Annotated in this window: 49 protein-coding genes and 3 pseudogenes (2 of these 52 running past the window's edge); 30 read left to right on the forward strand and 22 right to left on the reverse strand. The window is 65.7% G+C overall.

Going from position 1 to position 57,671, the window contains the following annotated elements; translation table 11 throughout:
- Positions 1 to 416, forward strand: partial view of an amidohydrolase family protein gene (locus tag ACQPXH_RS12495; protein ID WP_433602494.1) — the end only. It extends 682 nt beyond the left edge of the window; 416 of the gene's 1,098 nt are visible here — the last part of the coding sequence; the start codon falls outside the window, past its left edge; its stop codon occupies positions 414 to 416.
- 109 nt (positions 417 to 525) lie between these two features.
- Complete coding sequence (locus tag ACQPXH_RS12500) at positions 526 to 1,092, forward strand: PaaI family thioesterase (protein WP_433602495.1); 567 nt, start codon at positions 526 to 528, stop codon at positions 1,090 to 1,092.
- Between the two features lie 283 nt (positions 1,093 to 1,375).
- On the opposite strand, the gene ACQPXH_RS12505 is transcribed toward ACQPXH_RS12500, so the two are convergent.
- The 3 genes from ACQPXH_RS12505 to ACQPXH_RS12515 all read right to left on the reverse strand — a co-directional run bounded on the left by ACQPXH_RS12505 (position 1,376) and on the right by ACQPXH_RS12515 (position 4,589).
- On the reverse strand, positions 1,376 to 2,389 hold the full coding sequence (locus tag ACQPXH_RS12505; RefSeq protein WP_433602497.1) for a DUF7065 domain-containing protein: 1,014 nt from the start codon (positions 2,387 to 2,389) through the stop codon (positions 1,376 to 1,378).
- 65 nt (positions 2,390 to 2,454) lie between these two features.
- Positions 2,455 to 3,522, reverse strand: coding sequence for a phosphotransferase family protein (locus tag ACQPXH_RS12510; protein WP_433602498.1), 1,068 nt, complete (start codon positions 3,520 to 3,522; stop codon positions 2,455 to 2,457).
- 287 nt (positions 3,523 to 3,809) lie between these two features.
- Positions 3,810 to 4,589, reverse strand: a complete 780-nt coding sequence (locus ACQPXH_RS12515; RefSeq protein WP_433602499.1) for an SDR family NAD(P)-dependent oxidoreductase — start codon at positions 4,587 to 4,589, stop codon at positions 3,810 to 3,812.
- Between the two features lie 221 nt (positions 4,590 to 4,810).
- On the opposite strand from ACQPXH_RS12515, the gene ACQPXH_RS12520 reads away from it, so the two are divergent.
- A complete protein-coding gene (locus ACQPXH_RS12520) occupies positions 4,811 to 5,572 on the forward strand; it encodes an SDR family NAD(P)-dependent oxidoreductase (protein WP_433602500.1) in 762 nt (253 codons plus the stop codon).
- 13 nt (positions 5,573 to 5,585) lie between these two features.
- Entirely contained in the window at positions 5,586 to 6,122 is a 537-nt protein-coding gene (locus tag ACQPXH_RS12525; RefSeq protein ID WP_433602501.1) for a nuclear transport factor 2 family protein, read from the forward strand.
- 131 nt (positions 6,123 to 6,253) lie between these two features.
- On the opposite strand, the gene ACQPXH_RS12530 is transcribed toward ACQPXH_RS12525, so the two are convergent.
- The 4 genes and pseudogenes from ACQPXH_RS12530 to ACQPXH_RS12545 all read right to left on the reverse strand — a co-directional run bounded on the left by ACQPXH_RS12530 (position 6,254) and on the right by ACQPXH_RS12545 (position 11,045).
- Complete coding sequence (locus ACQPXH_RS12530; protein ID WP_433602502.1) at positions 6,254 to 6,880, reverse strand: LysE family translocator; 627 nt, start codon at positions 6,878 to 6,880, stop codon at positions 6,254 to 6,256.
- 193 nt (positions 6,881 to 7,073) lie between these two features.
- Positions 7,074 to 8,627: an acyl-CoA carboxylase subunit beta gene (locus ACQPXH_RS12535; RefSeq protein ID WP_433602503.1), complete on the reverse strand. Its 1,554-nt coding sequence runs from the start codon at positions 8,625 to 8,627 to the stop codon at positions 7,074 to 7,076.
- A gap of 188 nt (positions 8,628 to 8,815) precedes the next feature.
- A pseudogene (locus ACQPXH_RS12540) lies at positions 8,816 to 9,325 on the reverse strand (VWA-like domain-containing protein); the annotation flags it as partial.
- A gap of 874 nt (positions 9,326 to 10,199) precedes the next feature.
- The gene (locus tag ACQPXH_RS12545) at positions 10,200 to 11,045 is read right to left on the reverse strand and encodes a 3-hydroxybutyryl-CoA dehydrogenase (RefSeq protein WP_433602504.1); all 846 of its coding nucleotides are present in this window, start codon (positions 11,043 to 11,045) and stop codon (positions 10,200 to 10,202) included.
- Between the two features lie 564 nt (positions 11,046 to 11,609).
- Between ACQPXH_RS12545 and ACQPXH_RS12550 the strand changes: the two genes are divergently transcribed.
- The 4 genes from ACQPXH_RS12550 (at position 11,610) to ACQPXH_RS12565 (ending at position 17,227) form a co-directional block, all read left to right on the forward strand.
- Positions 11,610 to 12,947 (forward strand): MFS transporter, encoded by a 1,338-nt coding sequence (locus ACQPXH_RS12550; protein WP_433602505.1) that lies wholly within the window; start codon positions 11,610 to 11,612, stop codon positions 12,945 to 12,947.
- Positions 12,948 to 13,333: 386 nt separating this feature from the next.
- The gene (locus ACQPXH_RS12555) at positions 13,334 to 13,831 is read left to right on the forward strand and encodes a MarR family winged helix-turn-helix transcriptional regulator (protein ID WP_433602506.1); all 498 of its coding nucleotides are present in this window, start codon (positions 13,334 to 13,336) and stop codon (positions 13,829 to 13,831) included.
- Positions 13,824 to 16,406, forward strand: a complete 2,583-nt coding sequence (locus ACQPXH_RS12560; RefSeq protein WP_433602507.1) for an MFS transporter — start codon at positions 13,824 to 13,826, stop codon at positions 16,404 to 16,406. The genes ACQPXH_RS12555 and ACQPXH_RS12560 overlap by 8 nt, the downstream gene beginning before the upstream one ends.
- Positions 16,406 to 17,227, forward strand: coding sequence for a YceI family protein (locus tag ACQPXH_RS12565; protein WP_433602508.1), 822 nt, complete (start codon positions 16,406 to 16,408; stop codon positions 17,225 to 17,227). The genes ACQPXH_RS12560 and ACQPXH_RS12565 overlap by 1 nt, the downstream gene beginning before the upstream one ends.
- A gap of 48 nt (positions 17,228 to 17,275) precedes the next feature.
- Here the strand turns inward: ACQPXH_RS12565 and ACQPXH_RS12570 are convergent, their stop codons facing one another.
- Positions 17,276 to 18,031 carry a class I SAM-dependent methyltransferase gene (locus ACQPXH_RS12570; protein WP_433602509.1) on the reverse strand — a complete coding sequence of 252 codons (756 nt, stop codon included), beginning with the start codon at positions 18,029 to 18,031 and terminating at the stop codon, positions 17,276 to 17,278.
- Positions 18,032 to 18,206: 175 nt separating this feature from the next.
- Here ACQPXH_RS12570 and ACQPXH_RS12575 point away from each other — a divergent pair, with 175 nt between their 5' ends.
- Complete coding sequence (locus tag ACQPXH_RS12575) at positions 18,207 to 19,277, forward strand: D-alanyl-D-alanine carboxypeptidase family protein (RefSeq protein WP_433602510.1); 1,071 nt, start codon at positions 18,207 to 18,209, stop codon at positions 19,275 to 19,277.
- 460 nt (positions 19,278 to 19,737) lie between these two features.
- Here the strand turns inward: ACQPXH_RS12575 and ACQPXH_RS12580 are convergent, their stop codons facing one another.
- Together ACQPXH_RS12580 and ACQPXH_RS12585 are read right to left on the reverse strand one after the other, a co-directional pair.
- Complete coding sequence (locus ACQPXH_RS12580) at positions 19,738 to 20,334, reverse strand: hypothetical protein (RefSeq protein WP_433602511.1); 597 nt, start codon at positions 20,332 to 20,334, stop codon at positions 19,738 to 19,740.
- 92 nt (positions 20,335 to 20,426) lie between these two features.
- Complete coding sequence (locus ACQPXH_RS12585; protein ID WP_433602512.1) at positions 20,427 to 20,606, reverse strand: hypothetical protein; 180 nt, start codon at positions 20,604 to 20,606, stop codon at positions 20,427 to 20,429.
- Positions 20,607 to 21,169: 563 nt separating this feature from the next.
- Between ACQPXH_RS12585 and ACQPXH_RS12590 the strand changes: the two genes are divergently transcribed.
- Positions 21,170 to 22,411, forward strand: coding sequence for a lipase family protein (locus tag ACQPXH_RS12590; RefSeq protein WP_433602513.1), 1,242 nt, complete (start codon positions 21,170 to 21,172; stop codon positions 22,409 to 22,411).
- A gap of 64 nt (positions 22,412 to 22,475) precedes the next feature.
- On the opposite strand, the gene ACQPXH_RS12595 is transcribed toward ACQPXH_RS12590, so the two are convergent.
- Positions 22,476 to 23,225 (reverse strand): hypothetical protein, encoded by a 750-nt coding sequence (locus tag ACQPXH_RS12595; protein WP_433602514.1) that lies wholly within the window; start codon positions 23,223 to 23,225, stop codon positions 22,476 to 22,478.
- A 358-nt stretch (positions 23,226 to 23,583) separates the two neighbouring features.
- On the opposite strand from ACQPXH_RS12595, the gene ACQPXH_RS12600 reads away from it, so the two are divergent.
- The 7 genes from ACQPXH_RS12600 (at position 23,584) to ACQPXH_RS12630 (ending at position 31,752) form a co-directional block, all read left to right on the forward strand.
- Positions 23,584 to 25,419: a peroxidase family protein gene (locus ACQPXH_RS12600; protein ID WP_433602515.1), complete on the forward strand. Its 1,836-nt coding sequence runs from the start codon at positions 23,584 to 23,586 to the stop codon at positions 25,417 to 25,419.
- A gap of 21 nt (positions 25,420 to 25,440) precedes the next feature.
- On the forward strand, positions 25,441 to 26,565 hold the full coding sequence (locus ACQPXH_RS12605; protein WP_433602516.1) for a catalase family protein: 1,125 nt from the start codon (positions 25,441 to 25,443) through the stop codon (positions 26,563 to 26,565).
- Between the two features lie 112 nt (positions 26,566 to 26,677).
- Positions 26,678 to 29,278, forward strand: coding sequence for a LuxR C-terminal-related transcriptional regulator (locus ACQPXH_RS12610; RefSeq protein ID WP_433602517.1), 2,601 nt, complete (start codon positions 26,678 to 26,680; stop codon positions 29,276 to 29,278).
- A 331-nt stretch (positions 29,279 to 29,609) separates the two neighbouring features.
- Positions 29,610 to 30,800, forward strand: coding sequence for an anion permease (locus ACQPXH_RS12615; protein ID WP_433602519.1), 1,191 nt, complete (start codon positions 29,610 to 29,612; stop codon positions 30,798 to 30,800).
- Positions 30,801 to 30,813: 13 nt separating this feature from the next.
- Entirely contained in the window at positions 30,814 to 31,110 is a 297-nt protein-coding gene (locus ACQPXH_RS12620; protein ID WP_433602520.1) for a hypothetical protein, read from the forward strand.
- Positions 31,111 to 31,114: 4 nt separating this feature from the next.
- Complete coding sequence (locus tag ACQPXH_RS12625; RefSeq protein WP_433602521.1) at positions 31,115 to 31,423, forward strand: DUF3349 domain-containing protein; 309 nt, start codon at positions 31,115 to 31,117, stop codon at positions 31,421 to 31,423.
- Between the two features lie 8 nt (positions 31,424 to 31,431).
- The gene (locus ACQPXH_RS12630; protein ID WP_433602522.1) at positions 31,432 to 31,752 is read left to right on the forward strand and encodes a DUF3349 domain-containing protein; all 321 of its coding nucleotides are present in this window, start codon (positions 31,432 to 31,434) and stop codon (positions 31,750 to 31,752) included.
- A 122-nt stretch (positions 31,753 to 31,874) separates the two neighbouring features.
- Here the strand turns inward: ACQPXH_RS12630 and ACQPXH_RS12635 are convergent, their stop codons facing one another.
- The gene (locus tag ACQPXH_RS12635) at positions 31,875 to 32,351 is read right to left on the reverse strand and encodes an N-acetyltransferase family protein (RefSeq protein ID WP_433602523.1); all 477 of its coding nucleotides are present in this window, start codon (positions 32,349 to 32,351) and stop codon (positions 31,875 to 31,877) included.
- Positions 32,352 to 33,203: 852 nt separating this feature from the next.
- Positions 33,204 to 34,346 (reverse strand): LLM class flavin-dependent oxidoreductase, encoded by a 1,143-nt coding sequence (locus tag ACQPXH_RS12640; protein ID WP_433602524.1) that lies wholly within the window; start codon positions 34,344 to 34,346, stop codon positions 33,204 to 33,206.
- Between the two features lie 179 nt (positions 34,347 to 34,525).
- On the opposite strand from ACQPXH_RS12640, the gene ACQPXH_RS12645 reads away from it, so the two are divergent.
- Complete coding sequence (locus tag ACQPXH_RS12645) at positions 34,526 to 35,749, forward strand: acyl-CoA dehydrogenase family protein (protein ID WP_433602525.1); 1,224 nt, start codon at positions 34,526 to 34,528, stop codon at positions 35,747 to 35,749.
- Positions 35,746 to 36,132, forward strand: a pseudogene (locus tag ACQPXH_RS12650) (LLM class flavin-dependent oxidoreductase); the annotation flags it as partial. The gene ACQPXH_RS12645 and the pseudogene ACQPXH_RS12650, both read left to right, overlap by 4 nt.
- A gap of 26 nt (positions 36,133 to 36,158) precedes the next feature.
- Here the strand turns inward: ACQPXH_RS12650 and ACQPXH_RS12655 are convergent.
- Complete coding sequence (locus ACQPXH_RS12655) at positions 36,159 to 36,644, reverse strand: GAF domain-containing protein (RefSeq protein WP_433602526.1); 486 nt, start codon at positions 36,642 to 36,644, stop codon at positions 36,159 to 36,161.
- A gap of 124 nt (positions 36,645 to 36,768) precedes the next feature.
- On the opposite strand from ACQPXH_RS12655, the gene ACQPXH_RS12660 reads away from it, so the two are divergent.
- The 5 genes from ACQPXH_RS12660 to ACQPXH_RS12680 all read left to right on the forward strand — a co-directional run bounded on the left by ACQPXH_RS12660 (position 36,769) and on the right by ACQPXH_RS12680 (position 41,640).
- The gene (locus ACQPXH_RS12660; protein ID WP_433602527.1) at positions 36,769 to 38,142 is read left to right on the forward strand and encodes a styrene monooxygenase/indole monooxygenase family protein; all 1,374 of its coding nucleotides are present in this window, start codon (positions 36,769 to 36,771) and stop codon (positions 38,140 to 38,142) included.
- 127 nt (positions 38,143 to 38,269) lie between these two features.
- On the forward strand, positions 38,270 to 39,385 hold the full coding sequence (sfnG, locus tag ACQPXH_RS12665) for a dimethylsulfone monooxygenase SfnG (protein ID WP_433602528.1): 1,116 nt from the start codon (positions 38,270 to 38,272) through the stop codon (positions 39,383 to 39,385).
- Entirely contained in the window at positions 39,385 to 40,593 is a 1,209-nt protein-coding gene (locus ACQPXH_RS12670) for an SfnB family sulfur acquisition oxidoreductase (protein WP_433602529.1), read from the forward strand. The genes sfnG and ACQPXH_RS12670 overlap by 1 nt, the downstream gene beginning before the upstream one ends.
- 23 nt (positions 40,594 to 40,616) lie before the next feature.
- Complete coding sequence (locus ACQPXH_RS12675; protein ID WP_433602530.1) at positions 40,617 to 41,126, forward strand: NADPH-dependent FMN reductase; 510 nt, start codon at positions 40,617 to 40,619, stop codon at positions 41,124 to 41,126.
- Positions 41,119 to 41,640 (forward strand): flavin reductase family protein, encoded by a 522-nt coding sequence (locus ACQPXH_RS12680; RefSeq protein ID WP_433602531.1) that lies wholly within the window; start codon positions 41,119 to 41,121, stop codon positions 41,638 to 41,640. Before ACQPXH_RS12675 ends, ACQPXH_RS12680 begins: the two co-directional genes overlap by 8 nt.
- 84 nt (positions 41,641 to 41,724) lie before the next feature.
- Here ACQPXH_RS12680 and ACQPXH_RS12685 read toward each other — a convergent pair whose 3' ends face one another.
- Positions 41,725 to 42,417 (reverse strand): NAD(P)H oxidoreductase, encoded by a 693-nt coding sequence (locus ACQPXH_RS12685; RefSeq protein WP_433602532.1) that lies wholly within the window; start codon positions 42,415 to 42,417, stop codon positions 41,725 to 41,727.
- A gap of 131 nt (positions 42,418 to 42,548) precedes the next feature.
- Between ACQPXH_RS12685 and ACQPXH_RS12690 the strand changes: the two genes are divergently transcribed.
- Positions 42,549 to 43,496: an AraC family transcriptional regulator gene (locus ACQPXH_RS12690; RefSeq protein ID WP_433602533.1), complete on the forward strand. Its 948-nt coding sequence runs from the start codon at positions 42,549 to 42,551 to the stop codon at positions 43,494 to 43,496.
- Between the two features lie 77 nt (positions 43,497 to 43,573).
- Here ACQPXH_RS12690 and ACQPXH_RS12695 read toward each other — a convergent pair whose 3' ends face one another.
- Complete coding sequence (locus tag ACQPXH_RS12695) at positions 43,574 to 43,954, reverse strand: winged helix-turn-helix transcriptional regulator (RefSeq protein WP_433602534.1); 381 nt, start codon at positions 43,952 to 43,954, stop codon at positions 43,574 to 43,576.
- 135 nt (positions 43,955 to 44,089) lie between these two features.
- On the opposite strand from ACQPXH_RS12695, the gene ACQPXH_RS12700 reads away from it, so the two are divergent.
- Positions 44,090 to 44,497 (forward strand): RidA family protein, encoded by a 408-nt coding sequence (locus ACQPXH_RS12700; RefSeq protein ID WP_433602535.1) that lies wholly within the window; start codon positions 44,090 to 44,092, stop codon positions 44,495 to 44,497.
- A 25-nt stretch (positions 44,498 to 44,522) separates the two neighbouring features.
- On the opposite strand, the pseudogene ACQPXH_RS12705 reads toward ACQPXH_RS12700, so the two are convergent.
- The 6 genes and pseudogenes from ACQPXH_RS12705 to ACQPXH_RS12730 form a co-directional block, all read right to left on the reverse strand.
- Positions 44,523 to 46,753 (reverse strand): annotated as a pseudogene (locus ACQPXH_RS12705) (hypothetical protein).
- A gap of 148 nt (positions 46,754 to 46,901) precedes the next feature.
- Complete coding sequence (locus ACQPXH_RS12710) at positions 46,902 to 47,789, reverse strand: aromatic prenyltransferase (protein ID WP_433602536.1); 888 nt, start codon at positions 47,787 to 47,789, stop codon at positions 46,902 to 46,904.
- A gap of 306 nt (positions 47,790 to 48,095) precedes the next feature.
- Positions 48,096 to 48,353 carry an HPr family phosphocarrier protein gene (locus tag ACQPXH_RS12715; RefSeq protein ID WP_433602537.1) on the reverse strand — a complete coding sequence of 86 codons (258 nt, stop codon included), beginning with the start codon at positions 48,351 to 48,353 and terminating at the stop codon, positions 48,096 to 48,098.
- Positions 48,354 to 48,381: 28 nt separating this feature from the next.
- Complete coding sequence (locus ACQPXH_RS12720; RefSeq protein WP_433602538.1) at positions 48,382 to 50,592, reverse strand: PTS fructose transporter subunit IIABC; 2,211 nt, start codon at positions 50,590 to 50,592, stop codon at positions 48,382 to 48,384.
- An 11-nt stretch (positions 50,593 to 50,603) separates the two neighbouring features.
- The gene (locus tag ACQPXH_RS12725; RefSeq protein ID WP_433602539.1) at positions 50,604 to 51,554 is read right to left on the reverse strand and encodes a 1-phosphofructokinase family hexose kinase; all 951 of its coding nucleotides are present in this window, start codon (positions 51,552 to 51,554) and stop codon (positions 50,604 to 50,606) included.
- The gene (locus ACQPXH_RS12730) at positions 51,551 to 52,318 is read right to left on the reverse strand and encodes a DeoR/GlpR family DNA-binding transcription regulator (RefSeq protein WP_433602540.1); all 768 of its coding nucleotides are present in this window, start codon (positions 52,316 to 52,318) and stop codon (positions 51,551 to 51,553) included. Before ACQPXH_RS12730 ends, ACQPXH_RS12725 begins: the two co-directional genes overlap by 4 nt.
- A 146-nt stretch (positions 52,319 to 52,464) precedes the next feature.
- Between ACQPXH_RS12730 and ACQPXH_RS12735 the strand changes: the two genes are divergently transcribed.
- From ACQPXH_RS12735 to ACQPXH_RS12750, 4 genes are all read left to right on the forward strand, one after another.
- Positions 52,465 to 54,177 (forward strand): putative PEP-binding protein, encoded by a 1,713-nt coding sequence (locus ACQPXH_RS12735; RefSeq protein WP_433602541.1) that lies wholly within the window; start codon positions 52,465 to 52,467, stop codon positions 54,175 to 54,177.
- 491 nt (positions 54,178 to 54,668) lie between these two features.
- Entirely contained in the window at positions 54,669 to 55,922 is a 1,254-nt protein-coding gene (locus ACQPXH_RS12740) for a cytochrome P450 (RefSeq protein WP_433602542.1), read from the forward strand.
- Positions 55,923 to 56,126: 204 nt separating this feature from the next.
- Complete coding sequence (locus tag ACQPXH_RS12745; RefSeq protein WP_433602544.1) at positions 56,127 to 57,533, forward strand: amidase; 1,407 nt, start codon at positions 56,127 to 56,129, stop codon at positions 57,531 to 57,533.
- Positions 57,534 to 57,581: 48 nt separating this feature from the next.
- Positions 57,582 to 57,671: the 5' portion of an SRPBCC family protein gene (locus ACQPXH_RS12750; protein ID WP_433602545.1), read on the forward strand. 363 nt of this gene lie beyond the right edge of the window; the window shows 90 of its 453 coding nt (coding positions 1-90); its start codon is at positions 57,582 to 57,584; its stop codon lies off the right edge, out of view.

A 57,671-nucleotide genomic window follows, 5' to 3' on the forward strand; every position in this document is an offset into this window, starting at 1 on the left:
CGGGCATGCGGGTGGTCACGCACCTCGTGGCCGGTGGTGCGCTGGACCGGCACCCGGACCTCAAGGTCCTCATCGCCGAGGGTGGCGCCGGATGGGTGCCCGCGATCGGCGACCGGATGGACGAGGCCTACCGTCAGCACGGCATGTTCGTGCGCCCGCGGCTGTCTCGACTGCCCAGTGAGATCATCCGCCAGCAGGTGTACGCATCGTTCCAGCACGACGTCAGCGCGGTGCAGGTCATCGAGGACACCAACTACAACAACGTGATGTGGGGTGATGACTACCCGCACCTGGAAGGCACCTACGGGCACACCCAGCAGACGCTGCACTCGATCTTCGACAGTGTCGAGGACAAGATCCGCGATCGTGTGCTGCGCGGAACCTTCGAGGAGCTCTTCCCGGCCGCAGCCGCCTGACGGAGGGCGGCACGAGCGCTGCGCGCCTCGTATCCGGATCGCATCTCGTTTGTGCTCGATGGCCGCAGGTGGCGGCCGTCGAGCGTATCGCCGTCGAAGGGAGGACCTCGTGACCGAGGTCGAAACATCTAGGGGCACAGCAGGTGTCGATGCCACCGAGACCGCCGGTAGGTTTGATCAGGACGATCCGTCTTCGCCGTTCTATTCGCCGGAATCTCCCGGCGGCATGCATTTGTGTCATGGCTGCCGTCGGCTGAATCGGTGCCGCTTCGGCGTCGAGAGCGAGAGGCTCGACGAATCCGGCGTCGTGATCAGCCAGGTGGTGTGTTCTTCTGACCACGAGGGGGGACCACAGGTGGCTCACGGCGGCTGGACCGCCGGTGTCATGGACGAACTGGTGGGACACACGCTGGTGCTGAACCGCGAGTTCGGCGTCACGGGGACGCTCACGGTCAAATTCGTCCGGCCGGTCCCGGTGGGATGGCCGCTGCTCGGCCGAGCATGGATCGAAGGTAGGCAGAACCGCAAAATGTTCGTGCGGGCCACGTTGGAGTTGGAAAGCTCCGGCGCGATCCTGGCCGAAGCCGACGCGATCATGATCAAACGGCCCGAGACCCACTTCGAACAGCACTATCAGTGGCTGGAAACGCAAGCGAGCCAACAGGATCCGCGGTGACGTCGAGGCCGGCAGAGCCAGCACGATGACTGCCACCCGATCGACGACGCCGGAGTTGCCTTCAGCAGCAATGCGCCGCCGCTACCCGACAGAGGCGTGTGCATTGCGAAGGGGGTCGGCAAGGTCTGCCGAAGGTCTATTCGATGCAAAAGGAGTACGCCGAGTCCGCCCGCATCGGCGACTCGACGTTTGCGTCGTCGACGATGGTTACCTCGGCCGGCGGTCGCGGGCGAATCGGTCGCGGCGGACGGGGAATGAGCCCCTCGACCGCCGCGACCGGACGCTAGTCCTCGATCCCTGCGGGCACACCGTTCGAGTTCACGCGGTCGTGGATCTCACACATCCCCGCCCCCAGCCGGCCGTCGCCGAACGTCCAGCGGGTGGGTGACTTGACGATGCGCAGGATGGTGGGGTCACCGTTCTCGTCCTTGGCGCGGTGCCGCAATGGCTCCCACGCCTCCGGGGTACCGGTCACCGTCCATTCTCGGTCGCCCGAGCGGATGGCGAGGTCGCAACGCAAGAGCTCGTAGGGGGCCGTGTCCGAGTAGGTGTTCTTCATGTCGAAGTCGTCAACGACAAAGAACTGCCCCTTCTCCCATACGTGGCCGCTGCGGGTTTTCTTGGTCGGACCGACGCCGCGAACGAGCATGAAACCCAGCTCGTCGTCGTCCGTCGTACCGATCAGCCAGCGCAGGTAGATCTTGGCAAGCCAGTTGCGTGGGCCCCACGAGTGGTCCTTGCCGCCGCGCCCGTCGACCTCGAACGTCTGGTCGCCCACGGTCACGGTTCCCTTGACCCAGCACAGGTGCTGGTAGTGCCAATCGGCCTGGCCAGGAAGGAAGATCTTGTCGATGTGGTCCTGGTCGCTGCCCATGACAGCCTCGAGGCCCTCGGTGCGCACGCGGAGGCTGATTTCCGCGTGCTCGCGAGGCGATGTCATGAATGCCTTCTTCGGGTCGGTGAGTACCCACGCGTCCTCGAGAATCAGCACGGGACCGGAATACGACACCGTGCACGATCGATACGGGTCCCCGATGGTCCACTCCTGGCCACCTGCGACGAGTCGGTTGCCGTCGATTGGCGCGCGTTCGAAGAAGAACGCGTGGCGCCCGTCGGGGAGATTGATGCTCACGGACATCTCCGCGTGCCCTTCATTGGGCCGCATGCCGATCCGGAACCAGCCACCGGTACCGGTCGCAGGGTCGTGGAAATCGATGTAACGGCTCTCGTTCCAGTTCTGCTGAGTTCCGACCTGATGGAGATAGTCATCGACAGGAGTGAGTTTTCGATCCGACATTGCGCCTCCACGCTGTTGGGTTAGGTTTGGGGCTGTGGCGACATACTCGTCGCGAGAGTCTTCGGTCAGGCGCCGTACGCCCGGAGATGGTGGTCGGCAAGTTCCGCGAGCCATTCCACGCGCCGCGCCACGTGGACCATATCGACGCTCTTGGCCATGGCGCCGGTCTCGTAGCGGTTCTTGATGCCTTCGGCGATCACTGCCATCCGCCACCAAGAGAACGCGCGATAGTAGTCGAGATCATCGATGTCGAAGCCGGTGAGTTGCGCGTACCGTTCGATCATCTGCCCGCGGTCGGGAAATCCGCCGGCGCACGTGGGTGGGGTTTCCATCCACACCCGGGCGGCCGCTCCGTCAGGCTCTTCCCAGTTGTTGAGGAAGAAAGCCAGATCTGCCAACGGGTCTCCGACCGCAGCCAGTTCCCAATCCAGCACGGCGGAGACTTCGCCAGACGGCTGCACCATCGTGTTGGCAAGGCGATAGTCGGAGTGAACGAGCGCTCGGTAACGCTCCTGAGGCCGAGTCGCCGCCAGCCGAGTGTGTAGCTCGTCGATCAACGGGAGCTCGCGGGTGCGGTCAGACGACCAGATCGCGGCGAACCGGCGGAGCTGCCGATCGACGAAGGCACCGGTGCGGACAAGGTCTCCCAGCCCGGCAGCCTGCGGATCGAGGGTGTGCAGCGCGGCGAGCCGCTCGACGAGGTCGTTGGCGGCACGGCGGCGTTGTGCGGTTTCCGGCAGGTGTCTCTCAACGTCAGCGGGGTTCTCCACGACGACACCATCCACGAACGCGGTGACCACGAACACCGCACCGATGACATCAGGGTCGTCGCACGTGGCGAGGATCCCTGGAGCCGGGATGCCCTCCGCACTGACCGCCGCCATTGTCCGTGCCTCGCGCAGCACATCGTGCGAGCCGCGCGGCAACGACCCCAGCGGGGGCCGGCGCAGCACCACGCGGCGCTGGACAGCGTCTGTCACGAGGACCGTAATGTTGGAGTGACCACCACCGAGCGGCGTGAACCGCAAGGGTGCCTGCAGCTCGGGGATCGACCGAGACAGCCACTTCGTCGCGGCAACCGCCGGCACCGCCTGCTCGAGGACGTTGAGACGTTCGTCGGCAGGATCAGGCACGCGCTACCATCCTTGCCCGTTTTACCGGGTCGACTGTCTTGTTGCCTACATGCATCTCAGCTCCCTCTCCCTCGCGTTGTCGGTGGTTGCGGCCCCGGGCGAGCCACAGCTCGGCACAGACAGGTTGCGGCTCTGCACCGCATTATCAGTTCATTCAGTTTAATATGTCAACCATATGTCTTGCGCCGCCCGGTGCCGCGAGGGAGCACGACGTGGGCGATGTCACCGTTATGTGTCGACGCTCCGTCCCGCCGCTGAGGGGTGCGCCGGAGCCAAGTGGGACCCCGTCACTCGATCACAGGTTCGGCCCGCTTGGCGGTGAGGCCGCCGTCGACGACCAGCGTGGTGCCGGTGACACACGCCGACTCGTCGGAGGCCAGCCAGGCGACGGCGGCGGCGATATCTTCGGGTACGCAGGCGCGGCCCAGTGGGATCTGCCGCTCGTAGGCCGCGAGCCGTTCGTCGCTGCCGATGTAGTGCTGGAAAGCCGGGGTCTTCACCGCGCCCGGGATCACCGCGTTGACGCGTACGCCGGTGCCGCCGTACTCGACGGCCGCGGAGCGAACAAGTTGCAGGATCGCGGCCTTGGCCGCCCCGTAGGGTCCGGTTCCGGGGACCGCGCCCAGTGCCGCGGCGGACGAAGTGCAGATGATCGAGCCGCCACCGGCAGCGGACATGACGCGCAGTGCCGCGCGCACGCAGTAGAACATGGAGTTGAGGTTGAGCTCGACTTCAGCGCGCCAGCCCTGGTTTGTGATCGACGTCAGTTCGCCGTGCGCCAAGCCGGTTCCGGCGTTGCTGTGGAAGACGTCGAGGCGCCCATGCTGGGCCATGGTCTGGTCGACGAGCGTGTCCACGAGTGTCGAGTCGGTGACGTCGCCTGCGCACGTCTCCGCCTTCCCGCCATCGCGCGTGATCAGCTCGGTGGTCTCCTGTGCCCGTTCGGTGTCGAGGTCGTTGACGACAACGAACGAGCCGTCCACTGCCAACCGCAACGCCGTCGCGCGCCCGATACCCGACCCGCCGCCGGTGACGACGGCCACCCTGCCGGTCAACTGCGCTGTCATGCTTTTTCCCTTCGACAATGAGACATGTCATTGCATTGATGCTGCAAGTCCCCAGGACGCCGGACGTTCAGGTCCGCACGTACTCAGCAAAATACAAGAATCAACTAATTAATATTGCTAAACTGCCGCATTATGCAGACCACGCTGGAGAATCTCAGAGTCGAGTTGTTCGCGGGCGGATGCGGTGTGCCGGCGCAGACAGTAAGCGGTGGAGACGGCCAGTGAGCGATGGACGGTTGGCAGGCAAGGTGGCCCTCGTCACCGGTGCGGGGCAGGGCGTCGGACGAGGGATAGCCCGGGCGATGGCTGCGCAGGGCGCGGCGATCGCGCTCGTCGGACGCACGTTCGCCAAAGTCGATGCGGTTGCCCGGGAGCTGGAGGCGCTCGGCGCGTCCGCGCTTCCGCTGGCCGGCGACGTGTCCGACCGGGACGATGTCGTGCGTGCCGTCGCAGCGACGGTGGATCACTTCGGCGCGCTCGACGTTCTGGTCAACAACGCCCAGTCCTCGGTTCAGCGCAAGCTCGAGGACACGACGGATGAGGACGTCGACCTCGCATGGCGGACCGGAGCCCTCGGCACCTTGTACGGGATGCAAGCCGCGCTGCCACACCTCAAGGTTCGCGGCGGCGTAATAATCAACTTCGGGTCGAGCACTGCGTTGCAGGGCGACACGACATTCGGGTCCTACGCGATGGCGAAAGAGGCCATCCGCGGACTGTCCCGGGTCGCGGCCAGGGAATGGGGGCCATATGGCATTCGGGTGAACGTGGTCGTCCCCACCGCGATGACCCCTGCCGCCGAGGCGTACCGCGACGCCTACCCGGACCGGTTCGACGCCAACCTGGCCGCGATCCCGCTGCTCCGCATGGGCGATCCCGAGGCGGACATCGGACGCGCAATCGCAGCGCTGGCGAGCGATGACCTGGGCTACCTGACCGGAGCGACCGTCATGCTCAACGGCGGACGTGTACTGCTCGGCTGAAGGAGGAACGACCATGGATCTCGAGCGCAGGCTCACCGCAGTGGAGGATCGGCTCGCGATCGGGCAGCTGCCGATCCGCTATGCGCTCGCCGTCGATGGCCGAGACCTCGACGCCTGGGTCGAGCTGTTCGCCCCAGATGTCGACTGTGGACGGCACGGGCGCGGCCGCGAGGCGCTGCGCAGCTACATCGAACCGCACCTACGCTGGTTCTACCGTTCGCTGCACCAGATCTGTGGTCACCGTATCGAGCTGGTCGACGAGGCGTCGGCGACCGGGAAGACCTACTGCCGGGCTGAACACGAGGTCGGGGACCGCTTCGTTGTCATGGGTATCTGCTACGACGACCGGTATACCAAAGTGGACGGCGAGTGGTTCTTCGCTCGGCGCAAGGAGCTGCACTGGTATGCGGCCGATGTGCTGGAGCGGCCACCGGCGGTGGGCTTCAACTCGTGGGAACGCGCGGCGCAACCCGCACTGCCACAAGCGTTCCCGACCTGGTCCACGTTCTGGGCTGGTGCCGATACGACGGCAGTCACGGACTGGCCGTGATGGGGAGACGGCTTGTGCGGCTACTTCGCCGACCTCGCTTCTCGGTTCATCCCCAGATGAGCAGATCGTAACGGTGATTGCCTTGTGCCGCTTGGCCGGATACGCCTGCCAAAACGCATACGCCGCCCGGATCAGTTCGTCTGTAGAGCGATCCGCATTCCCAACCCGATCATGACGGTGCCGACCGTCGCGTCGATCGCCCGCCGCACCACGTTGCGGGTCAACGCTCGGCGCAGTGTCCCAATACCCAGTGCAAGGGCTGTGTACCAGGCTCCGGTCACCGTAGCCGCTGTCACACCGATCTCAATGCTGTCCGTCACGCTTACCACGGCCGGAAGGAATTGGGGTAACAGTGCCACATAAAACACTGCGGCCTTCGGGTTGAGCAGGTTGTTCAGAAGCCCTTGTCGGAACGCCATATAGGTTGATATCCGCGGCGTATCCGACTCGAGGTCCACCGCATAGCCGCCTCGGCGCGCAGCCAGCAACGCTCGCAGCCCAAGGAAAACCAGATACGCTGCGCCGATGAGCTTCACCACGGTGAACGCCGTCGCTGAAGCAGCGAGCAACCCAGCGACCCCGAGCCCGGTCAGAACCGCCCATACGAAGATTCCCAGTGCGGCCCCCGCCCCTGTTGCAAGGCCTGCACGCCGTCCTGAGATGATCGAATTGCGCGCCATGATGACGAAATCCGGACCAGGTGCGATCGCGCCCAACAGTATCGCCCCGCTCGCACCCACCACCTGCGCTGTCGACATCACCGCACCACTGTAAGTTGCCCGTACACCTCTGTCGAACGCCCGTCCGTGGAGCGCAGCGCAACAGACTGTGATGGTAAGCACACCGAATCAGCCTGACATTGGCGAAATTGCGCCTCGCCGGTGAGCAGGACGAGCGCGCGGATATTCGCGAGATCGATTGGCGGCCAACGGCTTCGGCGACCGGAAAAGATCACATCGGGTACACCGGGTGTTTGCGCGGGTTGAACTCCGGTTTGACCGGCTGCTTGTCGCGCAACAGGTGCAGTGCGCGCCGGATCTCCAGACGGGTGTGCGCCGGTTCGATGACCGCGTCGATGTAGCCCCGTTCGGCTGCGATCCACGGGGTGGCGATCGTCTCGTTGTACTGGTTGATCATGAACTCGCGCGCCGCTGCGCGATGCTCCTCCGGCACCGCCGCCAATTGGCGCTTGCCGATGAGGTCGACCGCGCTTTCGGCACCGATCACCGCGATCCGAGCCGTCGGCCAGGCCAAACTGATATCCGCCCCCACCTGCCGGGCTGCCATCATGCCGTACGCGCCACCGTATGACTTGCGCACGACCAGGTTGATGATCGGCACCGTCGCCTCGATGATCGCGCGCGGGACCCGGCCGCCGCGGATGATCACGCCATTGGCTTCCTGCTCGAGGCCCGGCAGCACGCCCGGGGTGTCGGCGACGAATACCAGCGGGATATTGAACGCGTCGCAGAGCCGGATGAAGTAGGTCGACTTGTCCGAGCAGGCGGCGTCGATGGAACCACCCAGCACCAACGGCTGGTTGGCGATCACGCCGACCGGATATCCGTCGACACGGGCGAACCCGGTGATCAGATTCGGGGCGAACGCGGCACGGACCTCGTGGAATTCCCCGTCGTCGAAGATCCGTAGCAGAATCTCGTGCATGTCGTAACCGGTGCGATCGGAATCCGGGATGATCGTGTCGAGTTCCCGATCGGCAGCAGTGATCTCCGGCTCCATGCCGGGGTTCACGATCGGCGGCTGCTCGAGACAACTCGTCGGCATGTAGCTCAGGTAGTTGCGCGCCCACTCGTAGGCTTGCTGCTCGGTGTCTGCCACGTGATGCAGGGTGCCGCGTTCGGCCTGTACCTCGGCGCCACCGAGTTCCTCGGCGGTGATGTCCTCACCGTTGACGGCTTTGATCACTTCCGGCCCGGTGACGAACATGTAGGAATCCCGGGTGCCGACGAGCACGTCGGTGTTGATCGGCCCGTACACCGAACCGGCGGCGCACTTGCCGAGGATGATCGACACCTGTGGCACATACCCGGACAGTTTCTCCAGCACCCGGGAAATATCACCGAACGAAGCGATCGAACCCACCGCGTCCTGGATACGCGCACCGCCGGAATCATTGATCGTGACCACCGGGCACGCGTTGTCGAACGCGAGTTGCAGCGCCCGCATGAACTTGCGGGCGGAGGTGATACCGACCGACCCGCCGTACACGGTCTGATCGTGGGCGATCACCACCACCGGACGGCCCCCGATCAGCCCGCGACCGGTGACCAGCCCGTCACCGTAAAGAGCATCCGGTTGACCGGGCTGACGCGCCAATGCACCGGTCTCGATGAACGTCCCGCGGTCGAGCAGCATGTCCATACGCTCGCGAACGCTTGGCACACCCTTCTTCTCGCGCTTGGCGACACCGGCCTCACCTGCCGGTTCCGCGGCGATCGTCAGGATCTTGACCAGTTCATCGATTTTCGCCTGGGTACCTGTCACGCCCGCTGCCACCTTCCGATCCAAACTGTTGTGCCGTCGCGACGTTAAGCGGTCTCGACACAGCACGTGTCATTGAACCGGATATCCGGGATAAATCACAGTCGCGGCCGGGCACACATCTGGTTGTGTCCGACCAACTTCCGATGACCTGTGCGCTCGGCAGCCGAACCTCTGCGCCGCGTGATCAGCTAGCCGATTTCGACGACTCGTGCCCACGCGGGTGGTGTGTCCGGAACGTAATCGGGATCGCGTTCGCTCCATACAGGGGCCCGGCGGAACAGGCCCACGACGGTGCGGCAACACGGCTTGGTCTCGGGCCAGGGCGTCTGACCGTCGGTGAGGACCACGATGACGTCCGGGCGGGGTTGGGCGCGAAGGGCTTTGGCGAAGCCTGTGCGTAGGTCGGTTCCGCCGCCACCTACCAGCGGTATGCCCTCGGCCGCGCACAGCGGGTGCGCGACCCGGGCGGCCGCGTCGCAGGAGAACACGGTCACCAGGTCGCGGCGCCCGCCCGCCGCGCGGCAGATGGCGGTCACTTCGAGTAGGGCGCTGCCGAGTTCGGCGTCGCTGACCGAACCGGAGGTATCGATGATCACGCTGACGCGAGGTGGCGTGCGCCGCAGGCTCGGCAGGATGACACCGGGCACACCGGCCGCGCGGCGCGCGGGTCGGCCATAGGTGTAGTCCTCGCCGACCCCATGTTCCCGAGCCTCGTCGATCACGGGCCGCGGAGCGGAGGTTCTGAGCCGCAGCGGATCCCGGCTGCCGTCGAGCATCACCGCTGCTGACCTCGGCAACGGGCGCCGGTACTGACCCGGTGGGGAGGGGATGCCGCAATGTCTGGGTCGCATCACCATGTCCTATCTCGTCATGCCTGGACTCCTGTCTGTCGGCAACCGGACGTGCACATTGCTATGCATCCGGCTCGAGCAAGCCCGTGGCGGGCTGATGGTGAATCAGCCGATCGAGGTGCGGGATCCAGATTTGGTAGAGGGTGTGATGAGCGAGGGGATTTCGAATGGATCTGGGCCACAGCGTAATCTGCCGCAGTTGGGGGTTCCCGATTCCGACGTGCCATGCTGGCGGAGTGAGGTCCGCGGCGACGGAGATACTCGACATCCTCGATCAGGTGATGGCGATCGTGCAGGCCGGGCCGCAGGATACGAGCTGGCAATCTCGGTATGCGGACGCGGCGGAGCTCGTGGGCGATCTCACCGACCATTCCGAGCGGATTCGGCGAGGTGACACGAGTCGGTTGCCCGATCTGAAATTCTTGTTCGTCGCGACCGGCCCGCTGTGTGAGATCGCGGCCAGCAGTGGGTGGTCGGCGGCTTACACGGTGTTGGGCAACCGGTTCGATCGGTCGTATGAGTGGTCGCCTTAGTGCTCCGGCGCTGCTGGCGAGACAACACCGTCTACAACCCCTACAAACACCAGCACCGCGAAGCCTGACCGTCGGTCTTTCGTGGGGTATCGAAATCGTTGACCGCCGTTGACTTCTCGCCATCGAGCAGCGGATTGCGTCGGTGGTGGCCGCCCGGACTCGGCGTGGGCGGCCGGTTCCATGACGGATCAGTAGGTGTAGAAGCCGCGGCCGGTCTTGCGGCCCAGGTATCCGGCGTCGACCATGCGGCGCAGCAGCACCGGTGGTGCGTACTGGGGTTCGCCGAACTCGGCGTAGAGGGACTCGGCGACGGCGAGGGTGACATCCAGGCCGACGGTGTCGGTCAGGCGCAGCGGACCCATCGGGTGGGCACAGCCGCTGACCATGCCTTCGTCGATGTCCTCGGCGCTGGCGAAGCCGGTTTCGAACATGCGGATCGCGTTGCACAGGTAGGGGATCAGCAGGGCGTTGACGATGAAGCCGGCCTGGTCCTTGGATTCGATGGTGCGCTTGCCCAGCACGTCGCGGGCGTAGGCGCTTACCTTGTCGACGACCGCACGCTCGGTTTTGAGCGTCACGACGATCTCGACCAGCGGCAGTACCGGGACGGGGTTGAAGAAGTGCACACCCACCACCCGGCCCGGGTCGGCGGTGGCGTTGGCCAGTCGGATGACCGGGATCGATGAGGTATTGGTGGCAAGGATGGTCTCGGGGGAGACGATGGCATCGAGCTTGGTGAAGAAATCGGCCTTGAGCGATTCGATCTCCGGTGCGGCCTCGATGACCAGCTCGCGGTCGGCGAAATCGTCGATCGACGTGGTGAGCGTGATGTGGGCGCGGGCGGCGTCGGCGGCGGCATGTTCGAGCCGCCCGGACTTCACCGCGCGGGCAAGGGACTTCTCGATACGCCCGACGGCGGCCTCGGCCGCCTCGGTGTCGCGTTCGAGAACCAGGACCGACCCGCCCGTGCGGGCGGCTACCTCGGCGATACCGGCACCCATGGTGCCGCCGCCGATCACGCCGATGCGTTCCATTTCGATTTCTCCTTGTACTCGATGTACTCGTGGACATCCTGCTAGACCGCGGGCACCCACCGACGGGCGGGCAGGCACTGTAGGTCGGATCAGCTGAAGTGAGTTCCCTTGGGGGAGCGCGGGCTATCGGTCGGCGACATCGCCTCGAGGTAGGTTGATAGTCGGACTGCGCGCTGAGTGCCGCGGGTGCGCGGGGTGTGACAACGACAGCTTCGAGGCGGATTTCGCGTCGAGTTCGAACATGATCGACTTCATGTACGCCTTTGTCATCCAACGGCGCCGGCATGAGCTGACTCTGTGACTCGATAGCACCCGCCCCATCTCGGAGACGTTCCCGCATGCCCAGTGGATCTCTGATCAACCAGTCGGCAAGATCACCGGAGCCCAGCGCCTATAATTAATTAGATAGGCTAAGCAGTGTGGTGCGGTAGCCGGAACCCTCGCCAGGCTTGGGGCGCGCTGTCGTTTACACGGGCGCCGCGCCGCATCCGCTCCCGGGCCCATCCGTAGCAACCGAACGTTGCTTCTCCACCGAACAAGGAGCTGACCAGCAGGAAGGCAGTCTTGACCGCGACCCCCTCCGACGACTACGAGAACACCACCGTCACCGATTCAGTTCGGTCCGATCTGCCGGACCCGGCATCGGAGCAGCCATATCGCACGGGCGGAATGTTCGCTTCCCTCACCGTCCCCAATTACCGCTATTACTTTGCCGGCCAAGTGGTTTCGAATACCGGCACCTGGATGCAGCGGATCGCCCAGGACTGGCTGGTACTCGGTCTCACCGGCAGCTCATTCGCCGTCGGCATCACCACTGCCATGCAGTTTCTGCCGATGCTGCTGTTCGGTCTCTACGGCGGCGTCATCGCCGACCGCTTCCCCAAGCGGGGCCTGCTGGTCATCACTCAAGCCACCATGGGGCTGCTCGCCGCGATACTCGCCGTCCTGACGCTGACCGACAGGGTCGAGGTCTGGCACGTATACCTGCTGGCGCTGCTTCTGGGCATGGTGACCGTGGTCGACAACCCGACGCGGCAGTCGTTCGTCCCGGAAATCGTCGGCCGCCAGCGGCTGCGCAACGCCGTCAGCCTGAACTCCGCCAACTTCCAGGCCGCTCGGCTGGTCGGACCGGCGGTGGCGGGAGTCCTGATCGCCGCGGTCGGATCCGGCTGGGCCTTCGTGATCAACGCTTGCTCCTTCGCGGCCGTTATCGGCGGCCTACTGGCGATGCGACGAGCAGAGCTGACGCCGGTGCCGCGCTTGCCCAGACGGAAAGGCCAGCTCCGCGAAGGCCTTCGCTACGTGCGCGCGCATCCGCAATTGCTCTGGCCGATCGTGATGGTGGGCTTCATCGGGACCTTCGGCTACAACTTTCCCACCGTGCTGTCGGGTTACGCCTACCACGTCTTCGATGTCGACGCCGGAAAATACGGCCTGCTCAACACCGCACTGGCCGCGGGATCGCTCGTCGGCGCGCTCCTGGCGAGCCGGCGCGGACGGGTGCGGATGCGGATGCTGGTCGCCACCGCGATCGGCTTCGGAGTGCTGGAGGCGGTCACCGCCTTCGCCCCGGACTACTGGCTTTTCACGGCCATGCTTACGGTGGTCGGTCTACTCGGCCTCACCTTCAACACTTCCGGCAACTCGATGGTGCAGCTCGAGACCGACCCGTCCATGCGGGGGCGGGTGATGTCGCTGTACATGATGGTGTTCACCGGAGGTACCCCGATCGGCGGCCCGATCGTGGGCTGGCTCACCGAACGGTACGGCCCCCGGTTCGGATTTTTCGCCTGTGGGGCGGTCTCCGCGGTGGCGGCGGCACTGGTCGGTCTCGTTCTCGCCCGATCCGCCGGCCTGCGTGTGCAGATCTGCGGTGGTCGGCCGTCGCTCGTTGCCCGCTAGGAAGCTGCTTCGCGGCCATTCGGCACCCTGGCTTCCGACAATTCAAGATCAGTGTTTCCGTGGGTATCGCCGCCGTGGGCGGGGTTTTCTGCTGCGTTGTCGACTGCGGCATCTGGTGCGGGGCGGGGTCGCGATCCCCTGACGCAAGGCGTCAAATGCCTTCGCCCACAAGGCATATGGCCGCTGGATGGTATTCGCGGTGCAAGTCGATGATCGCGAACGCCTTCTCGTGGGATGAGAGGGCGGTTGTGGTGTCTTCCTTCGTGCGGTCAGTCCGGGTGGGTTGCCCCCGTCAGCCGACGCGCCGCGCACAGCTAATTGCTTAGCGCAAGTAAACTATGTATAGTTGCGTAGTACAAGCAACTAACCTCGTGCTGGGAGTGGGCATGGCAGTGTCACCCGATACGGCTCAGGGCCTGATAAAGGAGCTCTATTTCATGGGCCGGGCGATCCGCGCTGCCCTTTCACAACCGGAAGAAGGGCACCTGCTGCCAGGGGGTGTCGGCGTGCTGGGCTCCCTCGAGGCCAAGGGGGCGTGCCGGCAGGTGGATCTGGCCGTGGACTTGTGCATCACCCCATCGACGCTGAGCAGGCACGTCGCCGAGCTGGTGAGCTCCGGCGATATTGCCCGCCATGCCGATCCCAGCGACGGCCGGGCCACTCTCATCCAGATCACCGACCAGGGACGCGATCTGCTGCTGCGGGTCCGAGTGTCGCGGGCACGGGGATTGCAGGCAGCTCTCGCCGATTGGAGCGAGGACGAAGCCGAGCAGGCTGCCATGGTTGTTCAAAAACTCAGGAATTCACTGGCCGCGGTCGCGCATCACACAGTGGTGGGTGAGCACGAGCCGGTTTCGACAGAGAGTCAGGAAGTGGATGTCTAATTCAGTCGATGCGCAGACGCGCCGCGATCCGGACGCGATGACCCATCGTCAAATTCTGGAAGCCCTGACCGGCTTGCTGGCGGCGTTGTTCACGGCGTTGCTCAGTACCACGATCGTGTCGACGGCGCTACCGACGATCATCGGTGATCTGCAGGGATCACAGACCGCCTACGCCTGGGTCATCACCACGGCGTTGCTGGCGAATGCCGCGTCCACCCCGATCTGGGGCAAGTTCGCCGATCTGTTCAATAAGAAGCTGCTGGTCCAATCGGCGATCGTCATCTTCGTCGCCGGCTCGATCGTCGCCGGACTCGCCCACAACGTGGCGGTGCTGTTGGTCGCGCGTGTCATCCAGGGCATCGGCATGGGCGGGTTGACCGCCCTGGTCGTGGCGATCATCGGTTCGATCGTCGCGCCTCGCGAACGCGGTCGGTACTCGGGCTATATGGGTGCGGTGATGGCGGTATCGATGTCGGGTGGACCGATCCTCGGTGGCGTCATCGTCGACAGTCCGCTGGGCTGGCGTTGGTGCTTTTTCGTGTGCGTGCCCATCGCGGTGATCGCGCTGGTGCTGTTGCAGCGGACGCTGCGGCTGCCCACCGAGCGCAAGGAGCAGGTGTCGATCGACTGGCTCGGTGCGGGCCTGCTGACCGCCGGTGTTTCGGTGCTGCTGATCTGGGTGTCCTTCGCCGGGAAGGCGAACTACTACGCCTGGATCTCTGCCGAGTCGGCGCTGTATGTCGGTGTGGGTGTGCTGTTGCTGATCGCGACGGTGTGGGTCGAGTCCCGCGCCAAGTCGCCGATCATCCCGCTGCCCATCGTCACCGAGCGCACCACGGGTTTGGCGATCATCGCCTCGATCGCGGTCGGTATCGGTATGTTCGGTGCGACCACCTTCCTCGGTCAGTACTTCCAGACCGCGCGCGGATACTCTCCGACCGTCGCGGGTGTGCTGACCATCCCGTTGGTGGCGGGCATGCTGACCGCCTCGGTCGGGTCCGGCCAACTGATCACCCGGTTCGGTAAGTGGAAGAGCTTCGTCGTCAGCGGCGGTGCGCTGCTGGTGGTCGGGTTCGCGTTGCTGTCCACGATCGACCACGCGACCAACCTGTGGCTGGTCGGGAGCTACATCGCCGTTGTCGGGCTCGGCGTCGGCATGATGATGCAGAACCTGGTGCTGGCCGTGCAGAACACCGTGAGCGTGCACAATATCGGCGCGGCATCGAGCAGCGTCGCCTTCTTCCGCACCTTCGGCGGCGCGATCGGCGTCTCGGTCCTGGGTTCGGTACTGGCCACCCGAGTGAGCGAGCTCTCGGCGCAGGGTTTCGCCAGGCTCGGTGTGCAGACTGGATCCTCCGGCGGCGGCAGCCTGAATCTCGACGCATTGCCGGCACCCATAGCCACGATCGTGCGCGCCGCCTACGGTGATGCCACCGGCCGGATCTTCCTCATCGCCGCGGCTGCGACGGCCGTCGCCCTCATCGCGACCATCCTGCTTCCGAACCGTCCCCTGCGCCGCACGGTCGACATCGATCCGACCCTCGACCCGACAACGAAAAAGTCTGCGTCGCAAGACGATCCAACCGTCGCGGACGATATGGCGGCACTGGATGCCGAACTTGCCGCATTCGCGGAGTCGAGCTGGGACGAAACCCAACCCTGGGAGGGCGCCGAGCCGGTGTTGTCCGAGCTCGAACCGGTGCCGGCCGCGTCGGTCACCGGGCATGGGCCGGTAGAACAGAACGGGCGTGTGTACCGGGTCGTTTCGTCGTCACAGACCGGTCTATCGACCGTGTCCGGGTCGGACTTGGCCGGTGGGGCGTTGGGGGGTCGTGTCCATCGTGAGGACGGTCGTCCGGTGCCGGGTGCGGTGCTGACGTTGATCGATCACGGTGGCCGTCAGGTCGCGCGGGCGAGCAGTGCCGCTGATGGCGGGTACGCGATCACCGCACCGGAGACGGGTGGCCATGTGCTGATCGTGTCGGCGATGGGGCACCAGCCGGCTGCGGTCAATGTGTCGGTCGGTCAGCGGCACCAGCACCTGGATGTGACCTTGCTGGGTTCCGGTGAGTTGTCGGGTGTGGTCCGTTCCGCCGGCCACGGTGTGCCGTTGGCGGGTGCGACCGTCACCTTGACCGATTTACGTGGTGAGGTGGTCGGAGCGGCTGTCACGGGCGGCGACGGCAGCTACGTGTGTCACGGTGTGGCATCCGGTGCCTATACCTTGGTCGCGGTCGCCGAGCATATGCGTCCCAGCGCCGCCACATTGACGGTGCCGGACAGCGGTGTGTTGCGCCATGACATCGAGCTGGCCGCGATGGCGGTGCTTTCCGGATCCGCGTGGGCCGACGGCGGCCGGGTGCCCGATGTGCTGGTCAGTGTGCTCGACGCGGCGGGGGAGGTGACCGCGACGGCACGCACCGACGAGAACGGACATTATGTTGTGACCGATCTGCTCGAAGGCCAGTACACGGTCGTTGCGCGTGGCTATCCGCCGGTGACCGGGCAGGTCACCGTTTCCGGTGGCGAGGTCGCCTACGATGTGCGGCTCGGCTACGAGCCCGAGGATCACTGATGAGTGGGTTGACCGGTCGTGTGTGCACCGCACAAGGATGGCCGGTACCGGATGCGATCTTGACGGTGACGGATATGCGGGGGCGCCAGATCACCCGCGCCGTCGCCGACGAGACCGGGGCCGTGGGCACCGAGCTGTTGCCCGCGGGTGTTCATACCGCGGTGCTCACCGCTGTCGGGTTCGAACCGGTCGCGCGGACCGTGCAGATCTCTCCGACGGGGACGGGTGTGCTCGGCGAGGTGGTGTTGGTGCCGGTCGCGGGTGCGATGGCGGCTCCGCCGCCGGGACCCTGGACGATCGATCCGGTGCATTCGACGGTGATCGCAACCGCGCGTCATCTGGGTATCGCGAGCATCAAGGCCCGATTCACGGAGGTCAGTGGGCGATTCGATATCGCCGAGCCATTCGAGCGGTCCACCGGGCACGCGGAGATCAAGGCCGCGAGCATCGATACCGGTACTTCGATGCGTGACAATCACCTGCGTTCCCCGGATTTCTTGGATGTCGACACCTATCCGCTGATCACTTTCACCGGCAGCGGGTTTCGTCGCACCGGTGGTGACACCTGGGTGATGCCGGGCGAGCTGACCCTGCACGGGCAGCGTCGCCCGGTCGATCTCGACGTGACCTACGGTGGGTTCGGAGCCGATCCGTGGGGTGGCGTGCGTGCCGCGTTCCACGCCGAAACACTATTGCACCGCAATGATTTCGCGATCGACTACAACGCCGTCGTGCGCGCGGGAGTGGCCGCCGTCGGCACGACCGTCAAACTCGACCTCGACATCGAAGTCGTACAAGGCGAGCAGCTCCCCACAATGTAAGTAACCACCTGCCGCCGAAATCTACAATTCGACAACCATTCGTCGTGGTCAGCGGATCGCGACGACCACGGCGTCGGTGATGGATCGCCATGCCACCCCGGTTTCGGCGAATCCGGCCTCGCGCAGTCGGGCACGATGCCAGGCGAGGGGATGCGGCACTCCCTTGACCCGTCCTTCGAAGATCGCACGGCTGGCGGCGAATTCGTCGGCGAGCACCGGGTCGGCGGCGACGTCGGTCCACCACTGGTCCCAGTCGCGTGCTCCCTTGGCGCGGGCACGCTCCTGGTGGACGGTTTGAATGATCTCGTCGAGGGCGTTGAGCAACGGGGTCTGGGGATCGGGCATGTGATCGGCGTTGACGAATATCCCACCCGGGCGCACGAGCGGCCGCAGGTCCGCGTACAGCCGGGCCAACGTCTCGGGTTGCATCCAGTGTGTGGATGTCGCGGTCAGCACGGCGTCGAACGGCTGGGCCGGCAGTGCCCGCGTCCACCCCGGTTCCTCCAGGTCGGCGACGACGAACGAGATGCGGGCATCCCCGTCGAAGGATCCCCTCGCCATCGCGAGCAGGGTGGGATCCCTATCCGCCGCAACCGAACTCGCCTCCGGTAGCTGGGCGAAGAGCCGACGGCTGATGCTGGCGGTCCCACACGCCAAATCCAGCACTCGTGGTGCCTTTCCGGCTGTCGCTTCGACCACCTCGAGCATCACCCGGAATCGCTCCTCGCGATCGGGCATATACAGCTCCTGCTGGCGATCCCAGCTGCGTTGCCATGCTTCCCAGTTCACGCATCCTCCCGCCATCGAATCGATGCTCGTGCTTTCGGGTACCTTCCGGTAACAAGATCGACAACGACGCCGATTCTTCCGAACACTCGCGCGATCCCCGGGAGAACACGCGGGCATCGGGTCAGGCACTTCCGAATGGTACTGGCGATCGATTGCGATGCTCGCGGTCCGTTCAACCTGGCCCGCAGGATTGGCCGAGCTGTTCGACATCGGTCGATCACGGCGCGCGCTGACGGTGACCTGGTGGCAGTCGCTGATTAGCCAGTTGTACGCTGTCGCTGGAGTAGCGGGTAATCCGGTCGGTGAAATCCCACTGGTCGACGGGTTTGAACGGCAGAATGTGGCCATGTCAAAATTTGCCCGATTGTTGCAGAATGTCGTCGCTGTGGCGCTGGTCGTGGCAGCCGGTCATGGCGTCGCTGCCGCGCCCGCCGCGAGCGACGCCCATATTCAGTTACCCTGGCTGACTTCCGAGCCGGACGGAGTGCAGGCCTCGGGCGCAGCGCTCGCAGACGGAATCACCGGCACGATGTTGTGGTCGCGGCAGTCGAACACGCCGGTCCCGATCGCAAGCATCGCGAAGGTGATGACGGCGCTGGTCGTGATCAATGCCGGTGACCTCGACCGGACCACTACCGTGCCGCAGGAGAGCATTGCCTACTGCACCAGGTACGACGGAAGTAGCGCAGGCCTGGTCCCCGGCGAGGTGCTCGCCACGCGACAACTCCTGTACGCGATGATGCTTCCGTCAGGCTGTGACGCCGCCTATACCCTTGCCGAGGCCTACGGGCCCGGCCAAGACGGCTTCATCGCCAAAATGAACGACACCGCGCGTCAAATGGGCCTGGCGGGTACGCAATTCACCGACCCCAGCGGGCTGCCCGCCCCCACCGACGACTCCACATACTCCACGCCTGCGGACCTGGTGGCTCTTGGTCTGCGGGCGATGAGCCTGCCGGTGTTCCGCGAAGTGGCCGGGGCGCGGAGCTATCATCTGCCCGCCGGCCCGGGCAATCGCGATCACTTCTGGCAGACCACGAACCTGCTGCTGCGCGACTATCCGGGCACTGTCGGCATCAAAACCGGATCCACCGACGCTGCGGGAGCCTGCCTGCTGTTCGAGTCGGTGCGGGCGGGAATACCGCTGATCGGTGTGGTCCTGCACAGTTCGCCCGGCAGCGGTGTCGTCGCGAAGAACGACGCCGAGCGCATGCTGAACTGGGCCTACGACCCGATCCTGACGGCGCTACCGATCGGTTAGCGCCGACTGTGGCACCATGCCCGCGGATCCCGGTGCGCATCAGGACGATTCGTGGTCAAACGACGGACAGCGTCCGCCGTCCGCGAAACTGGCTACTGCTGGCGCTGGATGAGTATCGACACCAGATAAACCCGCCACCCGGTCCGCGAGGACGAACCCACGGCCATCCTTTCGCGCGGCGGCTGGCTTCCAGGAAGACAACACCGCTGTTGGCGGCAGAGCCCACCAATCCCCACACGGCGTACTGCCATGACATAGAACAGACGACACGGGCTAAATCGCATGCGCGCGCGGGCGATTGGAATCGCACCACGGCCCGCTCGGCGCAGTCGCGCGCCGGCGCGTCAGCGAGTTCGCGCGCTACGGGATCGCTGAGAGCGCGCGAGCATTCGGCGTGTTGGTGAATCTCGTAATCGGAACCGACTCCGGAGATGGGCGTCGAATCGGCTTCTGGGAAGGACTATCTCGGCGGCCAGGAGGAGTGCGGTGGGTACTGGTGCTGCGGGTATTGGGCCGGTGGTTGCTGCCACTGCGGTGGGTGCGGCGGGGTCGGGGTGCGCGGCGCAGACGATCGGGCCGACGCGATGATTGCCGTCACCGACGCGCCCAGGGCGAGTAGCGCGGCCGGGATGCCGAGGGCGAAATCTTTGGCCCCGGCGTATTCCGCGTGCTGCGCGATGCTGACCACGAATGAGAAAGCCGGGGCGAAGCGCGCACCCGCGGCGACGGCGGCGAGTGCACGGAAAGCGCCGTTCTCGGCACCGGCGCCGGTCACCAGGATAACGGCCGCCACCACGGCGATCGCGGCGGTGAGCAGGAAGGGGATATGGTCACCGAAATCGAGGAAGTCGTTGGTGAATTCCCAGATTCCCATCAGAATCGCGGACAGTACTAGCAGCCCCGCGGTGACCCAGTCCAGCGGTGAGGCGCCCGCCCGCGGCGGTGCACCGAACCCGGGCGGCGGATACTCCGGCCGCTGCTGCGGATACGGGTACCCCTGCGGATCAGGGTAATTCCCTTGAGGTGGAAACGATTCGGGTTGATGTGGCGTAACCACGGTGAACTCCTTGCTGACCCCCGGGGCCGACGTGCGATCGATCAGGTCGGTCCGGCAACCATACCGAACAGGGGCCCGTGGGCCAGCCGGTTCTACGGCCCGACATATAACTCCTCGTTGGGCAGCCGTGGGAGGCCGCGCGCGTCGTCCGGGACCACCGAAACAGCGTCGACATAGTGGTGGGTCTTGTGGTCCTCGATGAACTGCTCGGCGGCGCTGGTCCGCGCTATGAAGTCCAAGATCACTCCGTGCAGGTTGATTCGGAGGTGCACGTCCGGCTCGTAGAATGCTCCGGCGCTCGTTGCACTTCCCGGGGATGTGCGGGCATCGGTGTGCACGGTCGACCGCGGTACGGGGTGGCAGATCATCGGTTCACGCAAATTCCGAGCAGTTGATTTTCTTGGTCAGGCGGTATTCCAATACTCGTTCAGGACCATCGCCCGACCCTTCCCACCGATGGCGAACGCGATCCGGACACCGAGTTCGGTGAGCACGGCACAGAATTGCGTTGGCGCGCTTGTGTACTCAACTAATTCCTCGACCACCATGGCACCCGAGCCATCAGCACGGCGATGCCCCCGACTTCCGGCGTGTGCCGACGGCGATGGATCGATCTCAAAGGTCTCGAAGGTCTCGGCTGTCCGAACGGCTCTAGCGGTCCACGAGCCCGACGCGTCCGCTGCATCGACGCTGAGATTTGTCTGTATCGAGTTTCCGATGCTATTTTCCCAGCGCACCGGCTACTTTCAGCGTATCGCTGAAAGTTTGCCAATAAGGTTGCATGTGAGCTCGGACTTGCTGGTCAAACGAATGCCGTGAACTACCCGTGGAGGTCATGGTCGTGACTCGTCGGTTTCTTCGCTTTCTCCGCAGCAGGCGCGGTGGTTCACTACGAATCCTGAGTGCGCTGGGTAGCGTGGCACTCGGGCTGCTGCTGGCGACGACGGCAACCGCAGAACCGTTGTATCCGCAGCCCGATCCGGACCCGTTCTTCGCAGCACCGGCGGATCTGGCGGCGCACCGGCCTGGTGATGTGCTGGACGTGCGGGCGCTGCCGCCCGTGATCCTCTTTCCCGGCGCCACCGTCACGCTGGTCTCGTTCCGGTCCACCAACTCTCAGGGCGCGCCGATCGCGGCGACCACCACGATCCTCACCCCCATCGGTCATCAGCCAGATGGGCCGCTGCTGTCGTATCAGCACTTCATCAATGCGCTCGGCACCGCGTGCGCGGTATCGCACCAGCTGTACACCGGCGATCCGAATCTGGTGACGACGGCGTCGATTTTGAACACGGCGCTGGCGCAGGGCTGGAGCGTCGCGCTGCCGGATCATCTCGGCCCGAACTTCGCTTTCGGCGCTGCGCGTTTGGGCGGCCAGATCGTATTGGACGGTATCCGCGCGGTGAAACGGCTGCCCGAACTCGCCGTGCAGCACAGCCGGGTCGTGCTGGCCGGTTACTCCGGCGGCGGCATGGCCACCGGATGGGCAGCTGCGCTGCAGCCGTCGTACGCACCGGAACTGGAGCTTGCGGGCGCTGCCATCGGCGGCGCTCCGATGAACATGGAGATAATGGCGGAGGCGGTGGGCATGGAGACGCATCCGGCCTTCGGGCTGGCCATGGCGGCGGCGATCGGCCTGGAGCGGGAGTACCCGCAGCGGATGCCGGTCAGCAGGTATCTCAACAAGCGCGGGTTGACAGTCCGGGACGCCATGGCCAACAGTTGCACCAACCAGATCCTCGTCACCGGTGTCGGCGGCAGCGCCCGCGAATACCTCGCCAGCACCCCGACTGCTGCCCTCCCGGAAGCTCGAACGGTGCTGCGGGAGAACAGTCTGGAATTCTACGATCGGGCGCCGGAAATACCGGTGTTCGAATGGCATTCGCCGACCGACCCCCTGATTCCGATCGAAGCGATCGACCATGTCGACAGCCGCTGGTGCGCGGCCGGGGTACAGGTGCAGACGCTGCAAGTGCCCGCGGTCGAGCATCTGTCGGCCGCAGTGATCGGTGCCCCGGGGGTGCTGGCCTGGCTGAACGCCCGGATTCTCGGGGAGCCCGCACCCGCCACCTGCTGACGGATCGGCGCCCGAAGCGGCGCGCCACTCGACGGACCACCCTATTCCAGTTCCAGAGCGGAAATCACTGGGGGATCGATCGCGCGGTCAATGCGGCGAGCACCTGCTCGGTCTTGGTTTCGCCGGTCGCGATGTGCAGACCACATCGACGTACTGCGGCCTCGAATTTGCGTTGCCGGTGAAGGGCGCGGTTTCGCACCTCGGCGTGTGACTCACCGTGTTCGGGAGTGACTCTCAGGGACAGTTCGAGCAGGTCGAGGTCGGCGATGGTCCAGCGTTCGGCATCGACGTGCAGATCGCCCACGCGCACCTTCGTCCATTTGGTCGACGCGATGGGGCCCATGGCCAGGAGGTGGTCGACCGCTACCCCCGGAGGTGTGCAGCTCACCAGGAGTTGGCGTTGGGCGGTGTCCAGGACGGTGTTGACGTCGGCGCCGAGCACTGTCGCCTCGCGCAGTGATCCGGCCGGTCGGTCACTGACTGCCGAGGCGGACAGGACGCGGCGTTGCGCGTTCCAGTCTTCTTCGATGCGGTACCGCAGTGCATCGTCGGTGAAGGAGGTGGTCCATCTGCCGACCAATTGCGATGGCAGGCAGGGACGCAGTTTGACGGTCAGGTCGTCGGTCTCGCCGCTGCGTAGCCGGATGGCGATTCGGCTCGACAGCAGTGTCGGCGCAGGGTGGAACCCGTTGGGACGGGGCTCGGCGAACCAGATGCGACGGTCGATCGCCGGCTGTCCCGTGCACTCCAGCCGGGTCAGTGCCGCCGCGACGTCGCCGTCGAGGTTGACCTTGATTTCGATCGGAGTGATCACTCGAGGGCCCCTTTCTCGCAATTGCCGCGGATCCTCCCGCTTTCCGGCAGCACCATCCAAGACAGCGTCGTCCAACCGGGGCCGGTCGGCGCGCGTACCGCGCTACCCGATTGCGTGCGTCGGTATCCGCTGCCGCGTACGGGGAAGTAAGAGCCGGATTGCTCGGAACCGAACGCCTCGTCGGCGGTAGGCGTAGCTACAGAAAAGTGTCGCGGGCATTAAGGATCGGCACTTCTGCTGCGGGGATCGGGTTTGGCGTAGTCGACTACTCGCGACTGGTGTCCGGTCGCCCCGGAGACTGGCATTCGAATTCGATCTTGGCGCGTCGCAGCTCGCGCCAGCCACGTGGAGGTTCGTCATGGTCAGCGAAAAGTCGACAATTCCACCGCCGCGACCGTCGTCGCGTCGCCTGCCGCCCGTCACCCGGCTGTTGGTCGCGGTCGCCGAGACGCTCGATCGCGGTGTGGGCTGGTTCAGATTGCCCACGCCGCTGGGGTTGGCCGTCCTCGTCGGCTTGCGCAGCCGCCTGCGCGCCCAGAATCTCTTCGACACCGGTCCTCATCCGGACGGACCGTTGCCGGCCGACGGGTCTGCTGTCGGCGAGCACCTGCGCGCACGAACCGTCGACGGGACCTACAACACTCTCGCCGAGCCCCGCGCGGGGTCGGTCGGCTGCCGGTTCGGTCGCAACGTCCCGCTGGAGTACACCTATCCGGAGGATGCCGACCGGATAATGGCACCCAACCCGCGGCTCATCAGTCGGGATCTGTTGACCCGCGACCGATTTCAGCCGGCGACCACGTTGAATCTGCTGGCGGCGGCCTGGATTCAGTTCGAGGTCCACGATTGGCTCAGCCACGGTGACAGCGATACCGAGCCCTGGACGATTCCGCTGACCGGCCTGGATCCGTGGCCGGTGCCGCCCATGACGATCCCGCGCACCCCCACGGTCCCCAGCCCCGAATCCGGCGGCCCTCCGACTTACACGACCCAGGAATCCCACTGGTGGGATGCCTCCCAGATCTACGGCAGCACACCGAAATTCGCCGCAGCGCTACGGACCAGGGAGAAGGGGCGGCTCCAGGTCGACGAATCGGGACTACCGCCGCTGGATGTGGAAGGGCTGCTGGACCTGTCCGGCCCAGCGGCCAACGCCTGGGTCGGACTCGCTCTGTTGCATTCGCTGTTCATGCGCGAACACAACGCGATCTGCGAGCGCCTGGGCCGCCGTTACCCCGATATGAGCGACGAGCAGCTTTATGACACCGCCCGTCTGGTCAACTCCGCATTGATCGCCAAGATCCACACCGTCGACTGGACACCAGCCATCATCGCCCACCCCACCACTGTCGCCGCCATGCGAGCCAATTGGTTCGGCGTCCTCGGGGAGCGGATCGCTCGCCGGTTCGGTCGCATCAGCGGCAACGAAGTGTTGTGCGGAATACCCGGATCCGCCACCGACGACCATGGCGTCCCGTATTCGCTGACCGAGGAGTTCGTCGCCGTGTATCGGATGCATCCCCTGATCCCCGACGACTTCGTGGTCCGCAGCCTGGCCGACGACAGTATCGTCGCCGAGCATCAGCTACCCGATCTGGGGGTCGCCCACATCCGCGAGCGACTGGCCGAGACACCGATGGACGCATTGTTCTACTCGTTCGGCCGCGCCAATCCCGGTGCGCTGACCCTGCACAACTATCCAGTCCACCTGCAGAAACTCGCCCGCCCCGGCCACCCGCTGATGGATCTCGCGACCGTGGACATCCTGCGGGTCCGTGAACGAGGAGTACCGCGCTACAACGAGTTCCGCCGCCAACTGCGCCTGCCACCTGCCACCTCGTTCGACGAGTTGACCGACAACGCGGTGTGGGCGCGTGAACTCGAGCAGGTCTACGGCGATGTGGAAGATGTCGATCTCATGGTCGGTCTCTACGCCGAGCCCAAACCACCCGGATTCGGCTTCAGTGACACCGCATTCCGCGTGTTCGTACTGATGGCCTCGCGGCGGTTGTCGGGTGACCGATTCTTCACCACCGACTTCCGTCCGGAGATCTACACCGAGGCCGGCATGGCGTGGGTACGCGACAACACCATGCGCAGCGTCCTGCTGCGTCACTTTCCCACTTTGGCGCCCGCGCTCGATGGTGTGGCCAACCCGTTCGCTCCGTGGCGCAGCATCGCCCGCGCCGCGTGAGCCGGAAAGGAAACGAACGCGATGACCGACCTGACCGCACCACGCACGACCATCCGCTCCTATCTTCGCTACCGCGATGACCTCGAACGGCCGCGACCCGACGAAGAGCGCGACATCGATAGGATCATCGCGGTGCTGCGCACCAACAACGAACGCGCCTATCGCATGCACAAGCACGGACTGCGCGACGCGCACGCCAAGAGTCACGGCATTCTGCGCGGTGAACTCACCGTTCACCCCGGCCTGCCGCCCGAACTGGCCCAGGGCTTGTTCGCCACCCCGGCGACCTATCCGGTCGTCGCCCGGCTGTCGACTACCTCCGGCGTAATCCGCAGCGACCAGCTGCGCGGCGTGCGCGGGCTGGGAATCAAGGTGCTCGGCGTGGACGGCCCGCGCGCACTGCCCGGCGACCAGGCCAGCACCCAGGACTTCATCATGGTCACCCACCGTGAATTCCTGTTCGCCGACGCGCACGCCTACTACACCCAGGGCATGCCCACCGCATGGGTGCTGGCCCGGTTGCCCGATCCGGTCCTGCACACGGGCAGTACCGTCCTTTCCGCGCTCGACGCGCACGTGTTGCGACGTATCGGACGTCCCCTGCCACCCAACCTGGGCGTGTTCGTCCGGCCCAACACCCACATCCTGGGCGAAACGTTCTATTCCTCGGCACCCCTGCGCTACGGCGACTACATCGCCAAGATCCTCTACACCCCGGTTTCGCCGGAAGTCAGCGCTCTGACTGGTCAACCGGTGGGCCACGACGCAGGCATCAACGCTCACCAGGAAATGGTCGTCGACTTCTTCGCCTGCCACAGTGCCGAATACGAGCTGCGCGTGCAGTTGTGCACCGATCTCGACACCATGCCGATCGAGGACGCCACCGTGGAATGGCCCGAAGCCGAATCGCCGCACCGGACGGTGGCGACCATACGCTTCGACCGCCAGGACCCCTATACCCCGCAACGGCGCGCCTTCGGTGACGACGTGTTGTCGTTCAATTCCTGGCGTGGTCTGGATGCCCACCGGCCACTGGGATCGATCAACCGGCTCAAGCAGCGCGTGTACGAAGCATCCAGCAACTACCGTCACAACGTCAACAACGCCCCCCGCCTCGAACCCACCCCCGACCAACTTCCGCAATAACCACCGCGCCACCTGCGCAATCGGTGGCAGGAGTCCGGTCTGGTACCGAGGCAGTGCGCTGGCCGGCGAAACCTGTCGCGGCACCGGCGGGCAAGATCTAGAATGGTTGCTCATGGGGGAGCGCTGGCAACTGCTCGATCGTCCCGTCGAATACGAGGCCGTTCGCACGGCGTTGACGAGCGGCGATGTCGGCGGTGTTGTACTCGTCGGCGCCGCCGGGGTCGGCAAGACCACCCTCGCCCGACTCGTGACCTCGGCACTGGGCACCCCCGTCCGGTGGGCGGCTTGTACCGAGTCGTCCCAGGCTATTCCCCTGGGTGTATTCGCGCCGTGGGTCGCCCCGACCGCGTCTCGCGATCCCATCGCGCTGCTCAGCTCGGCCAGGGAAAACCTACTCGTCCAACAAAACACCGTGATCGGCGTCGACGACGCGTATCTGCTCGACCGGCTCTCCGCGACTCTGCTGCACCAGATCGCCGTCGACCGCGCCGCTCCCATCGTGGCCACCGTCCGCTCCGGCGAACCCGTTCCCGATGCGGTCACTTCCCTGTGGAAGGACGGCTACCTCGAACGCGTCGAACTGGAACCACTGACGAAACGGCAGTGCGTCGCTCTCGTCGAGACCGTCTTGAGCGGCACGCTGGAAGGCCTCAGCGCCGACGTCATGTGGGAGTCGTCGGGCGGAAACCCCCTCTTCCTGCGCAATATGGTCGAAGGCGCCGTCGAGGCGGGCACCCTGACCGAAGTCAACGGGGTCTGGCAACTACGCGGACCCGCCGCGGTGCCCGCCGGACTCGTGGCTCTGCTCGACGGCAGGCTCGCCCGGGTGGGCGAGCCTGCCCTGGAGACCTTGAAGATGCTGGCCCTCTACGAGCCACTCGACATCGACGTACTCACAGACCTCGTCGGCGAGGACGCCGTGGACGCCGCCGAGATCTCCGGCTTGATACGCACCAGCCGCGACGGCTGGTCTGTCAGCGCCTGCTTCAGCCACCCGCTGCTCGGCGACGTGGTGCGCCGCCGAATCGGCACCGCCGCTGCGCGCAAACGGCGGGGTCGCATCGTCGAGCGGCTGCGCAAGCAGGATCTGAGCACCGCTGCCCATCGCATCAGACTGGCACAACTGTGCATCGACAGCGCCCAGCCCATCGACAACGATCTGTTGATCACCGCCGCCAAAGACGCTGTCGCCCTGTCCAATCTGCCGCTGGGCGAACGCCTCGCGCGTGCCGCGTGCGAGCGCGACGGCGGGCTGCCCGCGGCCGAAGTACTCTCCCGCGCCCTGCTGTGGCAGGGCCGACCGCAGGAAGCCGACAAGATCCTCGCCGACTTCGATCCCGACCGCCTCGATCAACTTCAACTCGTGCAATGGGGTGTTCCGCGGGCCAGCCTGCTGTTCTGGTGTGTGGGCGATGTCGAACGCGGCCATGAAATAATGGACCTGCTCGGCAACCGCGTCGAGCATCCCGCGCTGCGCCTCATCATCGATGCCGTGAACGCGACAATGGCGATACACGAGAACAAGATCGCTGTCGGCATCCAGGGCGCCGAATCCGTTCTCGCCGATGCGAGTTCCCCGAAACAAGCTGTCGACTGGGCCGCGTTCGCCCTCGGCCTGGCGATGCCTGTCGCCGGTCGCGGCGCCGACTTCGCACCGTTCGCGGCCCGCAGCCGGGCGCAGCAGAAAAACACCGACGGCATGATCCGGGTCATGGTGCGCTATGGCGACGTACTGTCACTGACGATCATCGGCGAACTCGACCTCGCCGATCAGCGGGCCACCGAATACAGCGAGTTCTCCTCCGCCGCACAGTTTCTCGGCTGGGCAATCGCCAAAATCGCGGGCGGTGTCGTCGCCACCTACCGTGGCCGCTTCCGCGAGGCGATCACCTCATTCGAACAAGCCCTCGCCGCACTCAACGCCGAAACCTCACTGCCCTGGAAACTACCTGCGCAACTGATTCTGGCCCGCGCCTATGCGGCACTTGGCGACTCCCAACAAGCCGAACGGGCCCTCGGCGAGGCCGAAGAATACACCGGACCGCACCTGGCCCTGCATGAACCGCAACGCATGATCGCCCGCGCATGGCTGGCGGCGGGCTCCGGCAGTCAGCATTCCGCGGTCGAACTCGCTCGCCGGGCAGCAGCCATCGCCCACACCGCGGGCCAGTACGCATTGGAAGCCGAAGCCCTGCATCACGCCACCCGATTCGGCGACCGAACCCTCGCGGCGCGGCTGGCGGCACTGGCCGACCGCGTGCAAGGGCCGGTAGTGGCGATCTATGCCCGCCACGCCGCCGCCTTCGAAAACTCCGACACACAAGCGCTTTCCGCGGTAAGTGTCGAATTCGAAAGCGCTGGACTGCTACTGGCAGCCGCCGACGCCGCCGCCCAAGCGGTACCGATCCATGACCACGCAGGCCAACGCCGGCTCAGCGCCCAAGCCGCGGCCCGCGCCCTCGACCTCGCCGCCCGGTGCGACGGAGCGACCACCCCCGCCATCGCATCCGCTGCCCACCCCTTGCCGATCACCGACCGCGAACGCGAGATCACCGCCCTCATCGCGCGCGGGTTGTCCAATCGCCAGATCGCCGAGCGGCTGTTCGTCTCGGTACGCACCGTCGAAGGCCACATCTACCGGGCCTGCACCAAACTCGACGCCGCCGACCGCGACCAACTCGCCAAACTGATCTGGGGCGACGTCACACGATAGCCACATGTGCGCATTCCGACGTCGGATCCCGGGTCGTTTTCCACTGTGCGACGACGCGGCGTTGCGACGCAACGTGATCGGCGTCGTACACGACAGCCGCTCCGCCGCAGCCAAGTCCTGTTCGGGCAGCGGAACAGTGGTGGCTTCGAGGACGGCGCATGGCACCTGTCGTCCGGCACGCCGAGGCAGGCGAACTCGTCGTCGTGGTCGCGTACCCGCCGACGGCCCGATCGGTGGTGGCACCTGTCCGGCTTCTTGTGGTCGGCTAAATAGTGGGTGAACAGATCGTCCTGCTGTAGCAGGCGGGCTACGCGCGCATGAAAATGGCTGGGTGAGCGCTGAACTGATTGTGCTTTTGATCGTGATAGTGACCGCATTGGCCTTCGATTTCACCAACGGGTTTCACGATACCGCCAATGCCATGGCGACTTCGATCGCTACCGGTGCGCTCAGTCCACGGGTAGCGGTTGGTATGTCTGCCGTACTCAACCTGGTCGGAGCCTTCCTGTCGGTCGAGGTTGCCAAGACGGTGTCGGGTGGTCTGCTGAATATCGGCAATGTGCACCACATGGAGTTGCTGCACATTGTGTTCGCCGGTCTGGTCGGTGGGATTCTCTGGAATCTGTTCACCTGGCTGTTCGGTATTCCGTCGAGTTCCTCGCATGCGCTGTTCGGCGGTCTCATCGGTGCGGCGGTGGCTGCGCTCGGCACCAGTGGCGTGATCTGGACCGGGAATGAGAAGACGGGTCTGATCAGCAAGATCCTGGTGCCCGCGCTGTTGGCGCCGTTCGTCGCCGCACTCGTGGCCGGGCTCGGCACATTCCTGGTCTACCGGCTTACGCGTCGATCGGTCGAGAAGAAGGTCAACGACGGGTTCCGTTGGGGGCAGATCGGATCCGCCGCGCTCGTCTCGCTCGCGCACGGTACGAATGACGCGCAGAAGACGATGGGCGTCATCTTCATGGCGCTCGTCGCGCATGGCACGTTCACCAATAGCGATTCGATTCCACTGTGGGTCAAGATCTGTTGTGCGGTGGCGATCGCCGCGGGCACCTACCTCGGCGGCTGGCGTATTATCCGCACCCTCGGCAAGGGTTTGGTCGAACTCGATCCGCCGCAGGGGTTCGCGGCCGAATCATCCTCGGCTGCAATTATTCTCACGTCCGCGCAGTTCGGACTTCCGCTCTCGACGACGCAGACCGCGACCGGTTCGATCCTCGGCACCGGGCTCGGCAAGCCGGGCGCGGAGGTGCGCTGGGGTGTTATGGGCCGGATGGTTGTCGCGTGGCTGTTCACGCTCCCGCTCGCGGGTCTGGTCGGCGCGGTGTGCTGGTGGATCGCCGATCTGGTCGGCGGCTTGGGCGGCGTGCTCATCGACTTCGCGATTCTGATCGCGATGTCGGCCTACATGTACCTGCGGTCGCGGCGCAATCCGGTCGACACCAGCAATGTCAATGACGAATGGGAGGGTGGGCTCGCGCCTGCGTCCAACGTCGAGGCCAAGGCCGGCGCGTCGGTCTGAGGAGGTTGGATTCATGGATACGTTCACCGCTATCGCCAAGTCGCTGGGCGAGGTTACTCTGATCGCCGTTCTGCTGGGGACCGGACTACCGGTGATCTTCGCGACCGGGATCCGGCTCTGGTCGATGGAGCCCGCCACCGCTGACGGCGCCGGCGCCGGTACGCGCAACCAAGTCGCGCAAGTCCTCGCCTACCTCTGCTTCGCGATTGTCATCGTCGCGGTGGTTCTCGGGATCCTTTATATCGCAAAGGATTTCATCAGCCACACCTTCGACATCCAGCTGTTCGGCGCTAAACCTCCCAAGAAATGAACTCATGACATCCAAAGCATCCATCCTCGGATCGGTTCTGAACTGGCTGCGTGCCGGGTATCCGCGCGGCGTCCCACCCGAGGACTACGTCGCATTGTTCGCCGTGCTGCACCGCAAGCTGACCGAGGACGAGGTCGGTGAGGTTGTCGAACAGTTGATCGCAGCGGATACCGATGGCGTGATCGACCGCGGGCAGGTCCAGGACGCAATCGGCAAACTCGCGCACGAGAAGCCGGGCGAGGATGATGTGAATCGGGTCGCGGCCCGGCTCGCCGCCGTGGGGTGGCCGCTGGCGCACCCCTCCGACGCCTGATACCCCCTATGGCTCTATCCGATCTCCTCACCAGAATCGTCGCGTGGCTGCGCGCCGGATATCCGCACGGCGTGCCGGATCCGGACTATGTGCCGTTGCTGGCCCTACTCTCGCGGCGACTGCCCGAAGCGGATGTGCGGCAGGTCGCGGACGCGCTGATCGAGCAGGGCGCCCTACCGGCCGATCGGGTCGATGTCGGCGTGCTCATCACCAAACTGACCAATGAGATGCCACTCGAATCCGATATCGCCCGCGTCCGAGCGCATTTGCAGGCCGCGGGCTGGCCGATCGATGACGCATGGCCCGATCCGGGCGGGGAAGAAGGCTGACCGACCCCGCACGGACCGGCCGAGCGTCATGCCAGGTCGGTGGCGATGATCAGCAGTTCGAGTACAGCATCGAAGGTATCGGAAGTGCCGCCGAACAATGGTCGGACAGCTGATTCCGTGGGTCACGAGTCCAGGTGTCGGCTCCGCAATCGGTACTCGAATACGCCTCGTGGTTCACCCGGCCCGAAATACTGGTCGTCATGTTCGACGAATTCGAACCCGGCCTGCTTGAACAAGGCCGCCGCGGGCTGGTTGTCGGGGCGCACCGTCAGGTAGACCACGTCGGCGCCATCCGCCCGACACTGCTGCAGCATGTTGTCGAGTAAGGCGCGACCGTATCCTTTGCCCTGGTGCTGCCGGAGCACCGCGAACGTGAACAGCAGGGCCCGGCCCGCCTTGTGGAGTGTCAGCGCGTAGCCGATCACCCTGCCGTCCAGCTCGGCGACCAGCCAGTCGGATCCGTGCAGGTCGTACAGCTGTCGCAGCATCAGAAACAGATACGGCTCGGCGAATACCTCGGCCTCGATGGCCGCGATATCTTCGATGTCGGCGAAGCGCGCCTGCCGGTATTGCGGCTGCGGCGCTCTTACGATGTCCATGAACTTCCTAGTGCCGGGACATAGGTCATCGCGGACCACTGCACCAAGAACGATACGCGGCTGACCCGCGTCTGTGAGAACGGCCGGGACCGGATGCGGCGACATGGCCGGCGTTCGTTCGAGGTTGCTTGTGTGCCAATGATTTTCGGGAATTTTGGTTTCGCCGGCGTGTCGGACGGGCGCAGTCGTGACAAGTCTCCAACCAGATCCGAGGCGTTGTTCCGCCGCGACATGGTCGGGCCTGCGTCGGGAGGTGCCGAATTCGGGAGGTGGCAGATGCCGACTCTGCGAGCGGTCGTCGTCGCGAGCATGCTGGGTTGCTCGCTGCTGGTGGGCCGGTGCCCGTGCATGCCGACCCGACCGAAGCCCCGGTGTCGCCCGCCCGTCCGACCTGCGGCGGTGGATCGATGCCCACATCCCGGCGCCGTCGCTCCCGCCCGCCGCGTCACCTCCGTCGGGTGTGTTGCCCGCGGACTTGGCGGCGCTGTGGCAAGCGGTACGATCCGCGCCCTCGGCGGATCGGATGTTCGACGAGTGGCCCGATGGGCTCGATCGTCTCGCTCCCGGCGATATCGTCGGGCGCGAGATGTGACAGCGACGTCTGCGCTGCTGGCGATCGTGCCGATTCAGCGTGCGATCCTGCTGAAGTTCCGTACGACGGACGCCTCCGGCGATGCCATCCTTCGGCACCGCGACCTTGGTGATTCCCGCCGTCGCATGGACGGGTCCGGGCGATCGGCCGGTGTTGGTCAACGCAGTGCCGATCAATTCGCTCGGGCTAAGCTGCACGCTGAGCTACGCGATGTCGCACGGATTGCACAATAGTCGAGGGCCGCATCGCGAAATCGGCGACTAGTGCGTCGCGGTGGCGAAAGGTGTTGCTACCGGGGCGGATTCGGTGCGGTGGGGGTGCGTCCACAGACCGCGACGTGCCAGGATGGGCAGTACCCCCTCGCCGAACCAGTAGGCCTCTTCGATGTGTGGGTAGCCGGAGAGGATGAAGTGGGTGATACCGAGGTCGGCGTACTCGAGCAGGCGGTCGGCGACCTCTTCGTGTGAACCGACCAGCGCGGTGCCGGCCCCGCCGCGGACCAGACCGACGCCCGCCCACAGGTTCGGCGCGATCTCCAGACGATCGGTGCGGCCGCCGTGCAGATCCAGCATTCGGCGTTGGCCTTCGGATTCGCTGCGCGCGAGACTGGTTTGCACGCGGGCGATTTCGGCGGGGTCGAGGCCGGACAGCAGTCGATCGGCGACCGCCCAGGCCTCTTCGGAGGTATCACGGCTGATGACGTGAATGCGTAGGCCGTAGCTGAGCTCTCGGCTTTCGGCGGCGGCGAGACCGCGGATCCAATCGAGTTTCTTGCCCACCGCGGCGGGTGGTTCGCCCCAGGTGAGGTAGGTGTCGGCGTAGCGGGCCGCGACGGGTCCGGCGGGTCCGGACGAGCCGCCGAAGAAGACGGGTGGGATCGGGTCCGGATGGTTGTTGAGCAGGGCGTCGCGGATCTGAATGTGGGTGCCCTCGAAGCTGATCGGCTTGCGGGACTCCCACAGTTCGCGCACCACGTGCAGGAATTCGGCGGTGCGGGCGTAACGCTGCTCCTTATCGAGGAAATCGCCGTAGGCCTGTTGTTCGTGTGGTTCGCCGCCGGTCACCACATTCAGCAGCAGGCGGCCGCGGGAGTGGCGCTGGTAGGTCCCGGCCATCTGCGCGGCCAGCGTCGGGCTGACCAATCCGGGGCGAAACGCCACCAGGAACTTCAGTGTCTCGGTGGTTTCGACGAGCATGGCGGTGGTCAGCCAGGCATCCTCGCACCACGCGCCGGTCGGGGTGAGGACCGCCTCGAAACCGTTGTCCTCGGCTGCGGCGCCGATTTGGTTGAGGTAGCGCAGCGAGGCCGGCCGGTCACCGGACATCGACGTGCCGTGACCACCGGCGATCAGGCCACGCGAATCGCCGTAGGTGGGCAGAAACCAATGGAACGACAGTGACATCGACAACTGCTCCTCGCCGGTTCGGATGCCCTTTCAGGCACGGATGACCGCGATGCTGCCAGCCTCGCCGAGTGCTGTCACCGGTTGAAATCTGCGTGGTTATTACCCCCTACCAGCGTGTTTCGATCGCAGTGCGGATAACTGGTGAGCTGACGGTCGATCCGCGCGATCGTGGGGCGATGACATCCATCGACGCGAAATCCACGACAGACACCGACCTGGATGCGATCTTCGGTCCGATCTTCGACCGCATCGCCCACGGCGCGGTCGAGCGCGAGGTCGATCGTCGGCTGCCCTTCGAGGAAGTGGGCTGGCTGCGCGAGGCCAAATTCGGTGCGCTGCGGGTCCCGGTCGAGTTCGGCGGCTACGGCGCCACGGTGCGACAGCTGTTCCGGTTGCTTGTCGAATTGGCCGCCGCCGAATCGAATCTGCCGCAGGCGCTGCGGGTGCACTTCGCCTTTGTCGAGGACCAGTTGCTCGCCGAACCTGGGGAGGATCGTGCGCATTGGCTGCGTGCCGCGGCCGGGGGCACGCTCGTCGGCAATGCGATCACCGAGCCGGGCGTCGGCGCGGTCGACCACTACCGCACGCGGCTGACCAAGGACGGTGATCGTTGGCTGCTCAACGGCACCAAGTACTACAGCACCGGCTCGCTCTACGCGGACTACATCCTCGCGGCGGCCGATCGCGACGGTGAGCGGGTGGGCGTACTGGTCGACGCGAATGCCGACGGGGTCCGCCAGCACGACGATTGGGACGGCTTCGGTCAGCGTCTGACCGCAAGCGGTACAACGGAATTCGCCGATGTCGCGGTCGAGCCGGAGCGCATTGTCGGGCCCGGATACGGCGCGTCGGGACCGACTTACGCGACCTCTTACCTGCAGCTGGTGCAGCTGTCGGTGCTCGCGGGCATAGCGAAGCGAGCTGAGCGCGATGCCCGCGAGTGGGTGGCGGCACGCACCCGCGGCTACACTCATTCGGCCGCCGATCTGCCACGCCAGGATCCGTTGGTGCAGCAGGTGATCGGACGAATTTCCGCCGCCGCGTTCGCTGCCGAGGCCACCGTGCTCGCTGTCGCCGATGTGCTCGATGAGGTGCTGGCGGGCGGTGCGCAGGACGAACCGTCCATCGTGGCAGCGGAATTGGCCGCCGCGCAGGCACAACTCACGGTCATTGATCTCGTATTGCCCGCCACCACACTGCTGTTCGAGGTTGGAGGTGCATCGATCGTCTCCGAGCGGCTGCGGCTGGACCGGCACTGGCGTAACGCCCGCACCATCTCGGTGCACAACCCGGCCATCCAAAAGGCCAGGGCGATCGGTGATTATCTGCTCAACGGCACCCAGCTGCCGTTCGCTTGGAGTGCGGGCGAGCGCAAGCCCGCGACAGGAGACCAGCAGTGACGCGCCGCATTCGCTTCAATGCCTTCGATATGAACTGCGTCGCCCACCAATCACCCGGTCTGTGGCGACATCCCGACGATCAATCGCATCGGTACAAGGAACTGAGTTACTGGAACCACGATGAGCGCTACAACCAGGCCGACGAATACCTGGAGGTCCTGTACAAGCTGTGGGAGGGCTCCTGGGAGGACGACGCGGTCATTCGCGATGCCACGCAAGGCATCTACCTCGACCCGGCGAAGGTGCATCACATCGGCCATCGGGGTACGCACTATCAGGTGCCGGGCATCCATCTCTCGGAGCCGTCGCCGCAGCGGACTCCAGTGATCTATCAGGCCGGTGCGTCACCGCGCGGTGTGCGCTTCGCCGCCGAGAACGCGGACCGGCCGGGCGCCACCGTCACAGTCACTTAATCGAGCGAATCGAGGAAGGTCTGGGCAATGGATTCCAGGCCTTTCCTGTCGATATCGTCGAAGCGATTCGGTTGCGGACTGTCGAGATCGAGGACGCCGACGAGGATATCGTCACGGATCAGCGGAACTACGATTTCCGAGCGGGTATCGGCGTCGCAGGCGATATGGCCTGGGAATGCGTGCACGTCGGGTACCAGTTGCGTTTCCCGGGTGTCGGCGGCGGTACCGCAGACACCCTTGCCGATGGCGATGCGCACGCAGGCCGGTTTGCCCTGGAACGGTCCGACGACCAATTCCTGTCCGTCGTAGAAATAGAATCCGACCCAATTCACCTCGGTGAGGGCGTGGAAAACGAGCGCGGCCAGATTCGCGGCATTCGCGATCCGGTCGGTCTCGCCCACGACCAGCGCCTCGGCCTGCGCGACGAGCTGACGATACTGTTCGGACCGGTCACCGGTGAGTTCGGAAACAGTGAACGACATGGCTGAATCCTAGAACGGCCGCGACCGGTGGCACGCACCGCGATCGCGAATTCGAGGTCACCCCATTGATTCTCGATGATCGCAACACTACGACGATCGCGGTTCCGGACGGACCATGATTGGCATGACATCGCAGAATTCCCGCTCCACACGTTCGGCCGCGGTAATCGGCGCCGGTCAAACCGGCGTCACTGCGGCACTGGGATTACTCGACGCCGGATTCGACGTCACGCTCCACAGCGACCGCGATCAGCGCGCTCTGCGCGACGATGTACCGGCCACCGGTACCGCACTCGAATTCGGGGAGACCCAACAAGCCGAATCCGCACTCGGTCTGGATACCTACGCCGGCCGCGCACCCCGGCATACCGGGCTCAGTGTGCGCATCGCCGGACCCGAGCGCGAGGAATTGATCCAATTCGACGGTCATTTCGACGGATATGTCGGCGTCGCGGTCGATACCCGGTTGAAGGCCGACGAACGGCTGACCGCATTCCTGGAACGCGGCGGACGTTTCGTCGTCGAGCAGGTCACCCCCGACAAACTCGACGCCATTGCCGCGACCGCCGATCTCACGCTGGTCGCCACCGGACGTGGCGGGCTGTCCGACCTTTTCGCGATCGATCGGGCGCGCACGCCCTACGACGCACCGCAGCGGTCGCTGCTCACTGTCACCGTGACCGGAATCGGCCACGACGAAAGCGTTTTCGCACACCGCAGTCGGGCCGGTGGCGCGCACAGCGGCTTCTCCATCTTCGCCGAACAGGGCGAGGGCTGGTGGGGACCGTATCTGCACAAGGACGTGGGCCCGAGCTGGGCTTTCCTCGGCTGGGCACGGCCGGGCAGCGAATGGGAAAGTCGGTTCGCCGCAGCCGATTCGGCCGATTCGGCCCATCGGATCGTGCAGGATCTGTACCGCGATTTCATCGATTGGGATCTGCCCGAGGTACTCGAAACCCGGGTGATCGCCGAGGATCCGCATTCGTGGCTCGAGGGTGCGGTCCGGCCGGTCGTCCGATCGGGTATCGGGCGCACCGCCGGTGGCCATGTGGTCGCCTCGCTCGGTGACACCTCGGCTGCCTACGACCCGATCGCGGGGCAGGGTGCGCAGAGCGGGCTGATCCAGGCGCAGCGCCTGGTCGCGGCGGCAGCCGTGCACGAGGGTCCGTTCGACGCGGGCTGGATCAGCGCGCAGTACGCGGCGTTCCTGGCCGCACGTGGTGATGCGGCGAATAAGGTCACCCGATTGTTCCTCGGCGATCCGGAATTGGCGAATATCGGCAATCAGCTCTTCGCCGCCGCCGCGGTCGAACCGCGCTTCGCGAGTGCGCTCGTCGGACTGCTGCACCGCCCGCAGCCGTTCCTCGGTGTCGATTCGCTCGACGCGGCCGCCGAATTCATCACCCAGGTCACCGGCGAGGATGCGGCGGCACTGCTCGAACGGTTCGCGCCGGCCGGTCAGTTCAGCCGATCCGGTTACCGCCTGGCCAACGTCTGATCGCTACACCCATCCGATCGCACAGATTCAAACCCTCCTGCCGGTGGGCTTGCGGTGCTGGAGTGGAAGGGGCGCATCGCGCGCCCCTTCCTGGCGATAGACGGTTCCCCGACACAATGGAGTAAGCATGACTACAGAGCACATCGCCGATCAGATCCGGTTCGCCTACTGGGTGCCGAATGTCAGCGGGGGGCTGGTCACCAGCGATATCGAACAGCGCACGAGCTGGGACTTCGAATACAACAAGAAGTTGGCGCAAACCGCGGAGAAGAACGGTTTCGATTACGCGCTGTCCCAGGTCCGCTACACCGCCTCCTACGGTGCGGAATACCAGCACGAGTCGACTTCGTTCAGCCTCGCGCTGCTCGGCGCGACCGAGCGGCTGAAGGTGATCGCCGCGATCCATCCCGGACTCTGGCATCCGGCCGTGCTGGCCAAATTCGGCGCCACCGCCGATCACCTCTCCAATGGCCGCTTCGCCATCAACGTCGTATCCGGTTGGTTCGCAGGGGAATTCACCGCACTCGGCGAGCCGTGGCTCGAGCACGACGAACGGTACCGGCGCAGCGCCGAATTCCTCGAGGTGATTCGCAAGATCTGGACAGAGGATGATGTCAACTACGGCGGCGATTTCTACCGTATCCGCGATTTCACACTGAAGCCCAAGCCGCTGAACACCCCCGAGCGTCCGAATCCCGAACTGTTCCAGGGTGGGAACTCGACGGCGGCGCGCCGCAATGGTGGTCGCTACGCCGACTGGTACTTCTCCAACGGCAAGGATTTCGACGGTGTCAGCGAACAATTGGATGAACTGCGCACTATCGCCCAAGCGAACCAGCGCGAGGTCGAATTCGGTCTGAACGGCTTCATCATCGCCCGCGACACCGAGAAGGAAGCGCACGATACGCTGCGCGAAATCATCGAGAAGGCGAATAAGCCTGCGGTAGAGGGCTTCCGGGACGCAGTGCAACAGGCCGGTGCATCGACAAAGGACCGCAAGGGGATGTGGGCCGATTCGACGTTCGAAGATCTCGTGCAGTACAACGACGGATTCCGCACCAAGCTGATCGGCACCCCCGAACAGGTCGCCGAGCGGATCGTCGCCTACAAGGAACTCGGTGTCGACCTGATTCTGGCCGGTTTCCTGCACTTCCAGGAGGAGGTCGAGTACTTCGGCGCGAAGGTGCTGCCACTGGTCCGCGAACTGGAGGCCGCACGCACACCCGCTACTGTGGGGCACTGATGACCGCCGTCGTCGCCGACCGGATCGAATCCGTCGTCCACGCGTATTCGGTTGCGGCACAGCTTGCTTCGGAGTTCGCCGTCGGCGCTGCGGCGCGTGATCTCGGCCGCCGGTTGCCCTTCGCCGAGGTGGATCGACTCGCGGCGAGTGGGTTGCTCGCGATCGCCGTACCCGCGGAATTCGGGGGTGCCGATCTGCCGCCGAGTGCGGTGGCGGAGGTGGTGCGGATTCTGGCGGCCGCCGATCCCAACATCGCGCAGATTCCACACAGCCACTTCGTGTACCTGAATCTGTTGCGGTTGGCGGGTGCCGCTGACCAGCAGGCGCGTTACTTCGGGCAGGTGCTGGCGGGTGCTCGGATTGCCAATGCGCAGTCCGAGCGTGGCACCGCGACGGTTGCCGATATCGCGACGACGGTGCGGCCGGTGGGCGATCGCTTCCGCATCGATGGCGTCAAGTTCTACTGTACGGGTTCACTTTTCGCGGATCTGCTCGCGGTGCTCACCCGGCTCGACGATCCGGAGGGACGCAGTGGACTGCCAGCGGGGGAGTACATCGCGTATCTACCGGCCGATACTCCGGGCGTGCGAATCATCGACGACTGGAGCGGCATCGGCCAGCGCACCACCGGCAGCGGAACCATCGAATTCGCTGAGGTGCTCGTCGAGCCGGATCAATTGATCGCCCGCTCGGCAGCGGTGCACGCGCCCACCGGATACGGCGCCTACGCCCAACTGCTGCATGCCGCGATCGACACCGGCATCGCCCGCGGTGCACTCAGCGCGGCAACGGAATTCGTGCGGACCTCGAGTAGGCCGTGGTTCGAAGCCGGTGTCGACAGGGCTATCGATGACCCGCTGCTGATCCAACGTTTCGGTGAGCTGTCGGTAGCGGTGACGGCGGCCGAGGCCACCCTGACCACCGCCGGTGTTGCCGTCGACACCGCCGTCAGTGCGGCCGAATCTGTTGCCGCGGCATCACTTGCCGTGGCTACCGCCAAGGTGCTCGGCGATCGTGCGGCCAACGAGGTGTCGGCGGCATTGTTCGAAGTCGGCGGAACACGCAGTGCCGCAGCGGATCTGAACCTGCACCACTTCTGGCGCAACGCCCGCACCCACACACTGCACGACCCGGTTCGGTGGAAATTTCAGCACATCGGCCGGTCGCTATTGCATGACACCGCGCCACCGTTGCACGGCGTGATCTGATCGATCGAGAAGAGGATACGGAAGTGACAGTCACGGTCGTCGTCGGGAATCCGAAGCCAGCCTCTCGTACTCTGACCGCGGCGACACTGGTCGCCATGGGGTTACGTCCGGACGTGGAACCGGAGGTGATCGATCTGGTCTCCTTCGGCGCGGGCCTGCTGTCCTGGGGTGATCCCGAGGTCGCGGCCGCCGTTCGCACAGTGGCTGATTCGGAGCTGGTGGTCTTCGCGAGTCCCACTTTCAAGGCTACCTACACCGGTCTGTTGAAGCTGTTCCTCGAACAGTTCGACGGCGGCACCGGACTGGCCGATGTGGTGCCGGTCCCGCTCATGCTCGGCGCGGGCCCGGCGCACGCACTCGCCCCGGATCTGCTGCTCAAGCCGGTGCTGGTCGAACTCGGCGCGCCGGCGGCGCTGCCCGGTCTCTACCTGTCGGACAGGACATTTTCCGAAGACGGCGCCATCGAGCGCTACACCGAACGCTGGCGCCCGGTCGCCGCGGCTCTCACCTCGAAAGCAGCCGATCATGCATGAGCTCTTCGAATTTCCGTCCGACGGCTCCGGCCTACGTCGTGTCTTCGCCAGCTTTCCCAGCGGTGTCGTCGCGGTGTGCGCCGAAATCGAAGGTACGCCATACGGTTTGGCGGTGAGCACCTTCGTTCCGGTCTCGCTGGACCCGCCGCTGGTGTCGTTCTGTGTGCAGAACAGCTCGGCGACCTGGCCGAAACTGGATGCCGCGACGCACCTCGGCCTGAGCCTGCTCGGCACCGATCAGGAGCACGCCGCTCGGTCACTGAGCAACCGCAACGGCAACCGCTTCCACAATGTGGATGTGCACCGCGGCGCGGCCGACGCGATCTTCATCGACGGTGCGACGGCGTGGATCGAGGGCGCGATCGAAGCCCGCATCCCCGCGGGCGACCATACGGTGGTCATCCTGCGGATCAACCGCCTCGCCGCCCGCGCCGACGCCGAACCACTGATCTTCCACGGCAGCAAGTTTCGCAGTCTGCACCCGTATCGGGAGATCACCGAGATCGCCAGCTGAGGTCCGCTCGATAAAGGACCAGCCGGTCACTGGTGGGTTATACGCGACTCCGAAGGCAACGAATTCTGCGGTCGGCCACAGTGGTCAGGCCGGAACCCTATCGGTGGCGAGGAAATCATCGACGAAGCCCAGCGCCCGGTCTTCCAAGCCCGCATAGTGGGCTTCGCGGGCCGCGCCGGTGAGGGCTTCGTCGAGCAGCAGATTGCCCTCAGCATCAAGGCGCTGCCCCTTTTCTTCCGCGCCGGGCAACAGCCCCACCAGCGACTGGTTGAGGCCGCAGTAGTAGGCGATACCGTCGTTGAGTTGCGTGCTCAGCGCATCCTGCATGAGCTCGACGACCGCGTCGTCGTCTGCCACGCCCGCCAGGCCCAGCCACAGCATCCGCTTGCCCGCGAGCCGAGGTTTGCTGCGGCCGTAGGCGAATCCGTAATTCCACACGCGATCGATCCAGCCCTTCAGAATCGCCGGGACCTGCATCCAGTACACCGGGAACACCGCGATGATCACGTCGGCGGCGAGGATGCGCCGCATATGGTTCTCGACTTCGGGGGAGTAGGCCTTCTCCCGGTTGCCCCATTCCGGGAGGTCGGCGGCGGTCATCCGGGGATCGAAGTTCTCGGCGTGCAGGTCCAGCCGGTCGATCCGGTAGCTGAGCGCGGCGAGCCGCCGGGTGGCCACTTCGGCGATATGGGCGGTCAGCGAATCGGGTCGCGGATGAGCGACGACGACCAGCGCGGTGCGGGTGGTCGCGGTGTCCACGGTCGGGTTGTGCGGCACGGGCGCCTCCTCTGTGGGTCCGGAGTTCCGGACGATCGGTTGTGCGGTCTGGGTTCATTCCACACCCTGGGCCATGGACGATCTATGGGCAAGGATCTACATTCGATAGGAGTTCGTCTACGCTCGATGGTGTGGATCCATTGAGCAAACTGCTGAGCGGTATCCGTGCCGAGGGTGCTGTGCTCACCAACGCGGTCTTGGAAGCACCGTGGAGCATCCGGTTCGCCGACGAAGCACCGCTGACCATGGTCACCGTGCTGCGCGGCGGGGGAATACTGCTGCTGCCCGATGGTCTCGAGCGTCGGATCACGGTAGGGGATACCGCGATCGTGCGCGGCCCGGAAACGTTCGTCCTCGTCGACCGCGCGGATACTGTCGGCCTGCCGCACGAGGAATACGAGGTCGCCTGCTTCGCGCCGGACGCGAAATGCGATCCCGCGCTGGACGGCGGTCACTGGGGGAACGACCGCGTCGGTGAGACCGCTCTGATTATCGGCGCCTATCGGGCGTCCGGCCGGCGCCACGGACGGTTGCTGCGTGCTGTGCCCCCCGTCCTGGTCGTGACCGACGATGTGGAGGTGTGCGCGTGGATGGAGTCGATCGCCGCGGATGCTGCCCGGCGTCCGGCCGGAGCGCAGGCGATGATGGACCGGCTGCTCGACTGGGCGTTGGTGTGCACGCTGCGCAACTGGTTCGACGAGTTGGACGCTGACGCGCCGGGTTGGTATCGCGGGCCGGCCGATCCGGTGGTCGGGCCGGCGTTGGAGGCTATGCACGGAAGGCCGGCCGCCGGTTGGACGGTCGCGTCGCTGGCCGCCGAGGCGGGGGTATCGCGGGCGCTGTTCGCGCGGCGGTTCTCCGAGGTCATGGCGCAGTCGCCCCTGGCGTATCTCACCGAATGCCGGATGGATGAGGCGGAGGAACTACTGGCCGACCGGAGTCTCACCGTGGCACAGGTGGCGAAGGCTGTCGGTTATGCGGACGCTTTCGGTTTCAGTGCGGCGTTCAAGCGGCATCGGGGTATCCGCCCCAGCGAGTTCCGGGCCACCGCCGAGCTCGGAGCGAGAACCGGTACCTAGCCATTGGGGCAGCCTGGATCGGGCTGTCACCGGCTCCGGCACTGAAGTCCGTTGTGATGTTCCGCATTCACCGTCCGTCAGGCTTCGAAGCGCCGCCGGGCGGACTCGATGTGCTGGAAGTACCGGTAGGTCCAATCACACATTCCGTCGACCGTCGCCTGAAGTCCACGGCCCGCTTCGGTGAGGGTGTATTCGACACGGGGCGGGACGGTGGGGTGGACGGTCCGCTCGGCCAGGCCATTGCGCTCCAACATACGCAGGTTCTGGGTGAGCATCTTGTGGCTGATGCCCTCGACCCGGCCGCGCAGCTCACTGAAGCGCAGAGTGCCCTCCCCAAGAGCCTCGATGATCAATAGCGCCCACTTGTTGGCAACGTCGGAGAAGATCTCCCGCCCCAGGGAGTCGGCTCGTCGCAGGTCGGCATCCTCGGCCGAGCCGCTGAGCTGCTTGGTCACCATTAGGTTCCCCTGTCACTGAAAAGTGCGTTCTTCCATGTCAGCTCACACTCTCCTACGGTTCCTGAGTAACTACAAGAGACCAAAAGGTCGTTTGACACACGGGCTTACAGGAGCCCGGACAAGGAGACGGACAGCATGGCCATCACCCTGAAGAATCCCGATGGACTGCCGAAAATCGATGTCTACCGGCAGGTGGCGATCGCCTCGGGCTCGAGGTTGATCTTCATCGCCGGGCAGGTCGCCTGGGACGCGGACGGGGTCACGGTCGGTGAAGGTGACCTCGCCGCACAGGTTGAACAGTGCTACCTCAACATCGCCACCGCGCTGGGCGGGGCCGGCGGTTCGTTCGGCGACGTAGCGAAACTGACCTTCTACGTCGTCGACTGGACTGCTGACAAGATGCCCGCGCTCCTGGAGGGAATCTCCCGGGCGACCGCGAAGCTAGGGGTCACTCCGGTGCCGCCGACCACGCTGATCGGCGTCGCGGCGCTGGACGTTCCCGAGCATTTGGTCGAGATCGAAGCAACCGCAGTCCTCGACTGAATATGTGGATACCGATGACGCAAGGTCACACGCTGGCCGTGACCAGTTGTCGGTCCTCCGCTGCGGACCGGTCGGCCGCGGTGATCGCGTCGCGGCGACGGAGGCGCTGATGGGTCAACTGGAGCAGACCGATTCCGGCGAGCCGCCCGCCGTGGTCGCGGTGCTGATTTCCCAACCCGGCGGACGCCAGCTGACGGTGAGGTCGGCGGCTATGGTGCCCGCTGGGATATCGGCGGCAAGAAGCTGCCCGCGACCTCGCGCGTCGGTATTTCGCTGCCGCTCAGCGTGATTCGATAACCGGGCCAGGCGAGGCGAGCGAAGACCACACGGCCGCCCTCGACCGAGGTGACCCGGATCTGGTTTGTCAGATCGTCGCTCGTCGCGGACGTGGCGAAGACACCCTTGGCGTCGGCGACCACGCCATTGCGCGTGGACAGCAGACCGTTTTCCCGCTCGAGCACCCAGATGAAGCGTTCGTTGCCCGGATAGTCGACCCACTTCCAGCCGGACGGGGCGGGCCGGTCGCGCACATCGGGATACTGAGCGCGTTGCAGCACAACCCGATCCACCTTCATCAGGTCGACAATCGTTCTGTCCGTCGACGGTTCGGTGGCGAAGGCGCGACGGTAGGCGTCCGGGCAGGTGCTGCCGTCCCAGGCGAGGCACAGCAGCGCGCTGAACGCGGCGTGGCCGATGGGGGTGTAGCCCGTGACGTAGTCGAGGCCGACATTCTTGGCGTAGCTGCCGATGACCAGCGATCCGTACGCACCGGACAGGCTGCGGTCTTCCGGCCACACCAGCACGCGATCGGCGAGTTGCAGTGTGGCGCCGTCGAAGTCAGGGAAGGCGGCGGCCATCGCCGAACGCCGCTCCGGGAATTCGTAGGACATCGGGGTAGGCGGCGCGCCACGCACCTGGGCGTAGGCGATCGGGAACATCGCCGCGATGGACAGTCCGCAGGCGAGTGCGGTGCGCCTGGTGCAGGCGAGCCACACCACCACCGCGCCGATCGCGGCCACCACTACGACGGCGAGCAGATGCCGCACCATCAGCGCGGGTGCGGCCGAGACGGACCGCGCGAACAGCAGCCCGAGCAAAACGGCGGCGGCGGTGCCGCGGCGCTGCCATGACGCGAAACTGCCGTAGCGACTGAGCAATACACAGACCAGCACCAGCAGTGAGAGGCGAGCATCGGCAGCACTCTGGCGGGCCAGCGCAGCGGGCCGATCGCGCCGGGTCCCGCGGTCCACATCAGCACCGCGGTCGCGAACAACGCGACGCCGCTGAGTTCCCGTGCCGCCTGCGCGGCCGCCTTCCAGTCGATGAAGGCCAGCGCCGGAATCAGGAACCACGCGATGTAGACCATCGGCAACGGCTGGACGTGGCCCCACCACGCGGTGAACACCGGTGTGGTGCTGGGCAGGCTGGCGTTCAGCGACTCCGACCACGGCACCGTCAGGAACGGATCATTGTGGATGTGTGCGCTGCCACGCCAGGTCGCCTGCGAGGACAGAATTCCGGGCAGATTGGCCGCCGCGGCGGCGAGCACGGCACAACCGGCCGCCAGTGCGAGTCGCACCGAGGGCACCCAGCGTCGTTGATAGATGATCTCGCCGATCGCGACCATCGCGATCAACCCGGATTCGACTGCGGGAAAGGCATATTGGATGGTCAGTGCCAGGTACAGGAAAACGAAGACCGGTATCGGTCCGCTGTATCCAATTCGGCGTCCGCGGGTCCCTGCGTGGTTACGCAAGCTACCGCCTCCGGGCCTGCCGCTCCCGCCGGGGCCGCGCGCGTAGTGCACTGCCGATGCCCACGCGTGCAGCAGCCATGCGGTGCCGGTGTGCGAGGTCATCCAACTTGCTTGGTCGAAGAACAGGAACCAGCCGCTCAATGGAAACGCGACACCGGCGACCGCCGCCCACTGCGATCGCGCGCCGTAGGCCAGACAGATCCGGAATACGCCGAGGGCCGCGATTATCGAGAAGACCAGCTTGACCGCCGTTGCGTACACCGCGAGGTTGTCCATCGATGGGGCGAGCAGGTAGATCAGCAACTGGGGCGGGTTGTACAGCCCGGCCTCTTCCAGGGAGTAGTTGCCCGACATCCATTCCGTCGGCACGAGCGTGGGAAAACGTCCCTCCCGCAGCCGCGTTCCGAGCTCGACCACACGGGCGCGTACTGCGCTTCGGTGTCGTCGGTGTAGTAATGCCTGGCGTTCGCGAGCAACACCGCCAGATATCCGGCGATCACCCCGATCGCGGTCACCGCCCCCCAAATAAATGTGTCGCTTCGTGAATCGGTTACCGCGCTTGCTCCCACGAGCGCGGGACCGTAGCGGAATCGGGTTAACAGAGCAAGACGAGTTGCTGCCGTCCGTCCGGTCCGCCCGCAAGATTCGTCAGGTCGGGCGGGGCACGGTTCCGCCGGGGAAGGTGGCGACGCGGACACCCGCGTATTCGGCTTGGACTTTGTAGTAGCGGTCGGTGGGGCCGTAGGCGGCGTAGAAGACGAAGCCGCGGGTTTCGGGGTCGGCGAAAGGGGCTTCGGCGACGAAACGGGCCAGGACCGGGTCGAGATGGGTTGGGAAGCTGGATGGTTCGCAGCGCACCGGGAAGCAGATGCGCTCCATGTGCGATGTGGTCCAGGAGAAGGTGCGGTAGAGGTTGAAGGTGCGGGCGAGTAAGGCCAGTTCGGTGTCGGTCGGTGCGGTGAAGTCGAGTTCGGCCAGGATCCCGGTGATATCCGCGGGCGCAAGATGGCCGGGCTCGAAGACGTTCGAGTAGAGGTTCATTGTGCGGGCGTCGAAATCTACTGCGAGAATTCCGATTCGGCCGCCATAGCGGGATAGGTGGTCGGCGTGCGCACGTGCCGACTCCGGAATTCCGGCGAAGCCGAGAACCCGCTCCACGCTGAGCAATTCGGGAAAGACCAACCAGATCTTCTGAACCCCATGGGCCAGTGCGAGATCGACGCCGGAATTGACCGGCACCTCGGCCGCGATCTCGGCCAGCAACTGCTCCATCGGATGTCCGGTGTAGGTGAGAAGTCCTGCGGCACGGAGTTTCTCGATGAGCTCGGTCGGCCCGCCCGGGTGCATCACCCGGGCGTTGACCTCGCGCTCACGCACCGGATGCGTGGTGGTGCGCACGCCGACGACGGAGCTGGTCCACAGCTCAGCGAGGGTTTCCAGTACCGGATCCGCGATCGCGGGGTCGTAGCGAACCTCGGCCAGGCGCGCATACGCTTGCAGATCCTTCCGGAGTCGATCGAGTGTTCTTGCGCTCATGCGGTTCATCGTCCCGGAAACCTCCGCCCGATCGCAGGACTTCGCAGTATCTTGGCGCCGGATTCATGGAGTGCGCCTCAGAAGTGATCGCAAACGACCGAAAAGACCCCGACGCCGAGCCGCTGGCCCCTGATATCGACATCAAACGCACCGGGGAAACGCGCGTTTCATCGTGGCGATCAAGATCAGGTGGAACTGAGGTAACTTGCTACTCGGGCGATGCCGCCACAGCCGATCGCTGCTGGCAATTGCGAACATCGCCGAAACCCAGGCTGCGGCACAGTTTCACCTGAACTTGATCCCCGCTCAGGCGTCGAGGTCGGTGGCTACGAGTTTGGCTACGAGTTCGAGGGCGTCGGGGTCGTCGCTGGTGACGACTACGTCGGTGCCGTAGGCGGCGCCGAGGGTCATGATCATCAGAGCTGAGCCTGCGTCTACGGGCTCGCCGCCGACCAGGGCCAGGGTGACTTCGGCGCCGGACTGGGAGACGGTTTCGGCGATGATGTTGGCGGGGCGGGCGTGCAGGCCGATGGTGGAGGCGACGGTGACGGTGGTGCTGGCCATGGGGATTCTCCTTGGGTTAGAGGGGGTTTCAGGCGGTGGCGAGGGCGGGGGTGCGTGGTTTGATGAACTCCTTGGCGGCGGTGACGCAGAGGGCGGCTACGGCGGTGCCCGCGACGAGGGCGGCGAGGAACCAGACGATGTGGCCTACCGCGAAGAAGACGAAGATGCCGCCGTGCGGTGCGCTCAGGGTGGTTCCGGTCGCCATGATCAGCGCACCGGTGACCGCGCCACCGGCCATCATCGACGGGATCACGCGCAGCGGGTCGGCGGCGGCGAAAGGGATCGCGCCTTCGGAGATGAAGGATGCGCCGAGAAGCCATGCGGCCTTGCCATTTTCGCGTTCGGCCGCGGTGAACAGACGGGGGCGCAGAGCAGTGGTCAACGCCATGGCCAGCGGCGGGACCATGCCCGCGGCCATGACGGCGGCCATGATGCGCAGTGAGGCCGGGTCGGTGACCGAAAGTCCCGCTACGGCAAAGGAATATGCGGCTTTGTTGACCGGGCCGCCGAGGTCGAAGCACATCATCAGGCCGAGGATGGCGCCGAGGGCGAGTGCGGAAGTGCCGGTGAGGCTGTTGAGCCAGTTGGTGAGTCCGCTGGTGATCGCGGCGAGCGGCTTGCCGAGGACGATGAACATCAACGCGCCGACGATCAGTGACGCGAACAGCGGTATGACCACGACCGGCATGAGTCCGCGCGCCCACTGCGGGGCGGGCAGTTTCGCCACCCACAGGGCCGCGAAGCCGGCGATCAGACCACCGACGAGGCCGCCGAGGAATCCCGCGCCGACGAATACGGCCACGGCGCCTGCGGTGAATCCTGGTGCGAGACCTGGTCGGTCGGCGATGGCGAAGGCGATATATCCGGCGAGGGCCGGTACCAGGAAGCTGAATGCGAGCGATCCCAGTTGGAACAGCACCGCGCCGAGATAGGTCGATAGGCCCCCGTCGGGCAGTGCGGTCAGCGAGTTGTCGAGCACGATCTTCTTGGCGTGGTCGGCGATTTCGTAGCCGCCGAACAGGAATCCGAGTGCGATGAGCAGGCCGCCCGCGGCGACGAACGGGATCATGTAGCTGACGCCGGTGAGCAGGATCTGGCGCAGCCGGGTGCCCCAACCGAGTGCTGCCGGTGCCGAATCCCCTTCGGGGCGTGCGGATCCGGCAACGATTGCCGCATTGGGGTCGAGGGCGGCACGTAGTGCGTCGGCGACCATGGTGTCGGGCTCGTTGATCGCGCGCTTGACCCCGGACTCGACAACCGGCTTGCCCGCGAACCGTTCCCGGCCGCGCACCCCGACATCGGTGGCGAAGATGACCGCGCTCGCCGCCGCGATGGTTTCGGCGCTCAGCGGCGTGCTGCCGCTGGATCCCTGGGTCTCGACGTGCACTGTGACGCCCGCGCGGTCACCAGCGGCGACGAGCGAGTCGGCGGCCATGTAGGTGTGGGCGATACCCGTCGGACAAGCCGTGACGGCGACGATCGTTTGCCCGGCAACCTCGGGTATCTCGTCAGCCGAAACGCTATCGGTCGCATTCCGTGATGCGTTGACTCCGGCCGGAGTGATTGCGCCGATCGAAGCGGCTGCCGCGCCGGAAGTGGCGTTCGAAGCCCGGGATCCTGATACGCCTGCGGTCGCAGCGGGTGCGGCTGCACCGTTCGAAGCTGCCTGCGCCGCAGGTACGCCTCCGGCCGCGGTCACAGTTGTACCGTTCGAGGCAGGAGCCGAGTCACTCGAAACAGACGCGGCCGCGGCCTTTTCCGGCGTCATCGCAGGCTTTTGCGCAAGCACATCCGTCACCAGCGCAACTACCTCATCCGCGTTCGCGGCCTCCCGCAACGACCGCACGAACTCCGGCCGAACAAGCGCCCGAGCCAGACCGGACAACAACTTCATATGCTCCGCACCGGCACCCTCCGGGGCGGCAATGAGGAATACCAGATCCGCTGGCCCGTCAGCAGCACCGAAATCCACCGCGGGCGCCAACCGAGCGAACCCGAGCGACGCACTGGTCACCGCCGCATTCCGGCAGTGCGGAATCGCGATGCCACCGGGAAGCCCCGTCGCGGACTGTGATTCGCGCGCCAGCGCCGCATCACGTAGCGCCTCGGCGGAGGTAGCCCGCCCATTGTCGGTGAGCCGCTGGGCCAGTGTCGCTATCACCGTCTCCTTGGCGGTGCCGAGGTCGGTATCGAGGCTGATCAGCTCGGTGGTGATGATCGAATCAGGGGAGTGGGCCATCGCAGTGTCCTTCAGCGACTGTGCAGGGATTCCAACGTCGTGACGGCCACGGCGCGGGAGTCGGTGTGGTGTGGTCCGGGCAGCCCGGTCCCTGGCAGCGCGGCGGCGGCGCTGCCGTAGGCGACGGCGCGGCGCAGCCGATCCGGTGCGTCCAACCCGTCGAGATCGGCGAGTAGGTAGCCGGCCAGCGCGGAATCGCCTGCTCCCACAGTGCTGCGCGGAGTAATGGCGGGTGCGGCGGCATGCCATGCACCGTCCGCGGTGACGAGTACGGCTCCGGCCGCGCCGAGCGTCGCGAGCACGGCACCGACCCCGCGAGCGACCAGTGTGCTCGCCGCATGGGCGGCGGCGACCGGATCCTCCAACTCGGTGGGGTCGCCGTGGGTGAGCTGGGCCAGCTCCTCGGCATTCGGCTTGAGTATTTGCGGCGCAGCAGATTCCAGTTCGGCTGCCAGTGCGAGCAGGGGAGCGTCGGAGGTATCGACCGCGATCCGGACGCCGCGCAGCCGGTGCAGCAGATATGCGTACCAGTCGGTGGGGACGTCGGGTGGGAGGGATCCGGACAGCACGACCCAGCTCGCCGTCTCGGCGAGTGCATCGAGCTGATTCGCCAGTGCGGCAAGGCATTCGGCGGACAGCGATGATCCGGGTTCATTGATTTTCGTGGTGGTGCCATCGCGTTCGGCGACGGTGAGATTGGTGCGCGCCGGGGTGGCGCACGGCACCGCGCGGTGCTCGATATCGGCATCGGTGAGCATGCGCAGCAATGGATCATCGCCATTGCCGGGCAGCACCGCAATGGTCTCGTACCCGGCTGCGGCGATCACCCGGGAAACGTTGACCCCCTTGCCGCCGGGCTGGGACAGCACGGTCTCGGCCCGGAGTACGGCACCGCGCCGCAACGGTTCCCGCAGGCTGACGGTGCGGTCGATACTGGGATTCGCGGTGAGCGTGACGATCATGCCGTGACCACCTCGATGCCGTACTCGGTGAGTTCGTTGTGCACCGAAGGCAGCAGCCCGGTGTCGGTGATCAGCACGTCGAATTCTTCGACCGAACCGAAGCTGAGCAGATCCTCGCGCCCGACCTTCGTGGCGTCGGCGACCACCACGACCCGGTGGGCGCTGGTGATCATGGCGCGCTTCACCGCCGCCTCGTCGGGATCAGGGGTGGACAGTCCGTGGCGGATGGTCAGGGCATTGGTGCCGATGAATGCCACATCGACCCGCAACTCGCCGAGCACCCGCAGGGCTTCCGCGCCGACCGCGGCCTGCGTGACACCCCGCACCCGGCCGCCGATCAGATGTAGCCGCACTCCGGCGAATCCGCTGAGCCGGGCCGCGATGGGCACCGAGTTCGTCACGGCGACGAGCTCGCGGTCGGCGGGCAGGGCGGCGGCCACCCGCGCGGTGGTGGTCCCGGCATCGAACAGCACGCTGCCGCCGGTCGGCGGCAAGTAGTCGAGGGCCGCCTTGGCGATGCGGTCCTTCTCGGCGGCGTGCGTGTGTTCGCGCTCGGTGGTGCCGAGTTCGATCGCGGTGAGCGCCGCCGCGGGCACCGCACCGCCGTGCACCCTGCGGATCAGCCCCGTCCGATCGAGGACCGCCAGATCTCGGCGCACGGTTTCGGTGGTGACTCCGTACTGCTCGGACAGATCGGCGACCGATACGCGCCCGCGTTGTCCGACCAGGGCGGCGATGGCCTGCTGGCGCTCCTCTGCGTACATCCGGTCCTCCGATTGACAATGTGTGTTTATGTTGTTTTATGCCCGTCTATGTTGCTTTGTCAAGAGATTTGAGTAGTCTGGGTCACAACGAGCCGAGCTGAGTAATCGGTCGCACTCACTCGACATCGGCGTGGAGGAGGAATCGAATGTTCGGATCACCGCAGGCCACAGGGTCCGTGAAGGTTGCGCGCAGCGCCATGACATTGCGCGGGACGCCGGCGGTGCCCGGAGTCGCCGCCGCGCCAACCGTGCGTCCGGCACCGCGGATCCGCGCGGACCTTCGTGCCGAACCGGTCGCCGAGTCCGATCGGGCATCACAACACGAAGCCTTCCTTGCCGCGACATCGGTGGTTGCGCGGCGCTTGCGCGAGCGCGCCGCCCGCGCGAGCGGTGCGGCCGCCGAGGTGCTCGTCGCGAATGCCGCGATGGCCGCCGATCGCGGCTGGCTCGGTGCCGCCGAGAAATTGATCGCCGCGGGCAGTCCCGCCGCCGTCGCGGCAACCACGGCCACCGAGCAGTTCGCCAAGGTGTTCACCGAACTCGGTGGGCTGATGGCCGAACGCGTCACCGACCTTCGCGATGTCTGCGATCGGGTGGTGGCCGAACTCGCCGGTGTGCCCGAGCCCGGCATTCCTACGCCCGCCAGGCCATCGATCCTGCTCGCCGACGACCTGGCCCCGGCCGATACCGCCGGACTGGATCCGAATCTCATTGTCGGCCTTGCCACTTCGCGTGGCGGCCCGACCAGCCACACCGCGATAATCGCCCGCCAGCTCGGCATCCCGTGCGTGGTCGCGATCGCCGGACTGGACAATGTGCCAGCCGGAGTGCAGGTGCTGATTGATGGGTCGGCCGGGCAGGTCGCCATCAGTCCGGACCCGGAAACCGCCGCCGGCGCCGTGGCCGAATACCGCGCGCAGGAATCGCGCACGGCGGCCTGGACCGGTCCGGGCGCGACCGCCGACGGACACCGGGTCGAGATTCTCGCCAACGTCCAAGACGCGGCAGGAGCCCGCGCGACGCGCTCCCAACCGGCCGAGGGCATCGGCCTGTTCCGCACCGAATTATGTTTCCTGGACCGCGAATCCGAGCCGGGCATCACCGAACAGGCGGGCATCTATCGCGAGGTCTTCGACGCCTATGCCGGGTCGAAGGTGGTGATCCGCACCCTCGACGCCGGTTCGGATAAGCCACTGCGCTTCGCCGACCATGCCGACGAAGCGAACCCGGCGCTCGGTGTGCGCGGCATCCGCATCGCCGCTCGCGACAGCGGAATCCTGGACCGCCAACTCGACGCGATCGCCCAGGCCGCCACCGACCGCACGCCCACACCGTGGGTTATGGCGCCGATGATTTCCACTGCGGCCGAAGCGAAATCCTTCGCCGCGAAGGTGCGAGCGCGCGGACTGGTCCCTGGCGTCATGATCGAAGTCCCCGCGGCGGCCCTCCTGGCCGAAGCCATTCTGGAGCACGTCGACTTCCTCTCGATCGGCACCAACGACCTCGCTCAATACACTATGGCCGCCGATCGCATGTCCGCCGACCTCGCCGCACTCACCGACCCCTGGCAACCCGCTGTCCTGGCGCTGGTCGCGCGCACCGCGGCTGCCGGCGCGACCCCGCACAAGCCCGTCGGCGTCTGCGGCGAAGCCGCCGCAGACCCCCTATTGGCCTGTGTCCTAACCGGATTCGGCATCAGTTCGCTCTCCGCCGCCGGTGTCGCGGTAGCCGCCGTCGGAGCCGCCCTCTCCGCCGTCACCCTCGAAGACTGCCACCGCGCCGCGGCCGCCGTCCTGTCGACCTCCGACCCGGACAGCGCCCGCGCCGCCGCCCGTGCAGCTCTCCGGTCAGCCGGATGATCGATGGTTGCGTCACGATTGCCACAAGTGCAACTCGGTGATCCGGCAAACTCGAGCGAAACGGTCGGGGGTGTTGCGGCGATCCGGTGAATATGGCTACCGACGCCATGAATCTCGCCGAGCGACGTCAAGCGATCCGACGACTCGTTGCGGCGGATCAGGGTCGGGCGAGCGCCTCGAGGCGCGCCGTCGTCGACGCGAGCGGTTTCGGTGCGCACAGGACACCTGTCGCGCCAATTGCGCGAGGTCGGCATGCGGTCGAACGGCCACCCAGGGGTCGCCGTGTGCTGCTGTGTTCAATCGCTGTCCTTCGTGTCGTCCCCTGACTACTGTGATGCCAGTCGCATGTCGTGTGGCCAACGGTGGGGCGCTCGGTACGCGCGGGCCGGGCAGCCGACGTAGGCTGACTTTGCTCTGCGCAGGCGGCACGGATGCGCCTGCGGTCGCGCACCATGCTCATCGCTTCTGCACAACGACTGGAGTCACGTCTCTTGACCACGCCAGAGTCGGCAACCACCACCCCCCCTGTCCCGCACGGCTCGCCGATTGATACCGACGGCCCCCGAATCTCGCTCTACTCAGCGGAATTCGCCGCGAACCCGCACGAGGCGTACCGCGAAATGCGCGAGAGATATGGTTCGCTGGTACCGGTGGAGTTGGCTCCGGGTGTACCCGCGACCCTGGTGATCGGCTACTACACCGCGCTGCAGATCCTCAATGATCCCGACCATTTTCCGCACGATTCGCGTAGCTGGCAGCAGGGTGTTCCCGAGGACTGCCCGGTGCGGCCGATGCTCCAATGGCGCCCGGCGGCAGTTCGTTCCACAGGCCGCGAGCACACCCGCTACCGGGAGGCGACCGTCGCGGGTCTCGGTGTGGTCGACCTGTTCGCTCTACATACGACCGTCGAGCAGATCGCCACTCCGCTGATCAACACCTTCTGTCAGGAAGGCGCGGCGGATCTGGTCGGGCAGTACGCATTACCGCTGGCATTCACGGTGATCAACGCGATTCTCGGCTGCCCGCAGGAAATCAGCCAGCGTGCCGCGGCGGGTATGGCCGCATTGATGGAAGGCGGGGACGCCGCCGTCGAGGGCAACAAGATGGTGATGGACGCGATGTTCGAGCTGATCCAGCTCAAGCGCGACCATCCGGGCGACGATATCGTCTCCGGATTGCTCGCCCACCCGGCGAAGCTCGATGATCCGGAGATGATCAACCAGGTGCTCAGCCTGTATGCCGCGGGTATGGAACCGACTCAGAATTTGATCGTCAATACGCTGCGACTGATGTTGACCGACGAGCGGTTCGGGGGCGGCATTCTCGGCGGCACGATGTCCACGCGCGATGCGTTGGATGAGGTGCTGTTCACCGATCCGCCGCTATCGAACTACTGCATCACCTTCCCGAAGCAGCCGATCCTGATCGAGGGTGCGTGGCTGCCCGCGCACCAACCGGTCGTCATCAGCATGACCGGCTGCAATAACGATCCCGCGATCACCACCGGCGCGTACACCGACAACAGCTCCCACCTGGCCTGGAGTGTCGGCCCGCACGCCTGCCCCGCCCGCTCGATCGCGACCTTGATCGCACAGGACGCGATCGATCAACTACTGGATGCCTTACCGGAAATGCGGCTGGCCGTTCCCGTCGAAGAACTGGAATGGCGACCGGGGCCATTCCACCGTGCCGCGGTCGCCCTCCCCGTCACGTTCCCCGAATCCCCTCCGCTGCAAGTCTTCTGACGCATCCTCGGATGTCATAGCTGCGCCGGGGAGCGGGAACACGCCGATGGAGCCGCAACGGAATAGCATCCGTGCGCGGAGACGAGAAGGTCGATACTTCTGATCGGGAAAGACCGGGCGCGTACAATTTCCCTAGCTGGACGAACGTCTATTACGCAGGGTTCGCCGCGCCCGGACCCGTGATTCGCAGCTGTGGGCAGTGTTATGGCCGATCGAATACACGCATTCTCCGATGACGTCCTGGCCGACCACGATGCCGTCGCCTTGGCGGCCATGGTCCGGTCGGGGACGGTGAGTCCGAAGGAACTGGCCCGAGCGGCGATCGACCGAGCCGCGCTGGTAGAGCCGCAGCTCAATGCCATCGCGTACTCGAGTGTCGAGCGATACGCGTCGGGGCGTGCCGGTGCCTGGTATGGCGTTCCGACGTTCGTCAAGGACAATGCCGATGTCGCGGGCATGCCGTCCAACCAGGGCAGCGCCGCATTCGTGGCCCGTCCGGCCGCCCGCGACGACGCCTACACCGCGCAGTTCCTCAGCATCGGGGTGACGGTGCTCGGCAAGTCGCGGATGCCGGAGTTCGGTCTGAACCCGACGACCGAATTCCAAGCCGCCGAGCCGACCAGGAATCCGTGGAATCCGGAGTATTCGGTCGGGGGATCCTCCGGCGGTTCGGCTGCCATGGTCGCGGCCGGTGTCGTTCCGGTCGCCCATGGCAATGACGGCGGGGGGTCGTTGCGGATCCCAGCCGCCTGCGCGGGACTGGTCGCATTGAAGCCGAGTCGATATCGGCACCTGGACAACGTTCTCGACAAGCATCTGCCGATAAGGCTCGTTTCCGAGGGCGTGTTGACCAGGACGGTGCGCGATACCGCCGCGTATACCGCTGCCGCCGAACGTTATTGGCGAAATCCCGATCTCATGCCGATCGGCGAAGTGCACGGCCCGGCCGACCGTCGCCTGCGTATCGGACTGCTGACCACCGCAGGAACCGGCGCAGAACCCGACGCCGAAACGCGCGGCGCGGTCGAATTCGCGGCCAAGCTGCTCGAACGCTTCGGACATCAGGTCGAGCCGATGGCCGTCCCCTTCCCGCCGTACCTCGCCGACGACTTCCTGTTGTACTGGGCTTTCCTTGCCGATATGTCGGCCGTCGGTGGCAAGGTCCTGCACGGCAGGTCATTCGATCGCCATGCGCTCGACGATCTCACGCGGGGTCTGGGTCGCTATCACCGCGAGCGCATCCTCCGCACTCCGGCCGCGCTCTACCGGCTGCGCCGGGCGTACCGGATCTATGCCGAGGTATTCACGCGGTACGAGCTCGTGCTTTCGCCGGTGGTCACCCATGTGGTGCCGCCGCTGGGTTATCTCGATCCGAAGGTACCGTCCGAAGAACTGATCGAGCGACTGCGTACGTATGTGGGCTACACCCCGATCGCCAATGTGACCGGGGCGCCTGCCCTATCGATGCCGATGCGCATCGGGTCCAGCGGTGTCCCGATCGGCGTCATGTGCAGCGCGGCCTACGGCGATGAGCGCACCTTGCTGGAGATCGGGTACCTGCTGGAAGCGGAGAACCCCTTCCCGCGGATCGACGCGGAGCCTATGCGATAGGTGGCGTATTGCTTGGCGGGAGTCGGGCTCGGATGCTTCGATCGTGGTATGACCGACGACGAGGTGCCACGCATTGTTTCGGCCAGCCGGGAGATCGCGGCCGGTGCCGATGAAATCTTCGAATTGATCGCCGATCCC

The sequence above is a fragment of the Nocardia sp. CA-135953 genome (assembly GCF_050955735.1).
GTDB lineage: Bacteria > Actinomycetota > Actinomycetes > Mycobacteriales > Mycobacteriaceae > Nocardia.

What these genes read in the sequence shown, in the direction of transcription:
- ACQPXH_RS12640 (WP_433602524.1), bottom strand. Translation starts at nt 34,346, where the DNA reads ATGTCACTGTCGTTCCATTGGTTTCTGCCCACCTACGGCGATTCGCGT.
- ACQPXH_RS12545 (WP_433602504.1), bottom strand. Translation starts at nt 11,045, where the DNA reads ATGGAACGCATCGGCGTGATCGGCGGCGGCACCATGGGTGCCGGTATC.
- ACQPXH_RS12720 (WP_433602538.1), bottom strand. Translation starts at nt 50,592, where the DNA reads ATGGCCCACTCCCCTGATTCGATCATCACCACCGAGCTGATCAGCCTC.
- ACQPXH_RS12670 (WP_433602529.1), top strand. Translation starts at nt 39,385, where the DNA reads ATGACCGCCGTCGTCGCCGACCGGATCGAATCCGTCGTCCACGCGTAT.
- ACQPXH_RS12645 (WP_433602525.1), top strand. Translation starts at nt 34,526, where the DNA reads ATGACATCCATCGACGCGAAATCCACGACAGACACCGACCTGGATGCG.
- ACQPXH_RS12725 (WP_433602539.1), bottom strand. Translation starts at nt 51,554, where the DNA reads ATGATCGTCACGCTCACCGCGAATCCCAGTATCGACCGCACCGTCAGC.
- ACQPXH_RS12710 (WP_433602536.1), bottom strand. Translation starts at nt 47,789, where the DNA reads ATGAGCGCAAGAACACTCGATCGACTCCGGAAGGATCTGCAAGCGTAT.
- ACQPXH_RS12505 (WP_433602497.1), bottom strand. Translation starts at nt 2,389, where the DNA reads ATGTCGGATCGAAAACTCACTCCTGTCGATGACTATCTCCATCAGGTC.
- ACQPXH_RS12745 (WP_433602544.1), top strand. Translation starts at nt 56,127, where the DNA reads ATGGCCGATCGAATACACGCATTCTCCGATGACGTCCTGGCCGACCAC.
- ACQPXH_RS12695 (WP_433602534.1), bottom strand. Translation starts at nt 43,954, where the DNA reads ATGGTGACCAAGCAGCTCAGCGGCTCGGCCGAGGATGCCGACCTGCGA.
- ACQPXH_RS12590 (WP_433602513.1), top strand. Translation starts at nt 21,170, where the DNA reads ATGGTCGTGACTCGTCGGTTTCTTCGCTTTCTCCGCAGCAGGCGCGGT.
- ACQPXH_RS12680 (WP_433602531.1), top strand. Translation starts at nt 41,119, where the DNA reads ATGCATGAGCTCTTCGAATTTCCGTCCGACGGCTCCGGCCTACGTCGT.
- ACQPXH_RS12555 (WP_433602506.1), top strand. Translation starts at nt 13,334, where the DNA reads ATGGCAGTGTCACCCGATACGGCTCAGGGCCTGATAAAGGAGCTCTAT.
- ACQPXH_RS12625 (WP_433602521.1), top strand. Translation starts at nt 31,115, where the DNA reads ATGACATCCAAAGCATCCATCCTCGGATCGGTTCTGAACTGGCTGCGT.
- ACQPXH_RS12735 (WP_433602541.1), top strand. Translation starts at nt 52,465, where the DNA reads ATGTTCGGATCACCGCAGGCCACAGGGTCCGTGAAGGTTGCGCGCAGC.
- ACQPXH_RS12715 (WP_433602537.1), bottom strand. Translation starts at nt 48,353, where the DNA reads ATGGCCAGCACCACCGTCACCGTCGCCTCCACCATCGGCCTGCACGCC.
- ACQPXH_RS12530 (WP_433602502.1), bottom strand. Translation starts at nt 6,880, where the DNA reads ATGTCGACAGCGCAGGTGGTGGGTGCGAGCGGGGCGATACTGTTGGGC.
- ACQPXH_RS12605 (WP_433602516.1), top strand. Translation starts at nt 25,441, where the DNA reads ATGACCGACCTGACCGCACCACGCACGACCATCCGCTCCTATCTTCGC.
- ACQPXH_RS12660 (WP_433602527.1), top strand. Translation starts at nt 36,769, where the DNA reads ATGACATCGCAGAATTCCCGCTCCACACGTTCGGCCGCGGTAATCGGC.
- ACQPXH_RS12620 (WP_433602520.1), top strand. Translation starts at nt 30,814, where the DNA reads ATGGATACGTTCACCGCTATCGCCAAGTCGCTGGGCGAGGTTACTCTG.
- ACQPXH_RS12610 (WP_433602517.1), top strand. Translation starts at nt 26,678, where the DNA reads ATGGGGGAGCGCTGGCAACTGCTCGATCGTCCCGTCGAATACGAGGCC.
- ACQPXH_RS12700 (WP_433602535.1), top strand. Translation starts at nt 44,090, where the DNA reads ATGGCCATCACCCTGAAGAATCCCGATGGACTGCCGAAAATCGATGTC.
- ACQPXH_RS12630 (WP_433602522.1), top strand. Translation starts at nt 31,432, where the DNA reads ATGGCTCTATCCGATCTCCTCACCAGAATCGTCGCGTGGCTGCGCGCC.
- ACQPXH_RS12570 (WP_433602509.1), bottom strand. Translation starts at nt 18,031, where the DNA reads ATGGCGGGAGGATGCGTGAACTGGGAAGCATGGCAACGCAGCTGGGAT.
- ACQPXH_RS12655 (WP_433602526.1), bottom strand. Translation starts at nt 36,644, where the DNA reads ATGTCGTTCACTGTTTCCGAACTCACCGGTGACCGGTCCGAACAGTAT.
- ACQPXH_RS12730 (WP_433602540.1), bottom strand. Translation starts at nt 52,318, where the DNA reads ATGTACGCAGAGGAGCGCCAGCAGGCCATCGCCGCCCTGGTCGGACAA.
- ACQPXH_RS12515 (WP_433602499.1), bottom strand. Translation starts at nt 4,589, where the DNA reads ATGACAGCGCAGTTGACCGGCAGGGTGGCCGTCGTCACCGGCGGCGGG.
- ACQPXH_RS12600 (WP_433602515.1), top strand. Translation starts at nt 23,584, where the DNA reads ATGGTCAGCGAAAAGTCGACAATTCCACCGCCGCGACCGTCGTCGCGT.
- ACQPXH_RS12635 (WP_433602523.1), bottom strand. Translation starts at nt 32,351, where the DNA reads ATGGACATCGTAAGAGCGCCGCAGCCGCAATACCGGCAGGCGCGCTTC.
- ACQPXH_RS12560 (WP_433602507.1), top strand. Translation starts at nt 13,824, where the DNA reads ATGTCTAATTCAGTCGATGCGCAGACGCGCCGCGATCCGGACGCGATG.
- sfnG (WP_433602528.1), top strand. Translation starts at nt 38,270, where the DNA reads ATGACTACAGAGCACATCGCCGATCAGATCCGGTTCGCCTACTGGGTG.
- ACQPXH_RS12525 (WP_433602501.1), top strand. Translation starts at nt 5,586, where the DNA reads ATGGATCTCGAGCGCAGGCTCACCGCAGTGGAGGATCGGCTCGCGATC.
- ACQPXH_RS12565 (WP_433602508.1), top strand. Translation starts at nt 16,406, where the DNA reads ATGAGTGGGTTGACCGGTCGTGTGTGCACCGCACAAGGATGGCCGGTA.